We start from the raw sequence: 57,671 nt of genomic DNA, 5'->3' as shown, positions 1-57,671 counted from the left end.
GGTTGCCGCCGTTTTGATGCAGTGTGACCAGATAATCAACAAAAGAGGCACCCAGCTTTGGCGTGGAGAGGATTGTCGCGTCACAATTTTCAAAGCCCGGAATAATATTTTTTACCAGACCGTCTGGTGTTAACAGTGCGAAATTACCGTGTTTAACAATCGCACGGTTAGCCAGTAAATCTTCGCGGTAACCGGTGACGTTATTTAAATATCCCATTTATAACTCCTTATTTCTGCCAGGCAAGTTGATAAAGCATGAGTGCCAACGTTTTGACCCCTTCGGCAAGGTCGGTAATATTGGTGCGTTCCGCCGGGTTATGGCTGATCCCGTTGATGCTGGGAATGAAAATCATGCAGGTCGGCACGCGAGGCGCGAAAATTTGCGCGTCGTGCCCGGCACCACTGTGCATCACCCGGTAATTCAGTTTTTCGCTTTCACACAATTCTGTCAGGGTGGCGACCAACTCCTTATTCATCGGCACGGGTTCTTCGTCCATCCATAAATCGATATCAATACCAATATCCATTTCATCGCAAATCGCCCGCATGTCGTTTTCTAACTGTTGGGTGAAATCGCGCAGCACGGTAGCGTCGGTATGACGACAATCAATGGTGAACGTGGTTTTACCCGGCACTACATTCACCGTATTCGGGCGCGGCTCTACTTTGCCAAAGGTCAGAACCAGCGGGTCGCCCATCTTTTTCGCTTTTTCGACAGACTGATGGCAAATGCGACTGAAAGCGTAAACCGTATCACGACGATAACCCATCGGCGTGGTGCCTGCATGGTTTGATTCGCCATTCAGCGTCACCGTATAACGACGCTGCCCGACAATTGCATTCACCACGCCAATTGATTGCCCATTACTTTCCAGCACACAGCCCTGTTCGATATGCAGTTCGACAAAGGCTTTAATATCCTGACGCGGAGTTAGTGGGGCGTTCGGCAGAGTAAATCCGCAAGCCTTCATCGCATCGACAAAACTATTTCCTTTGGCATCACAGATATTCCGCACGTCGTCAGGATTCGCCAGCCCAAAGATATTTTTACTGCCCCAGAAGACATACGGGAAGCGGCTGCCTTCTTCTTCTGCCATCGCCACCACTTCGACCGTACGTAACGGCGCGCCGTATTGCGTTTTCAGCCAGTCAATTGCCAGCCACGCCGCCAGCGCACCGAATTGCCCGTCGAGGTTACCGCCGTTAACCACGGTATCGATATGCGAACCGCTCAGAACCACTTCCTGTGGATATTCGGTGCCACTCAGGCGACCGTATAAATTCCCCACTTCATCGAAACGTGTTTCCAGCCCGCTTGCTGCCATTCTTTTTTTAAACTGCTGCTGGGTTTCCAGCCATTCCGGCGAATAAAGTAAACGGGTCATCCCACCCGCTGGGTCAGCGCCAAAAGAGGAAAGCCAGGGCAGCGTTTCTTCTATAGCTTGACGGAAATGTGTAATCATAAGAAAGTCCTGTCTCAATAATTATTGCGCAAAGGGATTTTTCGTTTCGTATGACGTGTTATAAAGCGCGTCGGAAATTAAATACTGGTAAATATCATCAACAATTTCGATGCCTTCGACGGCGGCTTTGCGTTGTTTAATATCCTGATCCTGTCCGGGATAATAAACCTGATTAAAACCGGGCGCGGGGGTAATGGTATTTAATTCGCGCATGGTCTGGCTAAGATGTTGACGGAATAATTCGCTGGAGGAGAAAAAGTTCGGGTTAATAACTATATGTAATTGCCCCAAATTACGCCCGGCGTGTAAATCGTCATACATCGAACTAACCTGTCGCCCGAACGGTAAGCCGAGTAAGACGCCTGAGAGGACGTCAATCATCATCATCAGGCCATACCCTTTCGGCCCAGCGGCGGGGAGCAGAGCATGTACCGCGAACGGATCGGTTGTTGGTGCACCGTTTTTATCGACTGCCCAGGTATCCGGGATAGACATATTGCGCGAGCGGGCGTCGAGCACTTTTCCCCATGCCTGTACGGTAGTCGCCATATCAAAGGTAAGGATCTCGTCGCCTTCTCCCGGCGCGGCAAAGGCCAGTGGGTTAGTGCCGTAGTAAATTTCCGCGCCGCCAAACGGCACCACCATTGGATCGGACTGGCACAGCGAAATGCCAATTAATCCGGCGCGGGCTGCCTGCTGCACAAAATAAGAGATTGCGCCGCTGTGACCCATCCGGCTGATACCGACCACCGCAACGCCTTTTTGCTGGGCGGTTTTGATGGCATGTTCCATACCCATTTTCGCTGCGACCTGTCCGGCGGCATTGTCGGCATGTAAAATTGCCGAGCACGGTCCGGTTTCCTCAAGACGAAACTCCGGTTCGCGGTTGGTGCCGCCTTTTGAAATGCGTTCGGCGTAGTATTCAACGCGCACCGCGCCATGAGAGTGGATCCCTCTGGCATCGGCGTAAACCAATACTTCAGCCACGGTTGCAGCGTGCTCACGTTTTAACCCAGCCTGGCAGAGTTTATTCTCGATTAGCTGGTGGAGTGTTTCCCGACTGATTTTCATCTGTCTTCCTTTTTAACGACGATGTGAAGCATGACTGCAATTAACATACAGGGAAAATATCTGGATTATGTGATCCAGACAGGCAAAAAAATATAGTTAGAATTTATTTGATAATCCGCTCGCTTTTAACCTGGTTTTTAAAACAACCACGCTTATTAAAAAATAACGCGTAATAGCCCGGCGGTTATTTGAATTCTTTTGTTAATAATCCCTGTGTGATATTCATCACCTTATTTACTCGTTGTCATCGATACCGTAATCGCCACATTAACACTGCTCGTGCAATTGCCATGGGTGCAATTTTTAAGGAGTTGTTATGATCCACGCCTTTATTAAAAAAGGGTGTTTTCAGGATTCGGTCAGTTTAATGATTATTTCACGAAAACTCAGCGAATCAGAAAATGTTGATGATGTTTCCGTAATGATGGGTACGCCCGCCAATAAAGCGTTATTAGATACTACAGGTTTCTGGCATGACGATTTTAATAACGCCACGCCGAACGATATTTGCGTGGCAATTCGTAGCGAAGCGGCGGATGCGGGGATCGCGCAGGCGGTTATGCAGCAGCTTGAAGAGGCGCTAAAACAACTGGCGCAGGGTTCAGGCAGCAGCCAGGCGTTGACGCAGGTGCGTCGCTGGGACAGTGCCTGTCAGAAATTACCCGATGCCAATCTGGCGCTGATTTCAGTGGCTGGTGAGTATGCGGCGGAGCTGGCGAACCAGGCGCTGGATCGCAACCTCAACGTGATGATGTTTTCCGATAACGTCACGCTGGAAGATGAAATCCAACTTAAAACCCGCGCGCGGGAAAAAGGCTTGCTGGTGATGGGGCCAGACTGCGGTACGTCGATGATTGCCGCCACGCCGCTGGCTTTTGCTAACGTGATGCCGGAAGGCAACATTGGCGTCATAGGCGCTTCCGGTACCGGGATTCAGGAGCTGTGCTCACAGATTGCGCTGGCAGGGGAGGGAATTACTCACGCGATTGGTCTTGGCGGGCGCGATCTCAGCCGTGAAGTGGGCGGCATCAGTGCGCTAACGGCGCTGGAAATGCTCAGTGCAGACGAGAAAAGCGAAGTGCTGGCATTTGTTTCAAAACCACCTGCCGAAACTGTGCGTCTGAAAATTGTTAATGCCATGAAAGCAACTGGCAAACCGACGGTGGCGCTGTTTTTAGGTTATACCCCGGCGGTGGCCCGCGACGAGAATGTCTGGTTTGCCTCCTCGCTGGATGAGGCCGCTCGTCTGGCTTGTCTGCTTTCACGCGTCACTGCGCGACGTAACGCGATAGCGCCTGTCAGCAGCGGATTTATTTGCGGTTTGTATACCGGCGGTACGCTGGCTGCTGAAGCGGCGGGATTACTTGCCGGACACCTTGGCGTGGAAGCCGACGATACCCATCAACATGGCATGATGCTGGACGCCGACGGACATCAGATCCTCGACCTGGGCGATGATTTTTACACCGTCGGGCGTCCCCATCCGATGATCGACCCGACCTTACGCAACCTGTTAATTGCCGATCTCGGCGCTAAACCGCAAGTGCGCGTGTTGCTGCTTGATGTCGTGATTGGCTTCGGTGCGACCGCCGATCCTGCCGCCTCGCTGGTGAGCGCCTGGCAAAAAGCCTGTGCCGCGCGTTCAGACAATCAACCACTGTATGCCATTGCCACGGTGACAGGCACTGAACGTGACCCGCAATGCCGCTCGCAGCAAATCGCCACGCTGGAAGATGCGGGGATCGCGGTAGTGAGTTCGCTACCGGAAGCCACCTTGCTGGCTGCGGCGTTAATTCATCCGCTCTCGCCTGCCACACAGCAACACACACCGTCATTACTGGAAAACGTCGCCGTGATTAACATCGGATTACGCAGCTTTGCGCTGGAGCTACAAAGCGCCAGCAAACCGGTTGTGCATTACCAATGGTCGCCAGTCGCCGGCGGCAATAAAAAACTGGCTCGTTTATTAGAACGTTTGCAATAAGGGGTTCCCATGTTTACATCAGTGGCGCAAGCCAATGCTGCGGTTATCGAACAAATTCGTCGCGCTCGTTCACACTGGCTGGATGTGCAACCGGCTTCTTCACTTATCAGCGAACTAAACAAGGGCAAAACACTGCTTCACGCCGGGCCGCCAATGCGCTGGCAGGAGATGACCGGACCCATGAAAGGGGCGTGCGTGGGCGCATGTCTGTTCGAAGGCTGGGCGAAAGATGAAGCGCAGGCGCTGGCAATACTGGAGCAGGGGGAAGTGAACTTCATTCCTTGTCACCATGTGAATGCCGTCGGGCCAATGGGTGGCATTACTTCTGCCAGTATGCCGATGCTGGTGGTCGAGAACGTGACCGACGGCAACCGGGCGTACTGCAACCTCAACGAAGGTATCGGCAAAGTGATGCGTTTTGGCGCTTACGGCGAAGATGTCCTGACTCGCCATCGCTGGATGCGCGATGTGTTAATGCCAGTATTAAGCGCGGCGCTGGGGCGCATGGAGCGCGGTATCGATCTCACGGCAATGATGGCGCAGGGCATTACCATGGGCGATGAGTTTCATCAACGCAATATTGCTTCCTCTGCACTGTTAATGCGTGCGCTGGCCCCACAAATTGCTCGCCTCGATCATGATAAACAGCACATCGCCGAAGTGATGGATTTCCTCAGCGTGACCGATCAGTTCTTCCTCAATCTCGCGATGGCCTACTGCAAGGCGGCGATGGATGCAGGCGCGATGATCCGCGCAGGCAGCATCGTTACGGCTATGACCCGCAACGGCAATATGTTCGGGATTCGGGTCAGCGGGCTGGGTGAACGCTGGTTTACGGCGCCTGTAAACACTCCCCAAGGTCTGTTTTTCACCGGCTTCTCGCAGGATCAGGCGAACCCGGATATGGGCGACAGCGCGATTACCGAAACCTTTGGTATTGGCGGAGCGGCAATGATCGCAGCGCCTGGCGTAACGCGCTTTGTCGGTGCGGGTGGCATGGAAGCGGCCAGAGCGGTATCTGAAGAGATGGCGGAAATTTACCTTGAACGCAATATGCAATTGCAGATCCCCGGCTGGGATTTCCAGGGGGCGTGCCTGGGGCTGGACATTCGTCGCGTGGTAGAAACCGGCATTACGCCACTCATCAATACCGGTATCGCCCATAAAGAGGCGGGGATCGGGCAGATTGGCGCAGGCACCGTGCGGGCACCGCTGGCGTGCTTTGAACAGGCGCTGGAAGCACTGGCTGAAAGCATGGGGATTGGTTGAGGAACGCACAATGACGATCATCCATCCTCTACTTGCCAGCCGTAGCGCACCGAATTATCGCCAGTCCTGGCGGTTAGCGGGAGTGTGGCGGCGGGCGATTAACCTGATGACGGAAAGCGGCGAACTGTTAACGCTGCATCGTCAGGGGAGTGGTTTCGGCCCCGGCGGATGGGTGCTTCGCCGCGCGCAATTCGATGCGTTATGCGGTGGATTATGCGGCAATGAACGACCACAGGTTGTGGCACAAGGGATTCGCCTCGGGCGTTTCACGGTTAAACAGCCACAGCGTTATTGTTTGCTACGTATTACGCCGCCTGCGCATCCTCAAGCGCTTGCCGTTGCATGGATGCAACGCGCGGAGGAAACCGGGCTTTTCGGGCCACTGGCATTGGCGGCAAGCGATCCGCTGCCTGCTGAATTACGCCAGTTTCGTCACTGTTTTCAGGCCGCGCTCAATGGCGTTAAGACCGACTGGCGGCACTGGCTGGGTAAAGGCCCCGGATTAACGCCAAGTCATGATGACACGCTGAGCGGAATGCTGCTGGCGGCCTGGTATTATGGGGCTTTAGATGCGCGCTCCGGTCGCCCGTTTTTTGCCTGTTCCGACAATCTTCAACTCGTTACCACTGCGGTGAGCGTCAGTTATTTACGTTATGCCGCGCAAGGATATTTCGCCTCGCCACTCCTGCACTTTGTTCATGCTCTGAGTTGCCCGAAACGTACCGCAGCGGCGATCGATTCGCTGCTGGCGCTGGGGCATACGTCAGGGGCCGATACGCTGCTGGGGTTCTGGCTTGGCCAACAATTATTACAAGGAAAACCATGAAAACACTGGTTGTGGCTCTTGGGGGCAACGCCTTACTCCAGCGCGGTGAGGCGCTGACGGCAAAAAATCAATATCGCAATATTGCCAGTGCTGTACCCGCGCTGGCGCGCCTGGCCCGTTCTTATCGGCTGGCGATTGTTCACGGCAACGGACCGCAGGTGGGGCTGCTGGCGTTACAGAATCTGGCGTGGAAAGAGGTAGAACCGTATCCGCTGGATGTACTGGTGGCGGAAAGCCAGGGGATGATTGGCTATATGCTGGCGCAGAGCTTGAGCGCACAGCCGCAGATGCCGCCTGTCACGACGGTGCTGACGCGCATTGAGGTTTCGCCTGATGATCCGGCGTTTTTGCAGCCAGAGAAATTTATTGGTCCGGTTTATCAGCCAGAAGAACAAGAGGCACTGGAAGCGGCTTACGGCTGGCAGATGAAACGTGATGGTAAATATTTACGCCGGGTGGTGGCGTCTCCGCAACCGTGTAAAATTCTCGACAGCAAAGCCATCGAGTTGTTGCTCAAAGAGGGGCATGTGGTGATTTGCAGTGGCGGCGGCGGTGTGCCTGTGACGGAAGACGGGGCAGGGAGTGAAGCGGTGATTGATAAAGATCTCGCCGCTGCGTTGCTCGCCGAGCAGATTAATGCCGATGGACTGGTGATCCTCACCGATGCTGATGCGGTATATGAAAACTGGGGAACGCCGCAGCAACGTGCCATTCGCCATGCCACACCGGATGAGTTAGCGCCATTTGCCAAAGCCGATGGTTCGATGGGGCCGAAGGTAACGGCGGTGAGTGGCTATGTCAGAAGCCGTGGTAAACCCGCGTGGATTGGGGCGTTATCGCGGATTGAAGAGACGCTGGCGGGCGAAGCGGGGACTTGTATTTCGCTGTAGTGATGGGCACCAGGCAATTGGCACATCTAGCCTGATGCGATGCTGGCGCGTCTTATCAGGCCTACAGTCGGTGTTGGAGCGGTGGGCCGGATAAGGCGTTTACGCCGCGTCCGGCAATCGGCACACCATGCCTGATGCGATGCTGGCGCGTCTTATCAGGTCTACAGGCGGTGTCGGAACGGTAGGCCGGATAAGGCGTTCACGCCGCATCCGGCAATCGGCACACCATGCCTGATGCGATGCTGGCGCATCTTATCAGGCCTACAGTCGGTGTTGGAGCGGTGGGCCGGATAAGGCGTTTACGCCGCATCCGGCAATCGGCACACCATGCCTGATGCGATGTTGGCGCGTCTTATCAGGTCTACAGGCGGTGTCGGAACGGTAGGCCGGATAAGGCGTTCACGCCGCATCCGGCAATCGGCACACCATGCCTGATGCGATGCTGGCGCATCTTATCAGGCCTACAGGCGGTGTCGGAACGGTAGGCCGGATAAGGCGTTTACGCCGCATCCGGCAAGAAAATGAGCATCAATTAACTGAACTTGCTCTGCGCCCACATCACGCCGCTGGCATACTCCGGCGGCAGCAGTGGGATTAAGGCTTCCAGCGTCGCGGTCAGACGCGATGTGTCGCTGTCGGTCAAATTCAAATGCCCCACTTTACGGCCCGGACGGACTTCTTTGTCGTACCAGTGCAGATGCACAAGCGGCAGTTTCAGCCAGTCATAATTCAGATCGCTACCAATCAGATTGATCATCACCGACGGATTATTCACTACTGGTTGCGGTAACGGCAGATCGGTAATCGCCCGCAGATGTAGCTCAAACTGGCTGATGCTGGCACCGTTTTGCGTCCAGTGACCGCTGTTATGCACACGCGGAGCCAGTTCGTTGATCAGCAGACCTTGTGGGGTGACAAAACACTCCATTGCCATCACGCCTACATAGCTCAGCTCCTGCATAATCGCCGACAACATCTCTTCAGCTTGCGCCTGCAGCTGTGCGTTGGCCTGCGGGAAAGCGACGCTGGTGCGCAAAATGCCGTCCTGATGCAGGTTATGCGTCAGCGGATAAAACACGGTGCTGCCATCAAAACCGCGCGCGCCAACCAGCGACACTTCACCAGAGAAGTTTATGCCCTGCTCGACAATACATTCGCCGTAGCATTCAGCAGGTAACTGTTCGGTTTCATCGGCGCGTAAACGCCATTGACCGCGTCCGTCATAGCCACCAGTGCGGCGCTTAACAATCGCCAGCTCACCTAAACGATCAAACACCGCAGGCCACTCGCTGCGTTCGGAAAGTAACTGCCACGGTGCGGTCGGCAGGTGGAGCTTATCGAAAAGCTGCTTCTGAGTCAGACGGTCAGCAATAATCGGGAACACATCGCGGTTCACAAAGGCCGGATGGCGCGCCAGCTCGCGGGTTAATGCGGTTTCCGGCCAGCGTTCGATCTCAGCGGTAATCACGCTTTGTTGAAAAGGCACCGCCGCCGGTTCAGCGTCCAGCCCGACCGGCCAGACAGCAATGCCTAACGGTTCGCCTGCCTGGCGCAGCATACGGCCTAACTGCCCGTTACCGAGGACGCAAACCTGTCTCATGCCGCACCTCGCGGGTCCGGGTTTTCCAGCACTTCGTCAGTCTGGGCTTTGCGCCAGTCATTCAGACGCTGGTGCAGTTCTTTATCATGAGTCGCAAGAATTTGTGCTGCCAGTAACGCCGCGTTTGCCGCGCCAGCTTTACCAATCGCCAGCGTACCCACCGGAATGCCGCGCGGCATTTGTACGATGGAGTAGAGGCTATCGACACCGCTCAGTGCGGCGCTCTGTACTGGCACGCCCAGCACCGGCACCAGCGTTTTGGCGGCAATCATGCCAGGCAGGTGCGCTGCGCCGCCTGCGCCCGCAATAATCACCTGATAACCGTTCTCTTCGGCGCTTTCGGCGAAGCTGAACAGTTTATCGGGGGTGCGGTGAGCAGAAACCACTTCAACGTGGTGCGGGACATTCAGGATTTCGAAGATTTCGGCGGCGAACTGCATGGTAGCCCAGTCGCTTTTGGACCCCATCACGATGGCGACACGCGCCGGATTATTGCGGGAAGACATGCGTCTTAAAACTCCTGTGGTGCACAACTCTCGGCTTTAGAGGGCACAGAGAATAGCACGGAAAGAGTGCAAGGAAAACGGTTGCGTAGGCGGAATTAACCGTCAGTTGTTGAGTTTTTAATTTGTTCTGCGTGTTGATTATGCGCTCTGGCTGAACTGGCAAAGAATGCCCATATCAACACAATGCTCCATGGAAAAAAGCAAATACCGACAATCAATATAAATCTTTCTACAAAACGTTGGTTATGGGGGCGGGTGAGTACTAAATAAATGAGCCAGAAATAGACTATCCAGGAAATGACCGCCGCAGCTACCAGTGACAATGCGCCAAAATAGAAGCCGACAAGACCGAACCAGCTAATACACAGTGGCGCTCCTGCCGTAAGGGCGATGCCAGAAATCAAAAATCCGTTGCAGCGTTGCATAATAATATTCCCTGTTGTTATTTCACTCAGAGATTATTACCTTGCTGATTTTAAAAAAGATATACAGGTTGCGGTAGTTCGGTGCTTTTTTCAGAATCTGTCCATTCGTGGTCAGAAAGGAAAATGGATTAGCTCAACGTCATCCGCCGTGACTTTCACCATCGAACCTTCTGTATGCCAGGCACCCAGTACCACGCGAAAAGCCGTTTGCTGATTGGCGATAAGTTCATGCACCGCCGGGCGATGGGTATGCCCGTGGATCAGCCATTGCACTTGATGTTTTTCCATCGCACTGACCACCGCGTTTTGGTTAACGTCCATGATCGCCAGCGATTTACTGCTGTTGGCTTCTTTACTGTTCGCGCGCATTCGCGCGGCAATGCGTTTGCGCACAAACAACGGCAGGGCGAGGAATAGCGTTTGCAGCCAGGGTTTGTGGACTTTGGCACGAAAAGCCTGATAACCCGCGTCATCGGTGCACAGCGTGTCGCCATGCATAATCAACACCCGACGACCATAAAGTTCGAGCACCTTTTCTTCCGGCAATAACGTCATGCCGCTTTCACGGGCAAAGCGTTTGCCGAGCAGAAAATCACGGTTGCCATGAATGAAATAACAGGGAACGCCGGAATCGGATACCGCTTTGATCGCTGCGGCCATCTGGTGATGAAGTGGGTTGGGATCGTCGTCGCCGATCCAGGCTTCAAACAGATCGCCAAGAATATACAGCGCATCGGCCTTGCGGGCCTCCCCCGCTAAAAAACGCAGAAAACCGGCGGTGATCGCCGGTTCTTCCACGCAGAGATGAAGATCTGCAATAAAGAGTGTCGCCACGATTACTCGCTAACGGTCACGCTTTCAATGATAACGTCTTCTTTTGGCACGTCCTGGTGCATACCGCTACGACCGGTTGCCACACCTTTGATTTTGTCTACCACGTCCATGCCTTCAACCACTTCAGCAAATACGCAGTAGCCCCAACCTTGCAGGCTTTCGCCAGAGAAATTCAGGAAGTCGTTATCAACCACGTTGATGAAGAACTGGGCAGTTGCAGAGTGCGGTGCCTGAGTACGGGCCATTGCCAGCGTACCACGGGTATTTTTCAGACCGTTGTTCGCTTCGTTTTTGATCGGGTCTTTGGTGGTTTTTTGCTTCATGCCCGGTTCAAAACCGCCGCCCTGAATCATAAAGCCGTTGATAACACGGTGGAAAATGGTGTTGTTGTAAAAACCTTCGCGGCAGTAGTCCAGGAAGTTTTTAACTGTTTCAGGTGCTTTATCGTCAAAAGTTTTGATGACAATATCGCCGTGATTGGTGTGGAAAGTAACCATTTTTGCATCCTGTTCCGTTTGATTGGTGCTTCAACCCGGTTCGGGTCATATATAGGGTGGTGTTATAGCATAACCGCACGATCGGATCATCACGCAATGTATGCTGATTCGCGCGGGAAATATGGGTATTATACGCAACTCAATTACCCACACATGTCTAAACGGAATCTTCGATGCTAAAAATCTTCAATACTCTGACACGCCAAAAAGAGGAATTTAAGCCTATTCACGCCGGGGAAGTCGGCATGTACGTGTGTGGAATCACCGTTTACGATCTCTGTCATATCGGTCACGGGCGTACCTTTGTTGCCTTTGACGTGGTTGCGCGCTATCTGCGTTTCCTCGGCTATAAGCTGAAGTATGTGCGCAACATTACTGATATCGACGACAAAATCATCAAACGCGCCAATGAAAATGGCGAAAGCTTTGTGGCGCTGGTGGATCGCATGATCGCCGAAATGCACAAAGATTTTGATGCTTTGAACATTCTGCGCCCGGATATGGAGCCGCGCGCGACGCACCATATCGCCGAAATTATTGAACTCACTGAACAACTGATCGCCAAAGGTCACGCTTATGTGGCGGACAACGGCGACGTGATGTTCGACGTCCCGACCGATCCGACATATGGCGTGCTGTCGCGTCAGGATCTCGATCAGCTGCAGGCAGGCGCGCGCGTTGACGTGGTCGACGACAAACGCAACCCGATGGACTTCGTTCTGTGGAAGATGTCGAAAGAGGGCGAACCGAGCTGGCCGTCTCCGTGGGGCGCGGGCCGTCCTGGCTGGCACATTGAGTGTTCGGCAATGAACTGCAAACAGTTGGGTAACCACTTTGATATCCACGGCGGCGGTTCTGACCTGATGTTCCCGCACCACGAGAACGAAATTGCCCAGTCCACCTGTGCGCACGATGGCCAGTATGTGAATTACTGGATGCACTCCGGTATGGTGATGGTTGACCGCGAGAAGATGTCTAAATCGCTGGGTAACTTCTTCACCGTGCGTGATGTGCTGAAATACTACGATGCGGAAACTGTGCGTTACTTCCTGATGTCGGGTCACTATCGCAGTCAGTTGAACTACAGCGAAGAGAACCTGAAGCAGGCGCGTGCGGCGCTGGAACGTCTCTATACTGCCTTGCGCGGCACAGACAAAACCGTTGCTCCTGCCGGTGGCGAAGCGTTTGAAGCGCGCTTTATTGAGGCGATGAACGACGATTTCAACACCCCGGAAGCCTATTCCGTACTGTTTGATATGGCGCGTGAAGTGAACCGTCTGAAAGCAGAAGATATGGCAGCGGCGAATGCAATGGCGTCTCACCTGCGTAAACTTTCCGCTGTATTGGGCCTGCTGGAGCAAGAACCGGAAGCGTTCCTGCAAAGCGGCGCGCAGGCAGACGACAGTGAAGTGGCTGAGATTGAAGCGTTAATTCAACAGCGTCTGGATGCCCGTAAAGCGAAAGACTGGGCGGCGGCAGATGCGGCGCGTGACCGTCTTAACGAGATGGGGATCGTGCTGGAAGATGGCCCGCAAGGGACCACCTGGCGTCGTAAGTAATTGCGCTATTGCCGGATGCGAGTTTTCGCATCCGGTTATCGTCTGCGCCACCACAACATTCCCATCAGTAGCATCCCCGGCAACCACACCCACATCAATTCAGAAATAATCACCTTATGCCCGTACGGCGTGGTGTAACGAGACAATGCAAACGGCGCGACTTTAATCACCTGCCAGGGAGCGAAAAAGCGTTCATCTGACCACGGCCACAGCCAGCCAACCCCTTTACCGCCAGTGGTTACCGAATCCAGCAAGCTGTGCGATAGCAACGAGACGGTTAAAAACAGCCAGCAGCGAATCAGCCCAGCCCTGAACCATCGACGCCCAATCAGCACACATAACAGCGGGACAACAAACGCAAACACCAGCGAATGGGTAAATCCGCGATGACCAAAAACGTTGCCGTAAGCAACGCCAAATTTAAACGATAATACGTCGGCATCAGGCAACATCGCCAGGACGATTCCGGCAAATAACAGACGCGGTGGGATGGCTTTCGAACCCAACCCTAAACCAATGCATAGGGGAACGGCGGCGTGCGTAATAACGGTTGGCATGATGGTCGCTTCGGCAAAATGTCGATGCTATCAGCATGGATGAACGGGGCGTAGAGGGCAAAAGTCTGAAAAGAGAACCGGCCTGTTGATACAGGCCGGGAAAGGGATCAGGCAACAACCTGTACGCTGTGACCTGCAAAACTCACTGTCTGACCGGCGACAATTTTGCAGCGTTTGCGCGTTTCAACCGCACCGTCGACTTTCACCTGGCCTTCGGCAATCGCGATTTTCGCCTGCGCGCCGCTTTCGCTCCAGCCTTCCAGTTTCAGCAAGTCGCACAGCTCAACGTGCGGATATTTACCTAAAGAAAATGTCGCCATGTTACTCACCCTGTGGATCATGATATTCAACGCACGCCTGTAGCGTGTTTTCAATCAGCGTGGCAACCGTCATCGGGCCAACGCCGCCCGGAACAGGCGTAATGTATGAGGCGCGTTTAGCCGCGTCTTCAAACACGACGTCGCCCACAACTTTGCCATTTTCCAGACGGTTGATGCCGACATCAATCACAATTGCGCCTTCTTTGATCCAGTCACCAGGAATAAAGCCCGGCTTGCCGACGGCAACGATCAGTAGATCGGCATTTTCTACGTGGTGACGCAGATTTTTAGTGAAACGGTGGGTCACGGTAGTGGTGCAACCTGCCAGCAGCAGTTCCATGCTCATTGGGCGACCGACGATATTCGATGCGCCAATCACCACGGCGTTAAGGCCGAAGGTATCAATGTTGTAACGCTCAAGCAGCGTGACGATACCGCGCGGGGTACAGGGACGCAGACGTGGCGCGCGCTGGCACAGACGACCGACGTTGTAAGGATGGAAACCGTCCACGTCTTTGTCCGGATGAATACGTTCCAGCACTTTGACGTTATCAATACCCGCCGGTAACGGCAGTTGAACCAGAATGCCATCAATGGTGTTGTCGGCATTCAGCGCATCGATAAGTTCCAGCAGCTCCGCTTCGCTGGTGGTTTCCGGGAGGTCATAAGAGCGGGAGACGAACCCGACTTCTTCACAAGCCTTGCGTTTGCTTGCGACATAAATTTGCGATGCAGGGTTGCTACCCACCAGCACAACGGCCAGTCCTGGCGCCCGCAGTCCGGCTGCAATACGCGCCTGAACTTTTTGAGCAACTTCAGAGCGCACCTGCTGCGCAATCGTTTTACCGTCAATAATCTTTGCTGCCATCAGAGAGAGGATTCCATCTGTTACGTAGGTCGAAGGGGATGTGTCTATTTTGTCAGAAGCGTGGCGCGCTGTCAGTTTTCGTTTTCTGAAAAGTAAAACCTTCTGTACCTGGCTGATTCACACCTATCATGATAACCGTCGTTGGTTTGCCGCCATAGTGAGCTACATCAGATGCGGTCGTACACTTGTTCAGCAACTGGTTCAAAAGCCATTGACTCAGCAAGGGTTGACCGTATAATTCACGCGATTACAGCACACCGTGGTATCAATGCGCCCTTAGCTCAGTTGGATAGAGCAACGACCTTCTAAGTCGTGGGCCGCAGGTTCGAATCCTGCAGGGCGCGCCATTAAAATTCAATCAGTTACGCCTTCTTTATTTCTTCTATAATTCCAGAGTGGGACATTATCACCAAAAATGTCGTCTATTTTCCTCGCGTGCTCAGTCAAATGATTAGGCGCAAGGTGAGCATATCTACGAACCATTTCTCTGGACTCCCATCCGCCCATTTCCTGAAGCACTGATAATGGGACGCCTGACTGAATCAGCCAGCTTGCCCAGGTGTGTCTGAGGTCATGGAAACGGAAATCTTCAATTCCTGCACGACGACAAGCTGATAGCCATGCTGTCTTGCTGTCGATGCGCATCTTCCTGACCGCAGGCGTTGATGTTCCATCTGCTCGCTTAGCCGCCTTGGTATGTACAAACACCCATTTGTGATGCTTGCCTATTTGATCACGCAACACTTTACAGGCGGTATCGTTCAGCGCCACACCAATGGCGCGGTTTGATTTGCTATCTTCTGGATTCACCCTGGCAACTTGTCGCTGCATGTCAATCTGTTGCCACTCCAGATTTATGATGTTCGACTTTCTCAGAACAGTTACCAGCGCAAACTTGACGACAGATTTCAGTGGCTCGGGGCTCTCATCAATCAGGCGTTTTTCCTGATTCTTTTGTAAGTCTCTTGTGCCATTCCACCTCATACAGGTTTGCCTGCAAACAGTACTGATATTGCCCAGATATTCCGGCTGGCTTCGTGGTTGTTTTCAACAGTGATGAGGCATCGTGGCATCTCGTTGAAGACCATCGGGGTAAAACGGTTTATGACGTGGCATCAGGGGACGCGTTATTTATTTCTGAGCTCGGTCCGTTACCGGAAAATGTTACCTGGTTATCCCCGGCAGGGGAGTTTCAGAAGTAGAACGGCACATCATGGATAAAGGATACGGAGGAAGAAACCTCGTTGCTGGAAGCCTGTAAGATGTATCGGGTGTTGCTGAACCGAGTTGATACATCAACTGCCCCTGATATTGAGTGGCCTGTGAACCCTGTCAGAGAGTAATCATTGGGATTATGCCGCAGCACGTCGTGCGCAAGAACGTGCTGCGGCTGGATGCTATTTTTTCCCTGAAGCGGAAAACATTACTACAGTACCTTTAACCTTGGTTTTAACATTCTCGAAATGCTCTGAGAGTATATGTGTTAAGCCTTCTTCGGAATCTTTTGTGTTTGAAAAGATGCCTTTCTGATTGTAAATGCGCATCAGTTTTTGACCGAAGCTATTGTGCACAACGCCGTCACCAAGAATTGTGGCTCCGTATAGAGTTCCATCGTCAGTTAAGGCCTGCGCCGCATTGCGTATTACACAGCTTTTTGTAGATATATTTCCAGGCAGGCAGTGAAGAAGGTAAAACATGGAAATGGAATCAAATTGACCATGTAACGCCGCGGGATAAGGATCAAAAACATCATGGCTAATTTTATGTTTAATTTTTGATTCCCCAGCCCTTGTCGATGCCGCGTTCAGGCTAGCTTCGTTCAAATCCATTAAAGATATCAGACTACTCTCAGGTACGTGAGTAAGGTAAAACCCAGTTCCAACGCCAATATCCAGATGGTTGTTACCTAAATGTTCCAGAAAGTGTGGAAGAAGGTGTTCCTTTGTAGGACATCCCCATGCAAGCCGATTTGATACACCCAAAACCCACCAGTCATAAAGCTTTAGGGTAAGTGGTGTGTAAATTTTAGCCCCATCATCTGTGTTTTTTTTCATTAGTTTCACCATGTTATAGTTTTATTTGTGAATTAAATCAATTATAGCGATGAATTACAAGGGGTTAAATGATGCCACGGCATAACGAATTTGAATATATTGAGTCTTGTGTTGCGGTAAGAGGTTACACGCCAGGACGCAGGTTAAATGCTTACAAGATTAGGGGATATTGTTTGCTTTTAACGGTAAACAAATTCCCCGGGGCTATACAATACCACCGGGGAGAAAATCTATTTAACGTTGTTAAAAGGTGTACTTAAGACCAGCAGTAGTGATGAAGTTATAGTTTTCTATGCCTGCACCATTTTTGCTGTAGTCAGAAGTGTTATCATTGTGATCATAAAGTGAAGTATTACCTTTTTTATTCGTAACCCGATTCCATGCGCCTTCAACATAAACTTTTGCGTTAGGTGTTACGTAATAACCTGCATTGACTGCAACAGAATAGTAATTTTGGTCTTTGACTTTACTGCGATAAGTGATTCTTTTTCCTGGGTCATAATGTTCATCGTTATCAGATGCTTCCACCCAGCCGCTGTATTTAAATGTGCCACCTAGCTCAAAATCTTCATAACGATAACTTCCAGTCAAGCCAATGTAGGGCATTTTAAAACGTTGTTTGTAGCCGATTGCTCTTTCTCCATTCGGGAAGGAGCCGATATCATCTCTGAATCCCTCCTCAGAACTGTAGATATAGGAACCACCTCTGGCTGTAAAGCTATAACGGCTTTCCTGATATCCGGCCATGAGTCCCAGGCGGTAATTGGGTTCGTTGAGGAGCCAGCCTTTGATATTCAGATCAAATTCGTTGGCATAATTGAGTTGTGTATCAGGGTGTCTACTTTCATCCGTCCAGGTTCCGGGGTTACTGGAATCCATCCAGTCCTGATCGACCATATTGCCACCTCGGCTGCCGAGTGTTGTCCAGCCAGCAGCCCCGATAGATATCTGGGGCATCAAATCCCAATTAATTGCACCTTTAATAATTGCAGCGTTATTGAATTTCCAGTCAAGTTGACTGACTTTTCGGCCTCCTTCTTCGGCTAGATAAACACGCTCTTTTGTTTTTCCGCTCAGAGTTCCAAGACTAATGTCCGCATTTATGTTGTCAGGAGTAAACGATAAAGTCTCGGTAGAAGCAAAAGAGCTGATCGCAATAGGGGTTGTCAGGACTATTCCCAGAAGTTTCGCCCGCATAAAAGGTCTCCATTCAATCGTTTTAATGATTGAGTATGTATTTTTTATATCTAACTTAATGAGTCAATTGTATATTGCCCCACTGTTTATATTTTGTTTAACATTGGATTTTTGTCACAATGCGCTGTCAGTTTTTTAGTTTAATTGTCTGTTTGTGTTTTGTATTGTGGTTTTATGGGCTAATTATTTTTTTCTTTGTGGAGTTTTTATCTATTCAAGTGCCATGCCTTTAGATGCATATTAGCGATAATAGCATGAGGTTTATCCTCAATTGCTGTGTTTTTTAGTATAAAAAAGAGGAACAAAACTGAGACACATAAGGCCTCGCAATGGCTTGCAAGGTTTTACATATTTTGAGGTAGTGGGACGTGTGAACGCAGAGATGGCGCGGTAATTTGTTGACTTAAAATGTCGTTCCTGGAGTTTCTAAGCCGTGGGCTACAGGTTCGAATCCTGCAGGGCGAGCCATTTATTTGTTCCCTTTTACAAATTACACCATCACTTTGTTGTCGCGGTTTTGCTAAATAATTGGAACGCGTCAGACGAATAAAATGAAAACAGAATTTCTGCTAAACAATTCATCTTGCCAGGATTTTGATTAGGAAAGTGAAAAGGAAAGGAGCAAACTAAGTTGCTCCCTTTAATCATTAATACTCAAGGATACTCTGCGCGACGGGCAAATAGCGCAGAGAGAAATAGAGCGTGTCTTTACCGCAAGAGGAACGTTTCGCTAACAGCGAGGCAATTTCTGCGTTCGGTTTCGGTTTCGCTGTAAACGTTTTACCTTTACCAGCGACAAACAGTTCATAAACAATGCCGCTTGCTGGGGCGGAACTTTGGCAATCGGCGCTGGCCTGTAGATAACGTTCACGCTGTTCAGCGGTCAGTTTATCCACGCCGCTGCCATCCTGTACCCAGACATTAACACCGGTTGCTTTAACTTGTTCCAGCAGTTGGCGATAGCCATCTGGCGACATGTTTCCGGCGAAAAAACTACTGATATAAACCGGTTTTGCTGAAACATCGCTAATCAACCGCTGCGCGTTGTTTAACCATGTTAGCAAAGGCTGACGGGCGGCTTCGCTGCGCCAGTTCAGGTCGTCAATTTCCGCGCTGATGTACCAGCCATCCGGCGTTACGCCAGGCACGGCGCTCCATAATCTGGCTTGCTGGAGATCGGCAGCCAGCAGGCGATTAAGATAGCTTTCCAGCGCTGCGGACGACTGTTTCTGGTGCATAAAAAATTCCGGATCGGCGTTCAGCCCGACAATCAGCTTCAGGCCAGCCTGTTGCGCAGCAGCGGCACGCTTAAACAATAACGCGCGCTGTTCTGGCTGGGTGAATGCATCGCCGTAACGGGTCCATTGCAAAACCAGGGTATCGAAGCCTTGCAAACGTAACTGACTCATCAGCCCCTGCCACTGGGTATCGGTAACCTGACTATCACGGTTTTGTGGTTGCCAGATAATACCTTTCATCGCAAAGGAAAAAGGGCTGACCAAAAGCAGTGTCAACAATACGAAAATGAACTTACGCATTTACCAGTGCACTCCAATGGTGAGAAACGCGTTGTTGCGCTCTCCGTTACGTTGATTAATCGCCTTAAAGGTATGTTGATACTCGACGCCGAGACTGACTTTGTGCGGCCAGGCGTCGTAGTGCGTCTCGCCGGTCCAGATATTCCAGCGGACCCCGACACCGCCAAGCTGCGCGCCCTGAGTGCCTTTATCACGATAGCCGTTGTCCTGAAGGTGAGCATAAGGCTCAATAGTCTGCCCGTTTGCCACCTTCTGATGCCAGCTGACGCGATAATCTGCCGTCCACGCCTGAATATCCTGGCGGATATATTGCGCCGCATCGAGGTACAGGTTTTGGGCAAACCAGCCTGAACCGTTCGGGTGCCATTCGTCGCTGTATTTGCCGCCATTAAAGAATGAGGCGCTGGCGCGCAGCATGGTATCGGATGCGCCATTTTGTCCGTTCAGCGGCAACTGCTGTTCGACGGCGAGGAAAAAGATCTGATCGCGCAGCGGCTTCCAGCGCAGACCGGTGCCGGACATCGGATTTTTCACCGGCATCATCACCCCGTTTTCTCCGGTATCGGCAAAGACGCGGCTATAAACTGAGAGCAGGTCGCCTTCCAGCAGCATATTGCGTCCGATGCGGTACTCGGCTTCCAGTTGTCCGTAGCTACGATAGCTTTTCCCTGGCGCTGCACCGCCGACATTATTGTTAGCGGTACTCATTGCGCCGGAACGCAAGCCGATAGAAGAATCGAAACTGAACGTCCAGCGGCGACCGACCTCCTCATGCAGACGGCGGAAATTGAAGCGTTGCTGATTTTGCTCTGGGGTCAGTGGGGTTATCAGCGCCTGATTATCAATGTCATCAATCACCAGCCGGGCGTAGTGCTGCGTCGCAGGCATGTCATCCAGACGCTGGTTCACGTAGGCCAGTTGTCGGATAAGTGCCGGATCGTCCGGTAGCCCTTTATGCGCCTGTTCGAGCATTTCCCGCGACTGTGCGATATCACCGCTATCCCACAAGGCGTAACCAAGCGCTGCCTGGGTGTTGCTATTATTCGGTTCCAGTTCCAGCGCGGCGCGCAAATCACTCACCGCCGCCGGGACATTATGACGTTGGCGATAAATTGTTGCCCGCGCAACGTAAGCGTTGGCAGAAGGCGCAATATTGATTGAGCGCGTGAGATCGTTCAGTGCGAGTTCCGGCTGACCAGGAATGTAACGTTGCGCATGCAGCCACCAGTAGAGGGCATTGTTTCCCAGCCCACGTTGTTCAGCCTGTTGTAACCAGCGATCGCGAGCCGCGCCATTTCCTGCCGCCTGGGCGGTATTGGCAGCAGCAAGCAGATCCTCATTGCTCATGTCGTGAAGACTGATTTTCTGCCAGGCCGCCAGTGCGGTGGTGTAATCCTCAACCTGATACGCCTGATAGGCTACCGCACGATGTTGCCAGGCGTTCGGTTGTCGTTGTTCGGCCTGAAGCCATGCATACAACGCCACACCGGGTAGCGTGTCCCGATAACACTTTGCCAGACGGTTCCAGGCGGCAGCATCGTAAGAAGGCGACATATCGCCCAGCAAGCGAACTATTGCCGGGCAATTATCAGCAATACCCGGCAACTGACTTTGCCACTGACGTTGCTCCGCCAGCGGTAAAGGTTTCGATAAAATTGCCACCTTCGCCGGCGTTGCCAGGTAAGGATGACTTTCCAGCAGAGACGCCAGTCGCGCCATTAACGTCTGGCTGACACGCGCATCGCCCTGGAAAGGATAGCGTTGCAGCAATAAATCGGCAGCTTCGCGTGACTGCCCGTTCTGCATCAGTTGCCAGGTCAGTTGATCCAGGCGGGTAAGATTTGCCGGTTCTTGCTGATACAGCAATCGTGCCAGACGCAGAGCTTCAGCCTTGTTACGGGTCGCTACGCTAACGGCATAACGCTCCTCAAGCATTTCATTGGCGGGGAGGGTGGCGAGTAGTTTTTGCGCTGCGCCGTACTGACCTTCTTTTAACAGCACCGGTAGCGTCGCGCCAACAACATACTGGCGGTTGTCGGCAAACTGTACCGTATAATTCGCCAACGCCTGAACGGGGTTGCCGCTGTATTTAGATAACAGATAGAGCCAACTTTTCTCTTGTGCGTCCGTGGTAAATAGCGGCGTATTTTCAATGAGATAATGCTGGAGGCGTGCTTTTTCGCCACGATAAGCCAGCGCGGTCGCGTAAGTAATATATGACTGAGGATCGGTGAAGATCTCCTGTGATTGCAGCGCCAGGATCCGATCGTCCAGCTGCCCGGCAAGAAGCACGTCAAACCACTGACGGCGTTCTGCCGCGCTTAATGTGTTCTGCTGGCGTGCTTCATTGTATAGCGTATCTGCCTGGGACCATTGTTTCAGGTAGATTGCGCGTTGCAGCAGATCGGTTCGCAGCGTTTTTCCTTCCGGCGATGCAGCAAACGTCGCATCGTTCAGTTGCGCTCTGGCGACAGGTAATTGTGCCAGCCGCAGGGCATTCTGCCCGACTTCACTGCGACAACGCAGGGTCGGCGCAGCATCGCACGCTTTTTGCTGGGCAAGCAGTTCTTCAACAGTCGTAACGCTTTTCACTTCAACAGGAATAGCCGCCAGACTGCGCTCAAGCCGATCATCTCCTGGGTGACGTTTCAGTTGATCCTCAAGCAACAGCCGCGCCCGGTCATCATGACCAAAATGGCGATAGGCTTCCGCAAGGTATAAAGTCAGCGGAATATTATCCGGCACCTGCTGGTGTATATATTCAAATTCGCGGATGGCGGTTGCTTCGTCGTTATTTTTCTGTGCCTTCAGCGCCTTATCGAGACGGGGATAAATAACAAAATGGCGATAATCGCTCAGCCCCAGCTCTTCTGCGCTGGTGCCGATATTGTCTGCGAGTGCGCTGGTACTCAATAAAGACGTCAGCAGTAAACCAGACCATCCGATGACGCGATTAAGGTTATTCTCCTTCATTTTCGGACTCCAGTTGTGCAACCTGTTCAGTGTTTAAACCTGCTTTGAGTAATAGTGATTGCATCGAAACTTGTAATTCGCGTTGAATTGTCAGGACGCGATCCAACGTTTCCTGGCTGATAACGCCTTCGGTGACCAAAAACTTGCCGAGCGGCAGAGAACTGCGTTCATGGCGCAATAACAACACGTTAATTGCTGAACGATTAATATGACCGAGCGTGGTCAGTATTTCTGCGAACAGGAACTGATGCGGCACATATTGCCGCCAGATTTCACCGGCCTGCTGTTCCGTGAGCCACTGATGCTGAACTGCATTGTACAACATTGCCCGCGGATCGTGACCGCGTCGGCGTGCATACCAGTGGCGTAATCCGGTGACAATTTGTCCCCGCAGAACAATGACGTAACGCACTTTGCGTCCGACTTTACGCGTCAGGGCCGCCAGCGAAACCGGGTCAATACCATCTTCACTGCCGACAATTAACTCATCATTGTCCAGACGCAGCGGCAGTACCGCATAATGCAACGCCACGGAGGCCGGCATTTCGGCAATCAGCGAGGAAGGGATCTGCCAGGCATCGATGGATTCCCACGCCACGCCGTTTTGCTCTGCCAGCGCCTGTGCCAGTTGCTCGGCGCTAATCAGCCCCTGCATCAGCATTGAACCGCCCAGGCGTAGACCTTCGACGCGATTACGCAGTGCTGTATCGAGTTGTTCTTCAGTGATGACCTGATTTTCCAGCAGGATTTGACCTAACGGACGCAACGAGCGGGTATCGCCAGTCACGCTGGGGAAGTCATGCGTTGTTTTATCCCACGCGACGCGACGTGGATCGCCGTGTTGAAGTACCTGTTTTAACGCGCGCCAGTTGGCCATGAAGTTAATCAGGTTGCCCCAGAAAAGACGCAGGACAGATAGCAGCCCCTGCGTCAGGCCGTAGTAGCCAGTAACGAAAATCACCCGCTGCACGATGCGGTTAATCATCAAGCCAAAGTTTAGCCACAGCAGAGTCATTAACCATGCGCTGCCGCTGAAAATAGAAAGGAAATGCCAGGCATCGGGCCACAAACTTTCATACGCCAGCAACAGCAAAAGCTGTATCATCACCAGCATCGCGAGGAAGCTGACAAAGTTACTGATTGCCCCTTTGCGGTCGCGCCAGAGAAAGTAGTTCAGCGTCAGGCTGGAGGTCCATTTGTGGGTTTTAAAGCCCTGGAAAACAATGCCGATGATCCAGCGAGATTTTTGCCGAACCGCAGTCGAAAAGGTATCGGGGAAATATTCGCGCACGCAGATCATGTTTGACGTCCGTGCATGCTGTAAAAATTTACGCTGCTCGCGTTCTTTGGCTTCGTCCACCACCGGAAAACGGACAAAAATTTCCGTCATACCTTTCTCTTTCAGGCGGAAGCCAATGTCGTAATCTTCAGTCAGACTCTGCACGTCGAAAGCAATACCGTCACCGTCAGCTAACAGTGCGGTCACGGCGCGGCGGCTGAAACAGGTGCCGACGCCTGCGCTGGGCACCTGTCCGGCGAGGGCTTCACGCACCGGAACATCTTTGCCATGCAGTTCTGAAAACTCATCAATGTAGGTCATGCTGGTGAAGTGCGTCCATTCGCGTTCGAACGGATACACTGGGATCTGAATCAGATCTTTACGCTCGACCAGATAGTTGAACAGACGCAATTCCATCGGTGAAATCACATCTTCGGCGTCATGCAGAATAAAACCAGCAAAAGCGAAATTGGCGCTACGTTCAAATTGGGTGATGGCGTCCAGCACGTTGTTCAGACAGTCGGCTTTGCTGGTGGGGCCAGGACGCGCGCAGACTACCTTATGCACGTTCGGGAAGCGAGCGCACACTTCGTCAACATCACGCTGAGTATCGGGGTCGTTGGGGTAGGTGCCAACAAAGATATGATAGTTTTCGTAGTCGAGCGTGGTCGCCGCCAGCTCGGCCATATTGCCGATGACGCCCGTTTCATTCCACGCCGGAACCATAATCGCTAACGGTTTTTCATCTGGTTTATACAGTTCGCGGTAACTCATTCGCGGGTAGCGGCGATAAACACTCAACTTGCGTTTAATGCGGCGTACCCAGTAGACGACATCAATAAAAAAATCGTCCAGCCCGCTGATGAACATAATGACCGCTAACGTTATCGCGATTACTTTTAAGCCGTAGAGCCAGGTAGCAAAAACATCAAGAAGCCAGTCCACACAAAAACCTTACATTAACGCTGGTTATGTTTAGGGTGGCGTATATTAAGGTTTTTTATGAATTGTGACAGCTTTTTATCATTAATAGGTATTACTATTGCGGCATGTTATTTTTACACTGGTTATAAAAGTTGCCGTTTGCTGAAGGATTAAGCGGGTAATATGATAACAAACCTTGTCCCCCGTGCATCTGACGTTACTGCAACAGTGCCTTTATGCGCGACAACAATCGATTTCACTATCGCCAGACCAATGCCGCTACCTTCGCCTTTTCGCTGGCGGGAAGGATCAACGCGGTAGAAACGGTCAAACAATCGCGGTAAGTGTTCGGGCGCAATGGGCGTACCGGGGTTTTCGACGGTAACTTGCACCAGGTGATCGACCGTCTGGCAGCGCACAACAATTGTCTCTCCGGTTGGCGTATAACGCAGGGCATTAGAAAGCAGGTTACTTAACGCCCGACGCAGCATCAGCGGATCGCCCGCAACCTGACACTCGTCGCCAACAAACCGCAGCTCCACGCCGCGATCTTCTGCTAACGCCTCGAAAAAATCGAACACTTTGCCGACTTCATCCGCCAGGTTGAGCATTTTCTTTTCGGGGATTAGCTGGTTGTTATCGGCCTGAGCGAGAAACAGCATATCGCTGACCATTTTCGCCATTCGCGTCAGCTCTTCGAGATTAGAGTAGAGCACATCTTCCAGCTCCTTCTGGCTGCGCGACTGGCTGAGGGCGATTTCCGTTTGCGTAATGAGATTAGTAATAGGTGTGCGAATTTCGTGGGCGATATCCGCTGAGAAATTGGACTGGCGGGTAAAGACATCCTCAATACGCTCGATCATATGGTTGAACGACAGTACCAGCTGTTCCAGCTCAATGGGCACGGTCTGCGGGTCAAGGCGAACGTCGAGATCTTTCGAGGTGATATTCTGGATTTGACGGCTGACGCTGCGGATCGGCGCGTGACCTTTATGTACCGCCAACAGCACGATAAAGACGATCAGGATGCTGATTACCGATGCGGTCATAATAAGTTTATTCATCAAATCATTGATGTAATGAAGATGAAAATCGATCGAAAGCGCGATGTAGAGCGTATAAATCGGTTTGCCGTCAACCAGCGGGCCAACCGGCAAGTTAATCATCCGCCAGTTGCTGTGTTCCATATGCCCGTGACCGTGCCCTGGCATCATCATCGTCGGGCCGGAAAGGAGATACACCTCGCCAGCCTGCGCGTCTTTATCGGGTATGGCGTCACGCGTAAACTCGCGGATATCCGGCGCACCGGGGGAGTGATACACCGTTTTACCGTGGCTATTTGCCAGGGAGATCAACACATTGGAATAACCACTGACGATATCTTCCAGCGTCATTAAGCGTCGGGCTTGCGTTTCGTCAGGGTGATTAAGTACCCGTTCAAGGGTGGCGCTAATCTCCTTTAAATCATTAATATCCTGCTCGGCAAAATGCACTTTTACCGAGTGGATCATGATCCATGCAAAGGCGAAAAACGCCGCGATGGTGGCGAGGCTGATAAAAAAGGTCAGGCGGGTTGCCAGCGAAAACGGGCGCTGAAATGGCTTACTGACCATCCGGCACCTCTAGCATGTAACCCACGCCGCGCACGGTCTGAATCAACTTTGGCTCAAAGTCGTTGTCGATTTTGCCGCGCAGCCGCTTCACCGCCACATCAATGGCGTTGGTATCGCTGTCAAAATTCATGTCCCATACCTGCGAGGCGATAAGCGAGCGGGGCAGCACTTCGCCCTGATGGCGGAGGAAAAACTCCAGCAGAGTAAATTCTTTACTGGTCAGAGTGATGCGCGTGCCGCTGCGGGTGACTTTGCGGCTGACGAGATCGACCATCAGATCGGCAACCTGAAACTGACTTTCGATAATCACCGCCGCCCCGCGCCGCAGTAGAGTGCGCACCCGCGCCAGCAGTTCAGCAAAAGCGAACGGCTTCACCAGATAGTCATCCGCCCCCAACTCCAGCCCCTTGACGCGATGTTCAATGGTGCCAAGCGCGGTAAGCAACAGAATCGGCATCCCCTTATTGGCGGAACGCAACATGCGCACGATATCCCAGCCGTTCACGTCCGGCAGCATAATATCGAGGATTATCAGATCATAATCACCGGTCATCGCCAGATGGTAGCCATTCAGCCCGTTGTCGGCCAAATCGACCACAAAACCGGCTTCGGTTAACCCTTTGGTCAAGTATTCTCCGGTTTTCTTTTCATCTTCGACAATCAACAGTTTCATATTTCCTCCGCATGTTGCCCGGGCAATTCTAGAGTAGCGGGATCAGATGGCAATCGCTTATTGGCAAAATGACAATTTTGTCATTTTCCTGTCACCGGAAAATCAGAGCCTGGCGAGTAAAGTTGGCAGCATAAAATCACCAGAAATTATGAGCCTATGTCTCCTTGTAAACTTCTGCCATTTTGTGTGGCCCTTGCGCTAACCGGTTGTTCACTGGCACCGGATTATCAGCGTCCGGCAATGCCCGTGCCGCAGCAGTTCTCACTCAGCCAGAACGGCCTGGTTAACGCAGCAGATAACTACCAGAACGCGGGCTGGCGCACCTTTTTTGTTGATAATCAGGTGAAGACGCTGATTAGCGAGGCGTTGGTGAATAACCGGGATTTGCGCATGGCGGCGCTGAAAGTGCAGGAAGCGCGGGCGCAATATCGTCTGACCGATGCCGACCGCTACCCACAGCTCAATGGCGAGGGCAGCGGCAGCTGGAGCGGCAATCTTAAAGGCGATTCAGCCACGACGCGGGAGTTCTCTACTGGCCTTAACGCCAGCTTTGATCTCGATTTTTTCGGGCGCTTAAAGAACATGAGCGAAGCCGAGCGCCAAAATTATTTAGCCACTGAGGAAGCTCAGCGCGCGGTGCATATTCTGCTGGTTTCTAATGTCGCGCAAAGCTATTTCAATCAGCAACTGGCGTATGCGCAATTGCAAATAGCCGAAGAAACGCTGCGTAATTATCAGCAGTCATATGCGTTTGTCGAAAAACAACTGTTGACCGGTAGCAGCAATGTTCTGGCGCTGGAACAGGCTCGCGGGGTGATAGAAAGTACCCGCAGCGACATCGCTAAACGTCAGGGGGAACTGGCGCAAGCGAATAATGCATTGCAACTGTTATTGGGAAGCTACGGCAAGCTGCCGCAAGCGCAGACAGTAAACAGCGACAGCCTGCAAAGCGTTAAATTACCGGCGGGCTTGTCGTCGCAAATCTTATTGCAGCGCCCGGATATTATGGAAGCTGAACACGCGTTAATGGCGGCTAATGCCAATATTGGGGCCGCACGCGCGGCATTTTTCCCGTCTATCAGCCTGACCAGCGGAATATCAACCGCCAGCAGCGATCTGTCGTCATTATTTAACGCCAGCAGCGGGATGTGGAATTTTATACCCAAAATTGAGATCCCCATTTTTAATGCCGGACGTAACCAGGCCAATCTGGATATCGCCGAAATTCGCCAGCAGCAGTCGGTGGTGAATTATGAACAGAAAATCCAGAACGCCTTTAAAGAAGTGGCAGATGCGCTGGCATTACGTCAAAGCCTGAACGATCAAATTAGCGCCCAGCAGCGTTATCTGGCGTCGCTGCAAATTACTTTGCAACGGGCGCGGGCATTATATCAGCACGGCGCAGTAAGCTATCTGGAAGTGCTGGATGCTGAGCGTTCTTTATTTGCAACCCGACAAACTTTACTTGACCTGAATTATGCCCGTCAGGTTAACGAAATTTCTTTATATGCCGCCTTAGGCGGCGGTTGGCAGCAATAATTTTTAACTCCAGGAGAGAATAAATGAAAAAAGCACTGCAAGTCGCAATGTTCAGTCTGTTTACCGTTATTGGCTTTAATGCCCAGGCTAACGAACATCATCATGAAACCATGAGCGAAGCAAAACCACAGGTTATTAGCGCCACTGGGGTGGTAAAAGGTGTTGATCTGGAAAGCAAAAAAATCACCATCCATCACGATCCGATTGCTGCCGTGAACTGGCCGGAGATGACCATGCGCTTTACCATCACCCCGCAGACGAAAATGAGCGAAATTAAAACCGGCGACAAAGTAGCGTTTAATTTTGTCCAACAGGGCAACCTTTCTTTATTACAGGATATTAAAGTCAGCCAGTAATCCAGGTTTAATGAGATGAAAAAAATCGCGCTTATTATCGGCAGCATGATCGCGGGCGGTATTATTTCTGCGGCAGGTTTTACCTGGTTTGCAAAGGAGGAACCGCCCGCAGAAAAAACGTCGACCGCAGAACGTAAAGTCTTATTCTGGTACGACCCGATGTATCCCAATACGCGGTTCGATAAACCAGGGAAATCGCCGTTTATGGATATGGATCTGGTGCCGAAATATGCCGATGAAGAGAGTTCTGCGTCTGGTGTGCGCATTGACCCGACTCAGACGCAGAATCTGGGGGTGAAAACGGCGACCGTCACGCGCGGGCCGCTGACTTTTTCCCAGAGTTTCCCGGCGAATGTCAGTTACAACGAGTATCAGTATGCCATTGTGCAGGCCCGCGCCGCCGGGTTTATCGACAAGGTGTATCCGCTTACCGTGGGCGATAAAGTGCAAAAGGGCGCGCCGCTTCTCGACCTGACCATTCCCGACTGGGTGGAAGCGCAGAGTGAGTATTTACTGCTGCGCGAAACCGGCGGTACGGCGACCCAGACTGAAGGCATTCTTGAGCGACTGCGACTGGCGGGAATGCCGGAGGCTGATATTCGCCGTCTGATCGCCACGCAAAAAATCCAGACTCGCTTTACGCTCAAAGCGCCCATTGATGGCGTGATCACCGCGTTTGATCTGCGCGCGGGAATGAATATCGCCAAAGATAACGTGGTCGCGAAAATTCAGGGTATGGACCCGGTGTGGGTCACTGCTGCGATCCCGGAGTCCATCGCCTGGCTGGTGAAAGATGCCTCGCAGTTTACGCTCACCGTTCCGGCGCGACCTGATAAAACACTCACCATCCGCAAATGGACGCTGCTACCTGGCGTGGATGCTGCGACCCGCACGCTGCAACTGCGTCTGGAAGTCGACAACGCCGACGAGGCGCTAAAACCGGGCATGAACGCCTGGTTGCAACTCAATACCGCCAGCGAACCGATGCTGCTCATTCCGTCACAGGCGCTGATTGATACCGGCAACGAACAGCGGGTGATTACCGTTGATGCTGACGGGCGCTTTGTACCGAAACGCGTTGCCGTTTTCCAGGCATCGCAAGGCGTCACCGCGTTACGCTCTGGTCTGGCGGAAGGTGAAAAGGTGGTTTCCAGCGGCCTGTTCCTGATTGATTCTGAAGCCAATATTTCTGGCGCACTGGAGCGGATGCGCTCTGAAAGTGCTACCCATGCGCATTGAGGGAATAGCCAATGATTGAATGGATTATTCGTCGCTCGGTGGCGAACCGTTTTCTGGTGCTGATGGGCGCGTTGTTTCTGAGTATCTGGGGCACCTGGACTATCATTAACACGCCAGTGGATGCACTGCCGGATCTCTCTGATGTACAGGTGATTATTAAAACCAGCTATCCCGGTCAGGCACCGCAAATCGTTGAAAATCAGGTGACTTATCCGCTAACCACCACCATGTTGTCGGTGCCTGGCGCGAAGACTGTGCGCGGTTTCTCGCAGTTTGGCGACTCTTATGTGTATGTCATTTTCGAAGATGGCACCGATCCGTACTGGGCGCGCTCGCGGGTGCTGGAGTACCTCAACCAGGTACAGGGTAAGCTGCCTGCGGGAGTCAGCGCCGAGCTGGGGCCAGATGCCACGGGTGTTGGCTGGATCTATGAATATGCACTGGTGGATCGCAGCGGTAAGCACGATCTGGCCGATTTACGCTCATTGCAGGACTGGTTTCTCAAATATGAGCTAAAAACCATCCCTGACGTTGCGGAAGTGGCGTCGGTGGGCGGTGTGGTGAAAGAGTATCAGGTGGTTATCGATCCTCAGCGCCTGGCGCAGTATGGCATCAGTCTCGCCGAAGTAAAAAGCGCGCTGGATGCTTCAAACCAGGAAGCGGGCGGTTCGTCGATCGAACTGGCGGAAGCGGAATATATGGTGCGCGCCAGCGGCTATCTGCAAACGCTCGACGACTTTAATCACATCGTTTTAAAAGCCAGTGAAAATGGCGTGCCCGTTTATCTGCGTGATGTTGCGAAGGTCCAGGTTGGCCCGGAGATGCGCCGGGGCATTGCCGAACTGAACGGCGAAGGCGAAGTGGCGGGCGGGGTGGTGATCCTGCGTTCCGGCAAAAACGCCCGTGAAGTGATCGCCGCCGTGAAGGACAAACTGGAAACGCTGAAAAGCAGTCTGCCGGAAGGCGTGGAGATAGTTACAACATACGATCGCAGTCAGCTCATTGACCGCGCCATTGACAACCTCAGCGGCAAGTTGCTGGAAGAGTTTATTGTGGTGGCGGTAGTCTGTGCGCTGTTTCTCTGGCATGTGCGCTCGGCGCTGGTGGCGATTATTTCGTTGCCGCTGGGGTTGTGTATTGCTTTTATTGTCATGCACTTTCAGGGACTGAACGCCAATATTATGTCGTTGGGTGGCATTGCGATTGCCGTCGGGGCGATGGTCGATGCCGCTATCGTCATGATCGAGAATGCGCATAAACGGCTGGAAGAGTGGCAGCACCAGCATCCTGACGCCACGCTGGATAATAAAACGCGCTGGCAGGTGATCACCGATGCATCTGTTGAAGTGGGGCCGGCGCTGTTTATCAGTCTGCTGATTATCACGCTGTCGTTTATCCCGATTTTCACCCTGGAAGGGCAGGAGGGGCGTCTGTTTGGCCCGCTGGCGTTCACCAAAACCTATGCGATGGCGGGCGCGGCGCTGCTGGCGATCGTAGTGATCCCGATCCTGATGGGCTACTGGATCCGTGGCAAAATTCCGCCAGAAAGCAGTAACCCGCTCAATCGCTTTTTGATTCGTGTTTATCATCCGCTGTTGCTGAAAGTACTGCACTGGCCGAAAACCACGCTGTTGGTGGCAGCGCTTTCGGTGCTGACGGTTCTCTGGCCGCTCAATAAAGTTGGCGGGGAATTTTTACCGCAGATCAATGAAGGCGACTTGTTGTATATGCCATCGACGCTGCCGGGGATTTCCGCAGCGGAGGCGGCGAGTATGCTGCAAAAAACCGACAAGCTGATTATGAGCGTACCTGAAGTGGCGCGGGTATTTGGCAAAACCGGGAAAGCGGAAACCGCCACCGATTCTGCTCCGCTGGAAATGGTAGAAACGACCATTCAGCTTAAGCCGCAGGATCAGTGGCGGCCTGGCATGACGATGGACAAAATCATTGAGGAACTGGATAACACCGTGCGTCTGCCGGGGCTGGCGAATCTGTGGGTGCCGCCAATTCGTAACCGTATCGATATGCTCTCGACTGGCATTAAAAGCCCTATCGGCATTAAAGTTTCCGGCACTGTGCTGGCGGATATCGACACGATGGCGGAGCAAATTGAAGAAGTGGCGCGAACGGTGCCAGGCGTGGCTTCTGCGCTTGCTGAGCGTCTGGAAGGTGGGCGCTATATCAACGTTGAGATTAACCGTGAAAAAGCCGCGCGTTACGGTATGACGGTGGCGGATGTGCAGTTGTTTGTGACTTCTGCGGTGGGCGGGGCGATGGTTGGCGAAACGGTGGAAGGGATTGCTCGTTATCCAATTAATCTGCGTTATCCGCAAAGCTGGCGCGATAGCCCGCAGGCACTGCGCCAGTTGCCGATCCTCACGCCGATGAAGCAGCAAATCACTCTGGCGGACGTGGCCGACGTTAAAGTCTCTACCGGACCGTCGATGCTGAAAACCGAGAATGCGCGCCCGACGAGCTGGATTTATATCGATGCCCGCGATCGTGACATGGTGTCGGTGGTTCACGATCTGCAAAAAGCGATAGCTGAAAAAGTGCAGTTAAAACCGGGCACCAGCGTGGCATTCTCCGGGCAGTTCGAGCTACTGGAGCGCGCCAACCATAAGCTGAAACTGATGGTGCCGATGACGCTGATGATCATCTTCGTGCTGTTGTATCTGGCGTTCCGTCGGGTGGGCGAAGCGTTGCTGATTATCAGCAGCGTACCGTTTGCGCTGGTGGGCGGCATCTGGTTGCTGTGGTGGATGGGCTTTCATCTTTCCGTGGCGACGGGCACCGGTTTTATTGCCCTTGCCGGGGTCGCCGCCGAATTTGGCGTGGTGATGCTGATGTATTTACGTCACGCCATAGAGGCCGAGCCGTCGTTGAATAATCCGCAAACATTCAGCGAGCAGAAGCTGGATGAGGCGTTATATCACGGCGCGGTACTGCGCGTGCGCCCGAAAGCGATGACGGTGGCGGTGATTATCGCTGGTCTGCTGCCGATTCTGTGGGGAACAGGAGCAGGGTCAGAGGTGATGAGCCGGATTGCCGCGCCGATGATTGGCGGCATGATCACCGCGCCTTTGCTGTCGCTGTTTATTATCCCGGCGGCGTATAAGCTGATGTGGCTGCACCGACATCGGGTACGGAAATAAAAGCAGGATACCCCGTTTAACCGTGTGGATTGTGTCTTGCGACGATGGGCACTAAATGTTAAAAGGTGCCCCTCAACAAAAAAGACACACAGGGGAAAGGCGTGAAAAACGCGTCAACCGTATCGGAAGATACTGCGTCGAATCAAGAGCCGACGCTTCATCGCGGATTACATAACCGTCATATTCAACTGATTGCGCTGGGTGGCGCAATTGGTACTGGTCTGTTTCTTGGCATTGGCCCGGCGATTCAGATGGCGGGTCCGGCTGTATTGCTGGGCTACGGCGTCGCCGGGATCATCGCTTTCCTGATTATGCGCCAGCTCGGCGAGATGGTGGTCGAAGAGCCGGTATCCGGTTCATTTGCCCACTTTGCCTATAAATACTGGGGACCGTTTGCGGGCTTCCTCTCTGGCTGGAACTACTGGGTAATGTTCGTGCTGGTGGGAATGGCAGAGCTGACCGCTGCGGGCATCTATATGCAGTACTGGTTCCCGGATGTTCCAACGTGGATTTGGGCTGCCGCCTTCTTTATTATCATCAACGCCGTTAACCTGGTGAACGTGCGCTTATATGGCGAAACCGAGTTCTGGTTTGCGCTGATTAAAGTGCTGGCGATCATCGGTATGATCGGCTTTGGCCTGTGGCTGCTGTTTTCTGGGCACGGCGGTGAGAAAGCCAGTATCGATAACCTCTGGCGCTACGGCGGTTTCTTTGCCACCGGCTGGAATGGATTGATTTTGTCGCTGGCGGTAATTATGTTCTCCTTCGGCGGTCTGGAGCTGATTGGGATTACTGCGGCTGAAGCGCGCGATCCGGAAAAAAGCATCCCTAAAGCAGTGAATCAGGTGGTGTATCGCATCCTGCTGTTTTATATCGGTTCACTGGTGGTTTTACTGGCGCTCTACCCGTGGGTGGAAGTGAAATCCAACAGTAGCCCGTTTGTGATGATTTTCCATAATCTCGACAGCAACGTGGTAGCTTCTGCGCTGAACTTCGTCATTCTGGTGGCATCGCTGTCGGTGTATAACAGCGGGGTTTACTCTAACAGCCGCATGCTGTTTGGCCTTTCTGTGCAGGGTAATGCGCCAAAGTTTTTGACTCGCGTCAGCCGTCGCGGCGTGCCGATTAACTCGCTGATGCTTTCCGGAGCGATCACTTCGCTGGTGGTGTTAATCAACTATCTGCTGCCGCAAAAAGCGTTTGGTCTGCTGATGGCGCTGGTGGTAGCAACGCTGCTGTTGAACTGGATTATGATCTGCCTGGCGCATCTGCGTTTTCGTGCAGCGATGCGTCGTCAGGGGCGTGAAACACAGTTTAAGGCGCTGCTCTATCCGTTCGGCAACTATCTTTGCATCGCCTTCCTCGGCATGATTTTGCTGCTGATGTGCACGATGGATGATATGCGCTTGTCAGCGATTCTGCTGCCGGTGTGGATTGTGTTCCTGTTTGTGGCGTTTAAAACATTGCGTAGGAAAGTGAATTAAGCTGATGTGAGGCTGATTTGCCCGATGCGCAAGCTTATCGGGCCTACAATTTGTAACGATTCTGTAGGTCGGATAAGGCGTTCACGCCGCATCCGACAAAATGATGTCAACCATCCGAAACCGCTCTCATCCATTCGATGAGAGCGGTTTTTTTAATTACTGCTTAAATGCACCCGCCAGAGAGCGAATATCATTGCCGGTTGGCGACTGATGAAGTCGCAGACCAAACTCTTCGACAATCGCAAATATGTGATCGAATATATCAGCCTGAATGCTTTCATATTCCAGCCACACCACGGTGTTGGTAAACGCATAGATCTCAAGCGGTAAACCGTTATCACCAGGAGCCAGTTGGCGTACCATTAAGGTCATATCTTTGCGAATCCGCGGATGATTCCGCAGATATTCGTTCAGATAGGCACGAAAGGTTCCAATATTGGTCATTCGGCGCAGGTTTAATACCGACTCCGTAGAACCTTGCTGGCGATTCCACTCATTAATTTCCTGATGGCGGCTGGTTAAATAAGGCTTTAACAAATGCGCTTTATTCAGACGTTGCATTTCGTCTTCATCAAGAAAACGAATACTGGTGACATCAATACTGATACTGCGCTTAATACGTCGCCCGCCAGATGCTGACATCCCGCTCCAGTTTTTAAAGGAGTCAGAAACCAGAGACCAGGTGGGAATAGTGGTAATGGTATTGTCCCAGTTACGTACTTTGACGGTGGTTAACCCAATATCGATCACCGCGCCATCCGCGCCGTATTTCGGCATCTCCAGCCAGTCGCCCAGTTTCAGCATATCGTTCGCGGAAAGCTGAATACCTGCCACCAGACCAAGAATCGGATCTTTAAATACCAACATCAGCACGGCAGCCATTGCACCAAGACCGCTGATCAGAATCGCTGGCGACTGACCAATCAGCAGCGAGATCATCAAAATGCCGACCAGAATCGCGCCGATCAGTTTAATCCCCTGAAAAATCCCTTTCAGCGGTAACTGAGATGCCGCCGGGAATTTCTGCGCCAGATTCAAAATCACATCCAGCAACGAGAAGACTGAAAGCAGCGCATACATCATGATCCACAACTGCGCGCAGGTAGTCAGAATATCTGCCGCTTCGGTGCCTTTTTGTAGCCAGAATACCGCCTGAATATTGACGATAATCCCCTGCAAGGTAAAAGCTAAACGGTGGAAGAGTTTATTCTGGGTAATGATTTGCAACCAAAGCCGTGAACTGGCGATGGCGCGTTTTTCGAAGGTCCGCAGTACCACCCAGTGCAAAAAAATATGCACCACGACGGCGGTCAGAAAAATAATACCGAAAATCATCACCATCGAGGTGGTGTGATCAATCTCAATACCCGCTAAATCTTCAACCTGGGATATTAAATCCTGCATAACGTCTCCTTTATACAACAGCAGCCTATGATGACGGCTGAAACAGGGTTATGCAAATCAGGAGAATCTGAGGGGAAATAGCCGGGCAGATGCCCGGCAAGGGAGAATTACACTTCGGTTAAGGTAATGTTCTGCGGCAGACGAGATTTCGGCAGCGTAGCGTTAAAATCTTCAACGCTGTGATGACCCACCGGAACAACCACCAGACTGGTGTAGCCTTTCTCTTTCAGACCAAATTCTTCATCGAGGATGGCGGCGTCAAAACCTTCGATGGGCACCGCGTCCAGACCCAGCGCCGCCACGCCCAGCAGGAAGTTACCGACGTTGAGATAAACCTGTTTTGCCATCCACTCTGCATCATCATGCAGATCTTTACGGTGCATATCGGCGAAGAACTTGCGACCTTTATCGTTCGCGGCTTTCGCTTCCGGCGTGGCAAAGCGGCCATCGGCATCTTCCTGGTCAACAACCAGCTTCAGCCAGGCATCGTCCATCGCGGTTTTTGCACAGAACACCACGACGTGCGAGGCATCAAGCATTTTACGCTCGTTGAACACGTAATTATCGGCAGCGGATTTGGCAACACGCGCTTTACCTTCTTCCGTGCTGGCAACAATAAAATGCCACGGCTGGGAGTTGGTGCTGGATGGGCTGTATTGCAGTAGAGTTTTGATCTGCTCGGCCTGTTCCGGGGTAAGTTTTTTGCTGGCATCAAATGCCTTAGTGGAATGACGCTTTAAGGCGACAGAAATGATATCCATAAAGACTCCATGTGAAAGTAATTTTGCGTGCCAGCAGATTACAAGGATCGAGATGAAATGGTAAGCGAGAAAAATGCGCTATTGATTTACGGTTGAGTCAGGACGCAGTCGTTTTTGATCGCGTTTAGCCAGACCATCAACCACCAGATTCCACGAATCGTTGATCAGATCGCGAAGTAACGCTTCGGAGATTTCCTCGCCGGGATACACTGAAATCCAGTGCTTTTTATTCATGTGATACCCAGGCTTGATGCTTGGGTATATTTGCTGATTTAGCAGGGATTTTTGTGGATCGGACTTCAGATTGATAAAGGGGACGCCGCGCAGCTCCGACGACAGCATAAAAATCTTGCCGCCAATTTTAAAAACATCGAACTCCGGGCCAAAAGGCCAGCAAAGCTCGACAAAGGGTAACTCAAGAGCCAGGCGTTTCGCCGTTTCGTGCAGTGATTGCTTATCCATAAATGTTCCTTTAGGCGAAGGAGAATAAGCAAAGTATGCCGCGAAGTTCGGCGATAATCGACGTTTAATCCGCCAGCGAGAACCAGCGTCGCCAGATAAAGCGTAGAACAAAATACTCAATAGCGCCCAGCACTAAAAACCACAGACAAAACAATAAAGTGTAAAGCTGGCTAAGATCCATCAGATGGAACGTGGTCACCAGTTTTTGTGCCAGCGTTAGCCCCAGTGCGGGGGCGGGCAGCAGCAGGCAAGAGAGGAAAGCCATCAGCAAAATGCCTGCTGCGGTGGTCAAGGTTTCTAAAGGGTGTTTCATAACATTGTTAAATGTAAGTTAAAACACCATTGTCAGGGATATTCTTCTGTAAGGCAATTCCCGACTTATTCTCCGGCCCAGATCTCACAATGCTTTTTCACCAGCCCAATTAGCGAGCCACCATCGGCGACGAAATCACGCATTAGCTGCGCTTCATTCAGACCACTGACGACCTGACGGTGCAGTGCTTCAATTGCGCTCGATGCGCCAATTTTATGTGCAGAAGGGGTGATTTTTTCCAGTAAACGCAAGGTGGCTTCCGTTAGTGACCGACGATCGCCAGTATGCGGATCGGTAATGACGCCTTCCAGCCCATAGCGACAGGCCTGGAAACGGTTGAATTTATACAGCAGGTAATCTTTCTCCTGATGTTTAAACGGGCGTTCCGTCAGTAACCAGTGGGCGGTGGCCTGAATTAATCCCGCCATATTTACCGCGTGGCTAAGGGTTAACGGGGTATCCATCACCCGAACTTCCACCGTACCAAAATGGGGGCTGGGGCGAATATCCCAGTGCAGATCTTTAATGCTGTCGATCATCGTGGTGTAACTCAGGCAGCGAAACAGGGCTTCAAATTGTTGCCAGTTACTGACCCACGGCATCGGGCCATTATCAGGAAAGGCGGAAAAAATATTCGGTCGTGAGGAGGCAAAACGCGTATCCGTTCCTTGCATATATGGCGACGCGGCGGAAAGGGCGATAAAGTGCGGCACAAACCGTGACAAGCCGTGCAGCAAATAAATGGCGTCATCGCCACTGGCGCAGCCAACATGGACATGCTGACCAAAAACGGTCGCCTGCTGGATGAGATAGCCAAAGTTTTGCAGCGTTCGTTGATAGCGTTCGTTATCGCACACCTCCTGACGCTGCCATTTCTGAAACGGATGCGTGCCACCGCCGCAAATTTCCAGATGATGATCTGCGGCTGCCTGCAATACGACTTTCTGCATCGCTGAAAATTGCCCGGCAGCCTGGTTGATATCACGGCAAACATCCGTCGCCAGCTCCAGCATACTTTCGGTGATATCGTGCTTTACCTCTCCGGCCGTGATCTTATTTTTAACCGCGTCAATCAGCATTGAAGAGTCCTGGCTTAAGTCATAGCCCGGCGGATTAACCACCTGCATTTCCAGTTCAATACCGAGGGTAAAAGGTTCAGAAACATGAAAATCGGGTAATGGCATAGGTTTCTCTTATGTTGGCGTTTTCTATTCAGTATAGAAGTCGGAGCGGCTGGGCGAGATGCGGAAGTTCTGGAATGTTTCTTTTTTGGGTATGGTGAACTGATTGCTACTGAAGCAATTTGGCTACTTTTGCAATGTGCCAAGTTATGGCAGAGCTGGCTGGCTGCGAAGAATTTTGACGATTGCGGCATGCAGAAAAATACGGGTTCAGCTTCAGTTGATCAAATGAGGAGAGAGAAGTCCGAAACAGGACTTACTGTATAAATAAACAGCTATTTTGCTGAAGAAGGGTAAGATAACGGCGGGTGCCTGAAGCTTTCCGGTTTCAGGTTTACTCTGAGGTCTGGAAAGATGAAGCCCCAGGACGATATTTCTATCAACCCTGGGGCTACCTACCCAAACCTGAACAATTTGGATGGTAGTCCCTTCTTCGCATGGAGGCAATATAAACATGCTGACGAAATATGCCCTTGTGGCAGTCATAGTGCTGTGTTTAACGGTGCTGGGATTTACGCTTCTGGTCGGAGACTCGCTGTGTGAGTTTACCGTAAAGGAACGTAATATTGAGTTTAAGGCTGTTCTCGCTTACGAACCGAAGAAGTAGCCGTTGTGCGGGGAGCAATCCCCGCATATCCGGTTGTCAGGTCAGGGTGGTAAGGCACCTGCTTTACACTTTCGCCCGCGGTCAGTGATGGCTGCGGGCGAATCGTACCAGATGTTGTCAATTAATCGTGTTGGCACAGCGTTATGACTATTTTTTCTTTTATCTGCCAGTGCACAGCAAACTGCTCATCCTCTAGTCGAATGATGATCTGCTGTTTATTCCAGCTAATTATCTGATAATCCAGAAAACCTTGAGCGGCCTGTATCTCACTTGCCTTAAATGCGCTCTCTTTGGCGGAAAATGCCAGTGTCAGCGCCAGAGGAAAGGCTAAACCGCAGTCTGCAAGTCGCTTGTGTTCCGCTGGTGTAATAATGTTGTCTGTCAATTCTCTTGCGGTTTGTGCAGAGAAAATCTCTTCAATATCAATGCCAATTGGTTGACGGGAAACCACGGCTAATGCCGTAGTCCCACAGTGACTAATGCTGCCGTATACCCCCGCAGGCCACACAGGTTGGCGTAGCTCGCCGATTGCAGGCACACATTTATAGCCATATTCCCGCAGCGCATAAATTGCAGCGATCCGCCCGGCTAAATGCTCTGTTTTACGTTTACGTCCAGCGTGTTGAAGTTGTGCGTAGTGCGGCAGCCAGAGTAAATCCTGCTCGCGAAAACTCGCCGGATCAAACTCAACAAAATGCAGCGTATGTCCGGCAAAGGGGAGGGAGGTATGCGTAGTTTTCATGTCAACCATATTAGAGAATGATGACAAACGCAAAACTGCCTGATGCGCTACGCTTATCAGGCCTACGTGGTCCTGCAATATATTGAATTGGCAAGATTTTTGTAGGCCGGATAAGGCGTTCACGCCGCATCCGGCATGAACTACGCGCACTTTGTCAACAATCTGACGTTAGCTTCAGAAGTGAGTATTAATGCTCATATACCACGTACGTCCCGGCTCGTTATAGGTATACGCCCCGGCACCTGCGATATAGTTGGCTCCTGCCAGATCGCCCGTGGTCTGGGCATTACCCGCACGCCACAAACGTTTGTCGAACAGGTTGTCCACGCCGCCGGTCAGACTGACATTCTTGGTCACATCCCAGGTCGCGCTCAGGCCAACAATGCTGTACGGACTGATTTCTTTGGTTTCCGGTCCAACCGCTGGCTGACCTTTATAGTTGTACTTCTTCGGCTGCTGTTTGCCGTACCAGGTGAAGGTCGTTTGCATCGACAAATCTTCCCGTGCCTGCCAGCTCAGCGTTGAGTTCAACGTATATTCCGGGATGATCGACAAACGGTCGCCCGTGGTTTTGTTTTCACTCTTCAGCATATAAGTGATGTTATTGGTCCACATCACCGTTTCGCTAACCGGTACGTTTAACGATCCTTCCAGACCTTCAACCACCGCTTTCGGTACGTTATCCCACTGATAGAGATCGGTGCCGACTGCGTTTTGCCCTACAGCCACATAGCCCGCTTCAATCTTATTGCGATAATCGTTACGGAACCAGGTCACGCCCGCCAGCCAGCCGTCGCGTTTGAACTCCAGACCAATCTCCTTGTTGATGCTGGTTTCTGCTTTCAGGTCATCATTACCTTGCAGATAGCAGCCGCCCGCGCTGGCATAGCAGCCCTGACCTTTACTGTAGAGAATGTAGTTTGGGTTAGTCTGGTACAGACTCGGCGCTTTATAGGCGCGGGCGATGCCCATTTTCAGCGTGAAGTCATCGCCTAAACCTTGCGATATGTTCAGCGCCGGGCTCCAGTTATTGCCGACAATACTGTGATGATCGAAACGCAGCCCCGGCGTTACGATGGTGCTGTCAGTCAGCTCCATATTGTTTTCGGCAAACAGCGAGAAAATTTCTGCTTTTGAATACGGGCTACGGTCGGTGGCACTCACACCATCAATAGCACCGCCGGTATTCGTTCCGGTCAGCGCCTGGGTGTTGGAACTTAAGTCCTTCATCCGTTGCTGATTCCACTCTGTACCCAGCGTCAGCGTTTGGTTTACGAGGAAATCAATCGGCAGGTTAACTTCGCTGTGCAGCATCACGTCATCAAGATCGATATCTACAAAATCCTGTGCCGCTTTTTCGTTAAATTTCCCTTCGGTACCGCCCGCCAGACCTTCCGGAATACGCGAGTTACGGGTGTGTTCGTACTGCACCCAGTTGCTGGTGGTCACGCCGTTATCCCAGCCACCGTTCCAGGTCAGCGAGTAGTTCTGGCGATACAGGCGGTTGGTTTCATCGCCATATTTCGATCGAGTGTAAGCGTCAGAGTTGGTGTTCTGCGTATCACCCGCATACAGGTTACCCTGGCGGCTGTAGCCCGCTTCCAGTTCGAGTGACTGCAGAGGCGCGAAGTCCCAGCGCACCACGCCATTAATATCTTTGTTGATCACCCCTTCGCGCCCGGCTGGTAACGTCGTGGCATACGTTCCGGCACGCGCGGACTGATGGCCCTGGTTGATATCCCACGCGTCAGCCTGGGTTTTGTCGAGGTTGCCATACAAGCGGAAGCTGAATTCGTCGCCCAGCGGACCGGTCAGGCTGAAGTTGGTGCGTTTGGTGGCACCTTCCTCTTTATGTTCTGGCGCATTGAAATAAGCATCCCAGGAGCCGTGCCACTCACCGCTGCCTTTTTTGGTAATGATGTTAACCACGCCGCCCGCCGCGCCGTTGCCATAACGCGCAGCTGCCGGACCACGCAGAACTTCAATACGTTCAATCATTTCAGGCGGCACCCAGGAGGTATCACCACGGGTATCGCGCTCGCCACGCCAGCCCTGACGCACTGAGTTACGGCTGCTTACTGGCTTGCCGTCAATCAAAATCAGCGTGTTTTCCGGACCCATGCCGCGAATATCAATCTGGCGGTTATTACCACGCTGACCACTGGTGGAATTACCGGTCAGGTTAACGCCAGGCATGGTACGGATAATCTCCGATACATCGCGGGCAACCGGGTTTTTGCGGATTTCATCTGCGGTGATGGTCGAAACGCCGGGCGCCTGCAAGTTCTGCTCGGCGGCGGTAACAACAATAGTATCGTCATGTGAAACAGGAGTATCGGTCGGCTCTTGTGCCTGTGCTACCCCATAAATCCCCAGATTGACCAACAAGGCCAGGGAATGAATCTTCTTGTTCATTGTTTTATTCCTGCATTTTTGCCACGAATTGCAACTGTCGGGCATGGTCGTCATCAACACGACGCATCCCGCTACCGCGAAAACCTTTGATCCTGAAAGACACGCAGTGCAGCTGATTAATTAATGTCCGCGCTTCCCACGGCGCGCCATTACGCTATTGCAAATGCAAATAGTTATCAATAATATTATCAATATATTTCTGCAATCAATAAAAAATTGCACAGTAAACATGGGGTTATGGTGTGACGGCGTTAAAAGTAGGAAGTGAGAGCTGGTGGCAGTCGAAACATGGCCCGGAATGGCAACGTCTGAATGACGAAATGTTTGAGGTCACTTTCTGGTGGCGTGATCCACAAGGTTCTGAAGGCCACTCGACGATAAAGCGCGTATGGGTCTATATCACTGGCATGACCGATCACCATCAGAACAGCCAGCCCCGGTCGATGCAGCGAATTGCAGGAACCGATGTTTGGCAGTGGACGACACAACTCAATGCCAACTGGCGCGGCAGCTACTGCTTTATTCCTACCGAACGCGATGACATTTTTTCTGCACCATCCCCCGATCGCCTCGAATTACGCGAAGGCTGGCGAAAACTATTACCCCAGGCGATAGCCGATCCGCTGAATCCACAAAGCTGGAAAGGCGGGCGAGGGCACGCTGTTTCTGCACTCGAAATGCCGCAAGCGCCTCTGCAACCGGGATGGGATTGTCCGCAAGCGCCAGAAACGCCTGCCAAAGAAATTATCTGGAAAAGTGAACGGTTGAAAAATTCACGCCGTGTATGGATTTTTACCACCGGCGATGCAACAGCAGAAGAACGCCCGCTGGCAGTTTTGCTTGATGGCGAATTTTGGGCGCAGAGTATGCCCGTCTGGCCTGCGCTGACTTCGCTGACCCATCGTCGGCAACTTCCGCCCGCCGTGTATGTGTTGATCGACGCTATCGACACCACGCACCGCGCCCACGAACTGCCGTGTAATGCGGATTTCTGGCTGGCAGTACAGCAAGAGTTATTACCCCAGGTGAAAGCTATTGCCCCTTTTAGCGATCGCGCCGATCGCACCGTGGTCGCCGGACAGAGTTTTGGTGGGCTTTCCGCGCTGTATGCCGGACTGCACTGGCCTGAACGCTTTGGCTGTGTATTAAGCCAGTCAGGTTCGTACTGGTGGCCGCATCGGGGCGGGCACCAAGAGGGCATGTTACTTGAACAGCTAAATACTGGTGAAGTTAGCGCCGAAGGTCTGCGCATTGTGCTGGAAGCGGGTGTTCGCGAGCCGATGATCATGCAGGCCAATCAGGCGCTGTATGCGCAATTACACCCCCTAAAAGAATCCATTTTCTGGCGTCAGGTTGACGGCGGACATGATGCGCTTTGTTGGCGCGGTGGCTTGATGCAGGGGCTAATCGACCTCTGGCAACCACTTTTCCATGACAGGAGTTGAATATGGCATTCAGTAATCCCTTCGATGATCCACAGGGAGCGTTTTACATTTTGCGCAATGCGCAGGGGCAATTCAGTCTGTGGCCGCAACAATGCGCCTTACCGGCAGGCTGGGACGTTGTGTGTCAGCCGCAGTCACAGGCGTCCTGCCAGCAGTGGCTGGAAGCCCACTGGCGTACTCTGACACCGGCGAATTTCACCCAGTTGCAGGAGGCACAATGAGCCAGCATTTACCTTTGGTCGCCGCACAGCCCGGCATCTGGATGGCAGAAAAACTGTCGGATTTACCCTCCGCCTGGAGCGTGGCGCATTACGTTGAGTTAATCGGAGAGGTTGATGCGCCACTACTGGCCCGCGCGGTGGTTGCCGGACTAGCGCAAGCAGATACGTTGCGGATGCGTTTTACGGAAGATAACGGCGAAGTCTGGCAGTGGGTCGATGATGCGCAGACGTTCGAACTGCCAGAAATTATCGACCTGCGAACCAACATTGATCCGCACGGTACTGCGCGGGCATTAATGCAGGCGGATTTGCAACAAGATCTGCGCGTCGATAGTGGTAAACCACTGGTCTTTCATCAGCTGATACAGGTGGCGGATAACCGCTGGTACTGGTATCAGCGTTATCACCATTTGCTGGTCGATGGCTTCAGTTTCCCGGCCATTACACGCCAGATCGCCAATATTTACTGCGCATGGCTGCGTGGCGAACCAACGCCTGCTTCGCCGTTTACGCCTTTCGCTGATGTAGTGGAAGAGTATCAGCAGTACCGCGAAAGTGAAGCCTGGCAGCGTGATGCGGCATTCTGGGCGGAACAGCGTCGTCAACTGCCACCGCCCGCGTCACTTTCTCCGGCACCTTTACCGGGGCGCAGCGCTTCGGCAGATATTTTGCGCCTGAAACTGGAATTTACCAACGGGGAATTCCGCCAGCTGGCTACGCAACTTTCAGGTGTGCAGCGTACCGATTTAGCACTTGCGTTGGCAGCCTTGTGGCTGGGGCGATTGTGCAATCGCATGGACTACGCTGCCGGATTTATCTTTATGCGTCGACTGGGCTCGGCGGCGCTGACGGCTACCGGACCCGTGCTCAACGTTTTACCGTTGGGTATTCACATTGCGGCGCAAGAAACGCTACCAGAACTGGCAACCCGACTGGCGGCTCAACTGAAAAAAATGCGTCGCCATCAACGTTACGATGCCGAACAAATTGTCCGTGACAGCGGGCGAGCGGCAGGAGAGGAACCGCTGTTCGGTCCGGTACTCAATATCAAGGTATTTGATTACCAACTGGATATTCCTGGTGTTCAGGCGCAAACCCATACCCTGGCAACCGGTCCGGTTAATGACCTTGAACTGGCCCTGTTCCCGGATGAACACGGTGATTTGAGTATTGAGATCCTCGCCAATAAACAGCGTTACGATGAGCCAACGTTAATTCAACACGCTGAACGCCTGAAAATGCTGATTGCGCAGTTCGCTGCGGATCCGTCGCTGTTGTGCGGCGATGTCGATATTATGCTGCCAGGTGAGTATGCGCAGCTGGCGCAGATCAACGCCACTCAGGTTGAGATTCCAGAAACCACGCTGAGCGCGCTGGTGGCAGAACAAGCGGCAAAAACACCGGATGCTCCGGCGCTGGCAGATGCGCGTTACCAGTTCAGCTATCGGGAAATGCGCGAGCAGGTGGTGGCGCTGGCGAATCTGCTGCGTGAGCGCGGCGTTAAACCGGGCGACAGCGTGGCGGTGGCTCTACCGCGCTCGGTCTTTTTGACCCTGGCGCTACATGCGATAGTTGAAGCTGGTGCGGCCTGGTTACCGTTGGATACCGGCTATCCGGACGATCGCCTGAAAATGATGCTGGAAGATGCGCGTCCGTCGCTGTTAATCACCACCGACGATCAACTGCCGCGCTTTAGCGATATCCCCAATTTAACCAGCCTTTGCTATAACGCCCCGCTTACACCGCAGGGCAGTGCGCCGCTGCAGCTTTCACAACCGCACCACACGGCTTATATCATCTTCACCTCAGGTTCCACCGGCAGACCAAAAGGGGTAATGGTCGGTCAGCAGGCTATCGTTAACCGCCTGCTATGGATGCAAAACCATTACCCGCTTACAGGCGAAGATGTTGTTGCCCAAAAAACGCCGTGCAGTTTTGATGTCTCGGTGTGGGAGTTTTTCTGGCCGTTTATTGCCGGGGCGAAACTGGTGATGGCTGAACCGGAAGCGCACCGCGACCCGCTCGCTATGCAGCATTTTTTTGCTGATTATGGCGTAACGACCACGCACTTTGTGCCGTCGATGCTGGCGGCATTTGTTGCATCGCTGACGCCGCAAACCGCTCGCCAGAGTTGCGCGACGTTGAAACAGGTTTTCTGTAGTGGTGAAGCCTTACCGGCTGATTTATGCCGCGAATGGCAACAGTTAACCGGCGCGCCGTTGCATAATCTATATGGCCCGACGGAAGCGGCGGTAGATGTCAGTTGGTATCCGGCTTTTGGCGAGGAACTGGCAGAGGTGCGCGGCAGCAGTGTGCCGATCGGTTATCCGGTGTGGAATACGGGCCTGCGCATTCTCGATGCGATGATGCATCCGGTGCCGCCGGGTGTGGCGGGAGATCTCTATCTCACCGGTATTCAACTGGCGCAGGGGTATCTTGGACGACCCGATCTGACCGCCAGCCGCTTTATTGCCGATCCTTTTGCCCCAGGTGAACGGATGTACCGTACCGGCGATGTGGCCCGCTGGCTGGATAACGGCGCGGTGGAGTACCTCGGGCGCAGTGACGATCAGCTAAAAATTCGCGGGCAGCGTATCGAACTGGGCGAAATTGATCGCGTGATGCAGGCGCTGCCGGATGTCGAACAAGCCGTTACCCACGCCTGTGTGATTAACCAGGCGGCAGCCACTGGTGGTGATGCGCGTCAGTTGGTGGGCTATCTGGTGTCGCAATCAGGTCTGCCGTTGGATACCAGCGCATTACAGGCGCAGCTTCGAGAAACATTGCCACCACATATGGTACCGGTGGTTCTGCTGCAACTTCCACAGTTACCACTTAGCGCCAACGGCAAGCTGGATCGCAAAGCCTTACCGTTGCCTGAACTGAAGGCACAAACGCCGGGGCGTGTGCCGAAAGCGGGCAGTGAAACGATTATCGCCGCGGCATTCTCGTCGTTGCTGGGTTGTGACGTGCAGGATGCCGATGCTGATTTCTTTGCGCTTGGCGGTCATTCGCTACTGGCAATGAAACTGGCAGCGCAGTTAAGTCGACAGTTTGCTCGTCAGGTGACGCCGGGGCAGGTGATGGTCGCGTCAACTGTCGCCAAACTGGCAACGATTATTGATGGTGAAGAAGACAGCACCCAGCGCATGGGATTCGAAACCATTCTGCCGTTGCGTGAAGGTAATGGCCCGACGCTGTTTTGTTTCCATCCGGCATCCGGTTTTGCCTGGCAGTTCAGCGTGCTCTCGCGTTATCTCGATCCACAATGGTCGATTATCGGCATTCAGTCGCCGCGCCCTCATGGCCCCATGCAGACGGCGGCAAACCTGGATGAAGTCTGCGAAGCGCATCTGGCAACCTTACTTGAACAACAACCGCACGGCCCATATTACCTGCTGGGTTATTCACTTGGCGGTACGCTGGCGCAGGGCATTGCGGCGCGACTGCGTGCCCGTGGCGAACAGGTGGCATTTCTTGGCTTGCTGGATACCTGGCCGCCAGAAACGCAAAACTGGCAGGAAAAAGAAGCCAATGGTCTGGATCCGGAAGTGCTGGCGGAGATTAACCGCGAGCGCGAAGCCTTCCTGGCGGCACAGCAGGGAAGTACCTCAACGGAGTTGTTTACCACCATTGAAGGCAACTACGCTGATGCTGTGCGCCTGCTGACGACAGCTCATAGCGTACCGTTTGATGGTAAAGCGACGCTATTTGTTGCCGAACGCACGCTTCAGGAAGGTATGACTCCTGAACAGGCCTGGGCACCGTGGATTGCTGAGCTGGATATCTATCGTCAGGATTGTGCGCATGTGGATATTATTTCCCCGGAGTATTTTAAAGAAATAGGACCACTAATAAATACACAAATTAATAACTAACCGTACGTTAGTAAAGAACTTGCCATAACCTCATGTAAAACCATAATCCGACTAAATGATTATGGTTTTTTTATTCTTAAAATTTATTTATTTTTCTGAGAGCAGCGTCATTGCTGGGGTTGCTAAGTTTGTTATTCATTTTGAGAATAATAATAGTGAAAGAGTGCTTTCGGATAAATCTCAGTTCCTGTTAGAATGCTATGTACATCGTTGTGCTTTACGGACTAAAACCTCAGGTTTCACTACATGTCATCACTGAATATTAAACAGGGAAGTGAAGCTCATTTTCCCGAGTATCCTCTGGCGTCGCCCAGTAATAATGAAATTGATTTACTTAATCTAATCGAGGTTTTATGGCGGGCAAAAAAAACGGTCATGGCGGTCGTTTTTGCGTTTGCCTGCGCAGGCTTGCTGATCTCTTTCATCCTGCCGCAAAAATGGACTAGCGCGGCGGTTGTCACGCCTCCAGAACCTGTTCAGTGGCAAGAGCTGGAGAAAACATTCACTAAGCTTCGTGTGCTGGATCTGGATATCAAAATTGATCGTACAGAAGCATTTAACCTGTTTATCAAGAAATTTCAGTCTGTTAGCTTGCTTGAGGAGTACCTGCGTTCATCACCTTATGTGATGGATCAATTAAAAGAAGCGAAAATCGACCCACTGGATCTGCATCGCGCCATTGTTGCATTGAGCGAAAAAATGAAAGCGGTTGATGACAATGCCAGTAAGAAAAAAGATGAGTCTGCATTGTATACTTCCTGGACGCTAAGTTTCACCGCACCCACCAGTGAAGAGGCACAGAAAGTGTTGGCCGGGTATATCGATTATATCTCTGCGTTGGTGGTGAAAGAGTCGATAGAAAACGTCCGTAATAAACTGGAGATCAAAACCCAGTTTGAAAAAGAAAAACTGGCTCAGGATCGCATTAAAACGAAAAATCAACTTGATGCAAACATTCAGCGCCTCAATTATTCACTTGACATTGCCAACGCGGCAGGAATTAAAAAGCCCGTATACAGTAATGGTCAGGCCGTTAAAGATGACCCCGATTTCTCTATTTCTCTCGGTGCAGACGGTATTGAACGCAAACTGGAAATTGAAAAAGCAGTCACTGACGTTGCGGAATTGAACGGTGAATTACGTAATCGTCAGTATCTAGTCGAGCAATTAACAAAAACAAATGTCAACGATGTGAATTTTACACCGTTTAAATATCAGTTGCGTCCGTCATTACCCGTAAAAAAAGACGGTCAGGGTAAGGCGATTATCGTGATCCTTTCTGCGTTGGTCGGCGGGATGGTGGCTTGTGGTGGTGTGCTGTTGCGTCATGCGATGGCATCCAGAAAACAGGATGCCATGATGGCAGACCACTTAGTTTAAATCTTTGCGGTTGAAGGTGCCGTTCGTCCGAGCGGCACCACGAGCGGCGTTCCGGCAACCGGATCGTCAATAATCATGCAGCGCAGACCATAAATGCGCTCGATCAGTTCAGCAGTGACAATATCCTTCGGCGCTCCCTGAGCAACAATTTTTCCTTCCCGCAATGCAATCAAATGGCTGGCGTAACGACAGGCCTGATTAAGATCGTGCAGCACCGCCGCCAGGGTATAGCCTTTCTCGCGGTTCAGTTCGCTTAACAGTTCCAGCAAATCAATCTGATGACTGATATCCAGCCAGGTCGTGGGTTCATCGAGCAGCATAATTGCCGTTTCCTGGGCCAGCACCATCGCGATCCACGCTCGCTGGCGTTGTCCGCCAGAAAGGGTGTCCACGCTTTGATCCGCCAGATGAGTTATTCCCGTGGCCTGCATCGCTTTTGTTACCGCGTCTTCATCTTCTTTGCGCCAGCGGGTAAACAGCGGTTGATGCGGGTAACGCCCACGCGCCACCAGCTCCTGCACGGTGATATCGCCCGGTGTGGTAGCGTTTTGCGCCAACAGACCAATCCGGCGTGCAACCTCTTTACTGGCGTAATGTTGAATGTGCTCGCCATCCAGCCAGACATGCCCGTGAGCAGGCGTCATCAGGCGGCTTAAGGTACGCAGTAACGTGGATTTACCGCAGCCATTTGGCCCGATAATTGCCGTGAAGTGACCATCAGGTATTTCTACAGTCAGATTTTCCGCAACGGTATATTTGCCATATCCGAGGGTTAACTGTTCGCCGCGCAAACGGGCTACTGATTCGGTCATTTTTTGCGAGACTCCTGAATTAACAAGACGATAAGGTAAATACCGCCGAGGCTGACGGTAACGACGCCAACCGGAAGTTGATACGGCATAAACAGTTGTTGGGCGCAGAGATCGGCCACCAGCAGTAACAACGCCCCGCACAGCGCCGCCTGGGTCAGCCCCCAGCGAGCGGTGCCACTGATGCGACGGGCAATGTGTGGCGCGACTAAAGCAATAAAGGAAATTGGCCCCGCCAGGGCAGTGGCAGCTGCGGTAAGCACTACGGCGACCAGCATCATTAACAGCCGCGAACGTTCGACGCTGACGCCCAGCGCACATGCGGTATCATCGCCCATTTCCAGCAAGCGCATTCGCCGCACCAGCAAGGCGGCGGCAATGAGCATCAATATAATGATTGGCGCGGAAGGTGAGGTTTTTGCCCACGTCAGGCCGTTGAGCGATCCGGCATTCCACAAACCCGCTGTTAGCGCCGTTTCTAAAGACGCTTTCAGCAACAGCCAGGTATTAAAGGCCACCAGCATGGCGCGAACACCGATACCGATAATAATCAACCGAAAGGTGTCGATACCGTTACGCCAGGCGAGCAGCCAGACCAGCAGCGAAGTGACAATGCCGCCCACCATTGCTGCCAGCGCGATAGCCGTCATGTCCTGACCAAACAGCACCATCGCCACCAGCACGCCGCTCCACGCCCCGGTGTTAAAGCCCATTACGTCAGGGCTGCCAAGCGGGTTACGCATCAGCGACTGAAAAATCGCGCCGCTGACGCCCAGCGCCGCGCCAATCAACAGCGCCATCAGCACGCGTGGTAAACGCCATTCGGTGACCACCATCGTCATACTGCGCGGCGTGTCGCCCATCAACGCGGCGAATACCTGCGAAGTTTCCAGCGTGACGGCACCGCTACGTAATCCCCACACGCCTGCCATCACACAAGCTATTAGCAACAGCAGACAGGTGATAATTAATCGGCGAGAGACGTAAATCATGCGCCACCTCGCGTTTTACGTCGTACGAGGAAGATCAGCACTGGTGCGCCAATAAAGGCACTGACTACAGAAACGCGCAGTTCGCCGGGAACAATCACCCGCCCAATGATATCGGCAAACAGCAGCAGGGCAGGGGTAGCGAGTAGCGTGACGGGCAGCGACCAGCGATGATCGGCACCTACCAGCCAGCGCGCCATGTGCGGCATCATCAGGCCAATAAAGGCAATCGGGCCAACTACCGCCGTCGCACTACCACAAAGCACGGTAATTGCCAGCAGACCAATCAACTGTGTGCGCGCTACGCGACTGCCCAGTGCCGTCGCGGTGTCACTGCCAAGGCTTAAACTGTTCAGCGCGCGGCTCAGTAATAGCGCAGTTGCTCCAGCGGTAAGCACCGGGATTAGCACCACTTTTAAGGTATGTAGATTGCGAATATCCAGCGAACCGGCTTGCCAGAAACGCAGTTGATCGTAGACGTCGGGATTAAGCAGGGCGATGCCGCTGGTCAGCCCTTCCAGCACCGCCGCCAGCGCCACGCCTGCCAGGGTTAAACGCACCGGACTTAACTGCCCGCCGCCCTGGCTGCCGGTAAAGGCAACAATCAACGAGGCCACCAGCGCCCCGGCGAAGGCCATCGCCAGTTGTTCCTGCGCGGAAGAGTAACCAAACAGCGCCGCGCCCAGCACAATGGCAAAACTGGCACCGGCGTTCACGCCAAGCAAACCAGGATCGGCAAGCGGGTTTCGGGTGAGGGTTTGCATTAACGCCCCGGCAAGGCCAAGCGCACCGCCTGCCAATAAACCGGCAAGGGTGCGCGGCAGACGGGCGTCGAGCACAATGGTGCAGTCGGCGCTCTGGCAGGTGCCGGAGAGCGCCTCCAGCACTACGGAAGCGGGGAGTGATTTTGCCCCAATGAGTAGGCTTAATGCCGTCGCGATAATCAGTAATAACAGCAATCCGGGCACGGCAATGGCGCGTGTCACGGCAACAGAACCAGACATACGAACTTCCATGATAATGAAATTAATTATCGTTATCGATCTTATTTGGATATGTTAGCATGTGCAGCCTAAGAATAGATATTTAAAATATTTGATGGCAAGGCATTGTAATGAATAAACAATCCTGGCTGCTTAACCTCAGCCTGTTGAAAACGCACCCGGCGTTTCGCGCAGTATTCCTCGCTCGTTTTATCTCAATTGTTTCTCTGGGTTTGCTCGGCGTCGCGGTGCCGGTGCAGATCCAGATGATGACGCATTCCACCTGGCAGGTGGGGCTTTCGGTGACGCTGACCGGCGGCGCGATGTTTGTTGGCCTGATGGTCGGCGGTGTGCTGGCGGATCGCTATGAGCGTAAAAAAGTGATTTTGCTGGCGCGCGGCACCTGTGGCATTGGCTTCATTGGACTGTGCCTGAATGCGCTGCTGCCGGAGCCGTCTTTGCTGGCAATCTATTTACTTGGTTTATGGGATGGTTTTTTCGCATCACTTGGCGTTACGGCGCTACTGGCGGCGACACCTGCACTGGTAGGGCGTGAAAACCTAATGCAGGCCGGGGCGATCACCATGTTGACTGTGCGTCTGGGATCGGTGATTTCGCCCATGATTGGCGGTTTACTGCTGGCGACCGGAGGCGTAGCCTGGAACTACGGGCTGGCGGCGGCGGGCACATTTATTACCTTGCTACCGTTGTTAAGCCTTCCGGCGTTGCCACCACCGCCGCAGCCGCGTGAGCATCCGTTGAAATCATTACTGGCAGGATTTCGTTTTCTACTCGCCAGCCCGCTGGTGGGAGGGATTGCGTTGCTGGGGGGTTTATTGACGATGGCGAGCGCGGTGCGGGTACTGTATCCGGCGCTGGCTGACAACTGGCAGATGTCGGCGGCGCAAATTGGCTTTCTCTATGCGGCAATCCCGCTCGGTGCGGCTATTGGCGCGTTAACCAGTGGAAAACTGGCGCATAGCGTACGGCCAGGTCTGTTGATGTTGCTCTCCACATTGGGGGCGTTCCTCGCCATTGGTCTGTTTGGCCTGATGCCGATGTGGATTTTAGGCGTGGTTTGTCTGGCGCTGTTCGGCTGGCTGAGCGCGGTTAGTTCGTTGCTGCAATATACAATGCTGCAAACGCAAACCCCGGAAGCGATGTTAGGGCGGATTAACGGTTTGTGGACGGCGCAAAACGTGACGGGCGATGCCATAGGCGCGGCGCTGCTGGGCGGTTTGGGAGCGATGATGACACCGGTTGCTTCCGCAAGCGCGAGCGGTTTTGGTTTGTTGATTATCGGCGTGTTGTTGCTGCTGGTGCTGGTGGAGTTGCGACGTTTTCGCCAGACGCCGCCGCAGGTGACAGCGTCCGACAGTTAATGCTTAAAACAGCGCCTTAAGTCTATCCAGCACTTGCATGGCGCTGTAGTAATCCAGGCGGAACGTCTCGGTTCCCAGCGCATAAACCTGCTTGTTTTGTACTGCAGGCAGGTGCGCGAGCAGCGGATTAGCATAAATAGCATCGGCGTCTTTCTGATCACCGGCGAACAGGAATAGTGACTCGCCATTTAACCCTGCAGCCAGATTTTCTCCACCAAGCTGAATGATGTCATGGCGTTTGCCCTGGCTTTGGCTGGCGTTTAAGCCTGCGGGCAACTTCGCCAGCGTAAAGCCGAGTTGTTCCAGCATCTGCCCTTGTGCTGATTCCGGCGTCCAGAGATTGGCACTGTGTGCAGCGGCGGTATAGACGATGGCAGTGACCGGCTGCGGCGGTAATTTGATTTGCTCTTTCGCCGCCGCCAGTTGCTTATCAAACTGTGCAATCCGCTCTGCCGCTTGTTTCTCATGCCCGGTAATTTCGCCAAGCTGCGTTAACAGCGACTGCCAGCTTTTGTCGTCGTAATTGATGATTAATGTTGGGGCGATGGTAGAAAGCTGATCGTACAGCGCCAGCGCCGAATCGCCGCCGGTTGCGCTAATTAAAATCAGATCCGGCATTTGCGCGGCAACGGCTTCTGCACTCGGTTCGCCGATATAGAGCCGTTGCAGTTTGCGTTCTTTCGCCACCTTGCTCCACTGGCGTAAAAAGCCCTGGTCATCCGCGACGCGGTTATTTGGCGTGGTCGCGCCGCTGGCGATCACCGGAGCATCAATCGCCAGCAGTGAGCCGGTCAGGGTGACGCTGGTGGAAACTATACGCTGCGGCTGGCTTTCCAGGGTATGAGTGCCACGGCTGTCAGTAATCTGACGCGGCCAGTCGGCGGCCTGAACTGCGGCTATTCCTGAAAGCAAAAGTCCTGTTAATAGAAGGGCGTTGCGGTAGAGCGGGGCGAGTCTCACAAGTCAGCTTCCTGTTATTAATGAAGTTAATGCTTCTCATTTTCATTGTAACCACAACCAGATGCAACCCCGAGTTGCAGATTGCGTTACCTCAAGAGTTGACATAGTGCGCGTTTGCTTTTAGGTTAGCGACCGAAAATATAAATGATAATCATTATTAAAGCCTTTATCATTTTGTGGAGGATGATATGGATACGTCACTGGCTGAGGAAGTACAGCAGACCATGGCAACACTTGCGCCCAATCGCTTTTTCTTTATGTCGCCGTACCGCAGTTTTACGACGTCAGGATGTTTCGCCCGCTTCGATGAACCGGCTGTGAACGGGGATTCGCCCGACAGTCCCTTCCAGCAAAAACTCGCCGCGTTGTTTGCCGATGCCAAAGCGCAGGGCATCAAAAATCCGGTGATGGTCGGGGCGATTCCCTTCGATCCACGTCAGCCTTCGTCGCTGTATATACCTGAATCCTGGCAGTCGTTCTCCCGTCAGGAAAAACAAGCTTCCGCACGCCGTTTCACCCGCAGCCAGTCGCTGAACGTGGTGGAACGTCAGGCCATTCCGGAACAAACCACGTTTGAACAGATGGTTGCCCGTGCTGCCGCACTTACCGCCACGCCGCAGGTCGACAAAGTGGTGTTGTCACGGTTGATTGATATCACTACTGACGCCGCCATTGATAGTGGCGTATTGCTGGAACGGTTGATTGCGCAAAACCCGGTTAGTTACAACTTCCATGTTCCGTTGGCTGATGGTGGCGTTCTGCTGGGGGCCAGCCCGGAACTGCTGCTACGTAAAGACGGCGAGCGTTTTAGCTCCATTCCGTTAGCCGGTTCCGCGCGTCGTCAGCCGGATGAAGTGCTCGATCGCGAAGCGGGTAATCGTCTGCTGGCGTCAGAAAAAGATCGCCATGAACATGAACTGGTGACTCAGGCGATGAAAGAGGTACTGCGCAAACGCAGTAGTGAGTTACACGTTCCCTCCTCTCCACAATTGATTACCACGCCGACGCTGTGGCATCTCGCAACTCCCTTTGAAGGTAAAGCGAATTCGCAAGAAAACGCACTGACTTTGGCTTGTCTGCTGCATCCGACCCCCGCGCTGAGCGGTTTCCCGCATCAGGCCGCGACTCAGGTTATTGCTGAACTGGAGCCGTTCGACCGCGAACTGTTTGGCGGCATTGTGGGTTGGTGTGACAGCGAAGGTAACGGTGAATGGGTGGTGACCATCCGCTGCGCGAAGCTGCGGGAAAATCAGGTGCGTCTGTTTGCCGGAGCGGGGATTGTGCCTGCGTCCTCCCCGTTGGGTGAGTGGCGCGAAACGGGCGTCAAACTTTCTACCATGTTGAACGTTTTTGGATTGCATTAAGGAGCGAGGATGAGCATTCCATTCACCCGCTGGCCGGAAGAGTTTGCCCGTCGCTATCGGGAAAAAGGCTACTGGCAGGATTTGCCACTGACCGACATTCTGACTCGCCACGCTGCGAGTGACAGCATCGCGGTTATCGACGGCGAGCGGCAGTTGAGTTATCGGGAGCTGAATCAGGCGGCGGATAACCTCGCCTGTAGTTTGCGCCGTCAGGGCATTAAACCTGGTGAAACCGCGCTGGTACAACTGGGTAACGTCGCTGAACTTTACATTACCTTTTTCGCGCTGCTGAAACTGGGCGTTGCGCCGGTGCTGGCGCTGTTCAGCCATCAGCGTAGTGAACTGAACGCCTATGCCAGCCAGATTGAACCGGCGTTACTGATTGCCGATCGCCAACATGCGCTATTTAGCGGGGATGATTTCCTCAACACATTTGTTGCAGAGCATTCTTCCATTCGCGTGGTGCAGCTGCTCAACGACAGCGGCGAGCATAACTTGCAGGATGCGATTAACCATCCGGCTGAGGATTTTACTGCCACGCCGTCACCTGCCGATGAAGTGGCCTATTTTCAGCTTTCCGGCGGCACCACCGGCACACCGAAACTGATCCCGCGCACTCATAACGACTACTACTACAGCGTGCGTCGTAGCGTCGAGATTTGTCAGTTCACACAACAGACGCGCTACCTGTGCGCGATCCCGGCGGCTCATAACTACGCCATGAGTTCACCGGGATCGTTGGGGGTATTTCTCGCTGGCGGCACTGTCGTTCTGGCTGCCGACCCCAGCGCCACGCTTTGCTTCCCATTGATTGAAAAACATCAGGTGAACGTCACCGCGCTGGTGCCGCCAGCAGTCAGCCTGTGGTTGCAGGCACTGGCTGAAGGCGAAAGCCGGGCGCAGCTTGCCTCGCTGAAACTGTTACAGGTCGGCGGCGCCCGTCTTTCTGCCACCCTTGCGGCGCGTATTCCCGCTGAGATTGGCTGTCAGTTGCAGCAGGTGTTTGGCATGGCGGAAGGGCTGGTGAACTACACCCGTCTTGATGATAGTGCGGAGAAAATTATCCATACCCAGGGTTACCCAATGTGCCCGGACGATGAAGTATGGGTTGCCGATGCCGAAGGAAATCCACTGCCGCAAGGGGAAGTTGGACGCCTGATGACGCGCGGGCCGTACACCTTCCGTGGCTATTACAAAAGCCCGCAGCACAATGCCAGCGCCTTTGATGCCAACGGTTTTTACTGTTCCGGCGATCTGATCTCTATTGATCCAGAGGGTTACATCACTGTGCAGGGGCGCGAGAAAGATCAGATCAACCGTGGCGGCGAGAAGATCGCTGCCGAAGAGATCGAAAACCTGCTGCTGCGCCATCCGGCGGTGATCTACGCCGCACTGGTGAGCATGGAAGATGAGCTGATGGGCGAAAAAAGCTGTGCTTATCTGGTGGTAAAAGAGCCGCTGCGCGCGGTGCAGGTGCGTCGTTTCCTGCGTGAACAGGGTATTGCCGAATTTAAATTACCGGATCGCGTGGAGTGTGTAGATTCACTTCCGCTGACGGCGGTCGGGAAAGTCGATAAAAAACAATTACGTCAGTGGCTGGCGTCACGCACATCAGCCTGAAGGAGAGAACACGATGGCTATTCCAAAATTACAGGCTTACGCACTGCCGGAGTCTCATGATA

Annotated in this window: 50 protein-coding genes, 1 tRNA gene and 2 pseudogenes (2 of these 53 only partly in view); 22 read left to right on the top strand and 31 right to left on the bottom strand. The window is 52.7% G+C overall.

Annotated features, from left to right (window positions below; translation table 11 throughout):
* The 3 genes in view from allE to allD are tightly spaced (at most 21 nt apart) and all read right to left on the bottom strand, a layout consistent with a single transcriptional unit that may run on beyond the window.
* Positions 1-217, bottom strand: partial view of a (S)-ureidoglycine aminohydrolase gene (allE, locus tag ACJHYO_RS06645; protein ID WP_000540999.1) — the start only. Its footprint begins 569 nt before the window's first position; the window shows 217 of its 786 coding nt (coding positions 1-217); the start codon lies at positions 215-217; its stop codon lies off the left edge, out of view.
* A 10-nt stretch (positions 218-227) separates the two neighbouring features.
* Entirely contained in the window at positions 228-1,463 is a 1,236-nt protein-coding gene (allC, locus tag ACJHYO_RS06640) for an allantoate deiminase (RefSeq protein ID WP_001313636.1), read from the bottom strand.
* Between the two features lie 21 nt (positions 1,464-1,484).
* On the bottom strand, positions 1,485-2,534 hold the full coding sequence (allD, locus tag ACJHYO_RS06635; RefSeq protein WP_000703882.1) for an ureidoglycolate dehydrogenase: 1,050 nt from the start codon (positions 2,532-2,534) through the stop codon (positions 1,485-1,487).
* A gap of 316 nt (positions 2,535-2,850) precedes the next feature.
* On the opposite strand from allD, the gene ACJHYO_RS06630 reads away from it, so the two are divergent.
* From ACJHYO_RS06630 to ACJHYO_RS06615, 4 genes are read left to right on the top strand one after another with little or no spacing between them, the layout of a single operon-like run.
* Positions 2,851-4,518, top strand: a complete 1,668-nt coding sequence (locus ACJHYO_RS06630; protein WP_000580879.1) for an acyl-CoA synthetase FdrA — start codon at positions 2,851-2,853, stop codon at positions 4,516-4,518.
* Positions 4,519-4,527: 9 nt separating this feature from the next.
* Positions 4,528-5,787, top strand: coding sequence for a DUF1116 domain-containing protein (locus tag ACJHYO_RS06625; RefSeq protein WP_085455221.1), 1,260 nt, complete (start codon positions 4,528-4,530; stop codon positions 5,785-5,787).
* Between the two features lie 10 nt (positions 5,788-5,797).
* Entirely contained in the window at positions 5,798-6,613 is an 816-nt protein-coding gene (locus tag ACJHYO_RS06620; RefSeq protein ID WP_001333961.1) for a DUF2877 domain-containing protein, read from the top strand.
* Positions 6,610-7,503, top strand: coding sequence for a carbamate kinase (locus ACJHYO_RS06615; RefSeq protein WP_340531299.1), 894 nt, complete (start codon positions 6,610-6,612; stop codon positions 7,501-7,503). Before ACJHYO_RS06620 ends, ACJHYO_RS06615 begins: the two co-directional genes overlap by 4 nt.
* A gap of 532 nt (positions 7,504-8,035) precedes the next feature.
* Here the strand turns inward: ACJHYO_RS06615 and purK are convergent.
* From purK to ppiB, 5 genes are all read right to left on the bottom strand, one after another.
* Positions 8,036-9,103, bottom strand: coding sequence for a 5-(carboxyamino)imidazole ribonucleotide synthase (purK, locus tag ACJHYO_RS06610; protein ID WP_021513541.1), 1,068 nt, complete (start codon positions 9,101-9,103; stop codon positions 8,036-8,038).
* A complete protein-coding gene (gene purE, locus ACJHYO_RS06605) occupies positions 9,100-9,609 on the bottom strand; it encodes a 5-(carboxyamino)imidazole ribonucleotide mutase (RefSeq protein ID WP_001295318.1) in 510 nt (169 codons plus the stop codon). Before purE ends, purK begins: the two co-directional genes overlap by 4 nt.
* Positions 9,610-9,704: 95 nt before the next feature.
* Positions 9,705-10,034, bottom strand: coding sequence for a hypothetical protein (locus ACJHYO_RS06600; protein WP_001188438.1), 330 nt, complete (start codon positions 10,032-10,034; stop codon positions 9,705-9,707).
* Positions 10,035-10,145: 111 nt separating this feature from the next.
* Positions 10,146-10,868, bottom strand: coding sequence for a UDP-2,3-diacylglucosamine diphosphatase (lpxH, locus tag ACJHYO_RS06595; RefSeq protein ID WP_000212245.1), 723 nt, complete (start codon positions 10,866-10,868; stop codon positions 10,146-10,148).
* A 2-nt stretch (positions 10,869-10,870) separates the two neighbouring features.
* Positions 10,871-11,365 carry a peptidylprolyl isomerase B gene (gene ppiB / locus ACJHYO_RS06590; protein WP_000256006.1) on the bottom strand — a complete coding sequence of 165 codons (495 nt, stop codon included), beginning with the start codon at positions 11,363-11,365 and terminating at the stop codon, positions 10,871-10,873.
* Positions 11,366-11,538: 173 nt separating this feature from the next.
* Between ppiB and cysS the strand changes: the two genes are divergently transcribed.
* Complete coding sequence (cysS, locus tag ACJHYO_RS06585; RefSeq protein WP_000912352.1) at positions 11,539-12,924, top strand: cysteine--tRNA ligase; 1,386 nt, start codon at positions 11,539-11,541, stop codon at positions 12,922-12,924.
* A 35-nt stretch (positions 12,925-12,959) separates the two neighbouring features.
* Here the strand turns inward: cysS and ACJHYO_RS06580 are convergent, their stop codons facing one another.
* From ACJHYO_RS06580 to folD, 3 genes are all read right to left on the bottom strand, one after another.
* Positions 12,960-13,481: a metal-dependent hydrolase gene (locus ACJHYO_RS06580; protein WP_001143519.1), complete on the bottom strand. Its 522-nt coding sequence runs from the start codon at positions 13,479-13,481 to the stop codon at positions 12,960-12,962.
* Positions 13,482-13,588: 107 nt separating this feature from the next.
* The gene (gene ybcJ, locus ACJHYO_RS06575; protein WP_000190298.1) at positions 13,589-13,801 is read right to left on the bottom strand and encodes a ribosome-associated protein YbcJ; all 213 of its coding nucleotides are present in this window, start codon (positions 13,799-13,801) and stop codon (positions 13,589-13,591) included.
* Between the two features lies 1 nt (position 13,802).
* Entirely contained in the window at positions 13,803-14,669 is an 867-nt protein-coding gene (gene folD, locus ACJHYO_RS06570) for a bifunctional methylenetetrahydrofolate dehydrogenase/methenyltetrahydrofolate cyclohydrolase FolD (protein WP_000729155.1), read from the bottom strand.
* A 40-nt stretch (positions 14,670-14,709) separates the two neighbouring features.
* On the opposite strand from folD, the gene ACJHYO_RS06565 reads away from it, so the two are divergent.
* Positions 14,710-14,907, top strand: a complete 198-nt coding sequence (locus ACJHYO_RS06565; RefSeq protein WP_000025786.1) for a hypothetical protein — start codon at positions 14,710-14,712, stop codon at positions 14,905-14,907.
* 32 nt (positions 14,908-14,939) lie between these two features.
* A tRNA-Arg gene (locus ACJHYO_RS06560) sits at positions 14,940-15,016 on the top strand.
* Positions 15,017-15,031: 15 nt separating this feature from the next.
* Here ACJHYO_RS06560 and ACJHYO_RS06555 read toward each other — a convergent pair.
* A pseudogene (locus ACJHYO_RS06555) lies at positions 15,032-15,623 on the bottom strand (site-specific integrase); the annotation flags it as partial.
* 18 nt (positions 15,624-15,641) lie between these two features.
* Here ACJHYO_RS06555 and ACJHYO_RS06550 point away from each other — a divergent pair.
* A pseudogene (locus tag ACJHYO_RS06550) lies at positions 15,642-16,012 on the top strand (tail fiber assembly protein); the annotation flags it as partial.
* A gap of 54 nt (positions 16,013-16,066) precedes the next feature.
* On the opposite strand, the gene ACJHYO_RS06545 reads toward ACJHYO_RS06550, so the two are convergent.
* The 7 genes from ACJHYO_RS06545 to cusR form a co-directional block, all read right to left on the bottom strand.
* On the bottom strand, positions 16,067-16,735 hold the full coding sequence (locus ACJHYO_RS06545; protein WP_000239877.1) for a class I SAM-dependent methyltransferase: 669 nt from the start codon (positions 16,733-16,735) through the stop codon (positions 16,067-16,069).
* A gap of 231 nt (positions 16,736-16,966) precedes the next feature.
* A complete protein-coding gene (ompT, locus tag ACJHYO_RS06540; protein ID WP_001201842.1) occupies positions 16,967-17,920 on the bottom strand; it encodes an omptin family outer membrane protease OmpT in 954 nt (317 codons plus the stop codon).
* Positions 17,921-18,567: 647 nt separating this feature from the next.
* Positions 18,568-19,458: a DUF4434 family protein gene (locus ACJHYO_RS06535; protein WP_042018789.1), complete on the bottom strand. Its 891-nt coding sequence runs from the start codon at positions 19,456-19,458 to the stop codon at positions 18,568-18,570.
* Complete coding sequence (gene nfrA, locus ACJHYO_RS06530; RefSeq protein ID WP_085455222.1) at positions 19,459-22,431, bottom strand: bacteriophage adsorption protein NfrA; 2,973 nt, start codon at positions 22,429-22,431, stop codon at positions 19,459-19,461. It lies immediately after the preceding gene.
* Complete coding sequence (nrfB, locus tag ACJHYO_RS06525; RefSeq protein WP_000383919.1) at positions 22,418-24,655, bottom strand: cyclic di-3',5'-guanylate-activated glycosyltransferase NrfB; 2,238 nt, start codon at positions 24,653-24,655, stop codon at positions 22,418-22,420. Before nrfB ends, nfrA begins: the two co-directional genes overlap by 14 nt.
* Before the next feature lie 149 nt (positions 24,656-24,804).
* Positions 24,805-26,247, bottom strand: a complete 1,443-nt coding sequence (cusS, locus tag ACJHYO_RS06520) for a Cu(+)/Ag(+) sensor histidine kinase CusS (protein ID WP_000253846.1) — start codon at positions 26,245-26,247, stop codon at positions 24,805-24,807.
* On the bottom strand, positions 26,237-26,920 hold the full coding sequence (gene cusR, locus ACJHYO_RS06515; RefSeq protein ID WP_000770953.1) for a copper response regulator transcription factor CusR: 684 nt from the start codon (positions 26,918-26,920) through the stop codon (positions 26,237-26,239). Before cusR ends, cusS begins: the two co-directional genes overlap by 11 nt.
* Before the next feature lie 156 nt (positions 26,921-27,076).
* Between cusR and cusC the strand changes: the two genes are divergently transcribed.
* The 5 genes from cusC (at position 27,077) to pheP (ending at position 34,693) form a co-directional block, all read left to right on the top strand.
* Complete coding sequence (gene cusC, locus ACJHYO_RS06510) at positions 27,077-28,459, top strand: Cu(+)/Ag(+) efflux RND transporter outer membrane channel CusC (protein WP_085455223.1); 1,383 nt, start codon at positions 27,077-27,079, stop codon at positions 28,457-28,459.
* 23 nt (positions 28,460-28,482) lie between these two features.
* The gene (cusF, locus tag ACJHYO_RS06505) at positions 28,483-28,815 is read left to right on the top strand and encodes a Cu(+)/Ag(+) efflux RND transporter periplasmic metallochaperone CusF (protein ID WP_053291110.1); all 333 of its coding nucleotides are present in this window, start codon (positions 28,483-28,485) and stop codon (positions 28,813-28,815) included.
* Positions 28,816-28,830: 15 nt separating this feature from the next.
* Positions 28,831-30,054: a Cu(+)/Ag(+) efflux RND transporter periplasmic adaptor subunit CusB gene (cusB, locus tag ACJHYO_RS06500; RefSeq protein ID WP_000717136.1), complete on the top strand. Its 1,224-nt coding sequence runs from the start codon at positions 28,831-28,833 to the stop codon at positions 30,052-30,054.
* 11 nt (positions 30,055-30,065) lie between these two features.
* Positions 30,066-33,209: a Cu(+)/Ag(+) efflux RND transporter permease subunit CusA gene (gene cusA, locus ACJHYO_RS06495; RefSeq protein WP_000573983.1), complete on the top strand. Its 3,144-nt coding sequence runs from the start codon at positions 30,066-30,068 to the stop codon at positions 33,207-33,209.
* A gap of 101 nt (positions 33,210-33,310) precedes the next feature.
* Entirely contained in the window at positions 33,311-34,693 is a 1,383-nt protein-coding gene (gene pheP, locus ACJHYO_RS06490) for a phenylalanine transporter (RefSeq protein WP_001295847.1), read from the top strand.
* A 156-nt stretch (positions 34,694-34,849) separates the two neighbouring features.
* On the opposite strand, the gene ybdG is transcribed toward pheP, so the two are convergent.
* From ybdG to ACJHYO_RS06460, 6 genes are all read right to left on the bottom strand, one after another.
* Positions 34,850-36,097, bottom strand: a complete 1,248-nt coding sequence (gene ybdG / locus ACJHYO_RS06485; RefSeq protein ID WP_001153132.1) for a mechanosensitive ion channel YbdG — start codon at positions 36,095-36,097, stop codon at positions 34,850-34,852.
* Positions 36,098-36,204: 107 nt separating this feature from the next.
* A complete protein-coding gene (gene nfsB, locus ACJHYO_RS06480; protein WP_000351450.1) occupies positions 36,205-36,858 on the bottom strand; it encodes an oxygen-insensitive NAD(P)H nitroreductase in 654 nt (217 codons plus the stop codon).
* Between the two features lie 78 nt (positions 36,859-36,936).
* A complete protein-coding gene (locus ACJHYO_RS06475) occupies positions 36,937-37,320 on the bottom strand; it encodes an MmcQ/YjbR family DNA-binding protein (protein ID WP_000360948.1) in 384 nt (127 codons plus the stop codon).
* 64 nt (positions 37,321-37,384) lie between these two features.
* Positions 37,385-37,633, bottom strand: coding sequence for a DUF1158 domain-containing protein (locus tag ACJHYO_RS06470; RefSeq protein ID WP_000682524.1), 249 nt, complete (start codon positions 37,631-37,633; stop codon positions 37,385-37,387).
* A 65-nt stretch (positions 37,634-37,698) separates the two neighbouring features.
* Entirely contained in the window at positions 37,699-38,817 is a 1,119-nt protein-coding gene (locus ACJHYO_RS06465; RefSeq protein ID WP_001130647.1) for a YbdK family carboxylate-amine ligase, read from the bottom strand.
* A gap of 213 nt (positions 38,818-39,030) precedes the next feature.
* Positions 39,031-39,300, bottom strand: a complete 270-nt coding sequence (locus tag ACJHYO_RS06460) for a hypothetical protein (RefSeq protein ID WP_308065098.1) — start codon at positions 39,298-39,300, stop codon at positions 39,031-39,033.
* Between ACJHYO_RS06460 and hokE the strand changes: the two genes are divergently transcribed.
* Entirely contained in the window at positions 39,269-39,421 is a 153-nt protein-coding gene (gene hokE / locus ACJHYO_RS06455) for a type I toxin-antitoxin system toxin HokE (RefSeq protein WP_000956465.1), read from the top strand. The two genes, ACJHYO_RS06460 and hokE, sit on opposite strands and share 32 nt — an antisense overlap.
* Before the next feature lie 121 nt (positions 39,422-39,542).
* Here the strand turns inward: hokE and entD are convergent, their stop codons facing one another.
* A complete protein-coding gene (gene entD, locus ACJHYO_RS06450) occupies positions 39,543-40,163 on the bottom strand; it encodes an enterobactin synthase subunit EntD (RefSeq protein WP_001298346.1) in 621 nt (206 codons plus the stop codon).
* Between the two features lie 174 nt (positions 40,164-40,337).
* Positions 40,338-42,578, bottom strand: coding sequence for a siderophore enterobactin receptor FepA (fepA, locus tag ACJHYO_RS06445; RefSeq protein ID WP_001034892.1), 2,241 nt, complete (start codon positions 42,576-42,578; stop codon positions 40,338-40,340).
* Positions 42,579-42,820: 242 nt separating this feature from the next.
* On the opposite strand from fepA, the gene fes reads away from it, so the two are divergent.
* The 4 genes from fes to wzz(fepE) all read left to right on the top strand — a co-directional run bounded on the left by fes (position 42,821) and on the right by wzz(fepE) (position 49,502).
* Positions 42,821-44,023 carry an enterochelin esterase gene (gene fes, locus ACJHYO_RS06440; RefSeq protein ID WP_000125861.1) on the top strand — a complete coding sequence of 401 codons (1,203 nt, stop codon included), beginning with the start codon at positions 42,821-42,823 and terminating at the stop codon, positions 44,021-44,023.
* Between the two features lie 2 nt (positions 44,024-44,025).
* Entirely contained in the window at positions 44,026-44,244 is a 219-nt protein-coding gene (gene ybdZ / locus ACJHYO_RS06435) for an enterobactin biosynthesis protein YbdZ (RefSeq protein WP_000885787.1), read from the top strand.
* The gene (gene entF / locus ACJHYO_RS06430) at positions 44,241-48,122 is read left to right on the top strand and encodes an enterobactin non-ribosomal peptide synthetase EntF (protein WP_085455225.1); all 3,882 of its coding nucleotides are present in this window, start codon (positions 44,241-44,243) and stop codon (positions 48,120-48,122) included. Before ybdZ ends, entF begins: the two co-directional genes overlap by 4 nt.
* Positions 48,123-48,368: 246 nt before the next feature.
* Positions 48,369-49,502: an LPS O-antigen length regulator Wzz(fepE) gene (gene wzz(fepE) / locus ACJHYO_RS06425; RefSeq protein ID WP_000096765.1), complete on the top strand. Its 1,134-nt coding sequence runs from the start codon at positions 48,369-48,371 to the stop codon at positions 49,500-49,502.
* On the opposite strand, the gene fepC is transcribed toward wzz(fepE), so the two are convergent.
* Genes fepC through fepD form a run of 3 tightly spaced genes read right to left on the bottom strand, consistent with a single transcriptional unit; the run spans position 49,499 to position 52,304 of the window.
* Positions 49,499-50,314, bottom strand: coding sequence for an iron-enterobactin ABC transporter ATP-binding protein (gene fepC / locus ACJHYO_RS06420; protein WP_021520576.1), 816 nt, complete (start codon positions 50,312-50,314; stop codon positions 49,499-49,501). The genes wzz(fepE) and fepC overlap by 4 nt on opposite strands.
* Complete coding sequence (gene fepG / locus ACJHYO_RS06415) at positions 50,311-51,303, bottom strand: iron-enterobactin ABC transporter permease (protein ID WP_085455227.1); 993 nt, start codon at positions 51,301-51,303, stop codon at positions 50,311-50,313. The genes fepC and fepG overlap by 4 nt, the downstream gene beginning before the upstream one ends.
* Positions 51,300-52,304, bottom strand: a complete 1,005-nt coding sequence (gene fepD / locus ACJHYO_RS06410) for a Fe(3+)-siderophore ABC transporter permease (RefSeq protein ID WP_001346359.1) — start codon at positions 52,302-52,304, stop codon at positions 51,300-51,302. The genes fepG and fepD overlap by 4 nt, the downstream gene beginning before the upstream one ends.
* Before the next feature lie 110 nt (positions 52,305-52,414).
* Here fepD and entS point away from each other — a divergent pair, with 110 nt between their 5' ends.
* Complete coding sequence (gene entS / locus ACJHYO_RS06405) at positions 52,415-53,665, top strand: enterobactin transporter EntS (protein ID WP_001041793.1); 1,251 nt, start codon at positions 52,415-52,417, stop codon at positions 53,663-53,665.
* 3 nt (positions 53,666-53,668) lie between these two features.
* Here entS and fepB read toward each other — a convergent pair whose 3' ends face one another.
* Positions 53,669-54,625 carry a Fe2+-enterobactin ABC transporter substrate-binding protein gene (fepB, locus tag ACJHYO_RS06400; RefSeq protein ID WP_001234311.1) on the bottom strand — a complete coding sequence of 319 codons (957 nt, stop codon included), beginning with the start codon at positions 54,623-54,625 and terminating at the stop codon, positions 53,669-53,671.
* A 188-nt stretch (positions 54,626-54,813) separates the two neighbouring features.
* Here fepB and entC point away from each other — a divergent pair, with 188 nt between their 5' ends.
* The 3 genes in view from entC to entB are tightly spaced (at most 13 nt apart) and all read left to right on the top strand, a layout consistent with a single transcriptional unit that may run on beyond the window.
* Positions 54,814-55,989, top strand: coding sequence for an isochorismate synthase EntC (entC, locus tag ACJHYO_RS06395; RefSeq protein ID WP_001298341.1), 1,176 nt, complete (start codon positions 54,814-54,816; stop codon positions 55,987-55,989).
* Positions 55,990-55,998: 9 nt separating this feature from the next.
* Positions 55,999-57,609, top strand: a complete 1,611-nt coding sequence (gene entE / locus ACJHYO_RS06390; RefSeq protein WP_000026787.1) for a (2,3-dihydroxybenzoyl)adenylate synthase EntE — start codon at positions 55,999-56,001, stop codon at positions 57,607-57,609.
* Positions 57,610-57,622: 13 nt separating this feature from the next.
* On the top strand, positions 57,623-57,671 hold the beginning of the coding sequence (gene entB / locus ACJHYO_RS06385; protein ID WP_001007138.1) for an enterobactin biosynthesis bifunctional isochorismatase/aryl carrier protein EntB. 809 nt of this gene lie beyond the right edge of the window; only the first 49 of its 858 coding nucleotides appear in the window; the start codon lies at positions 57,623-57,625; its stop codon lies beyond the right edge, outside the window.

This window comes from Escherichia sp. WS1118 (assembly GCF_046487695.1).
GTDB classification, from domain to species: Bacteria; Pseudomonadota; Gammaproteobacteria; order Enterobacterales; family Enterobacteriaceae; genus Escherichia; species Escherichia coli.
Note: the sequence above shows the minus strand (reverse complement) of the source record. Positions and strands in the feature narration are given on the sequence as shown.

What these genes read in the sequence shown, in the direction of transcription:
- ybdG (WP_001153132.1), bottom strand. Translation starts at nt 36,097, where the DNA reads ATGCAGGATTTAATATCCCAGGTTGAAGATTTAGCGGGTATTGAGATT.
- entF (WP_085455225.1), top strand. Translation starts at nt 44,241, where the DNA reads ATGAGCCAGCATTTACCTTTGGTCGCCGCACAGCCCGGCATCTGGATG.
- cusF (WP_053291110.1), top strand. Translation starts at nt 28,483, where the DNA reads ATGAAAAAAGCACTGCAAGTCGCAATGTTCAGTCTGTTTACCGTTATT.
- purE (WP_001295318.1), bottom strand. Translation starts at nt 9,609, where the DNA reads ATGTCTTCCCGCAATAATCCGGCGCGTGTCGCCATCGTGATGGGGTCC.
- ybdZ (WP_000885787.1), top strand. Translation starts at nt 44,026, where the DNA reads ATGGCATTCAGTAATCCCTTCGATGATCCACAGGGAGCGTTTTACATT.
- nfsB (WP_000351450.1), bottom strand. Translation starts at nt 36,858, where the DNA reads ATGGATATCATTTCTGTCGCCTTAAAGCGTCATTCCACTAAGGCATTT.
- cusC (WP_085455223.1), top strand. Translation starts at nt 27,077, where the DNA reads ATGTCTCCTTGTAAACTTCTGCCATTTTGTGTGGCCCTTGCGCTAACC.
- nfrA (WP_085455222.1), bottom strand. Translation starts at nt 22,431, where the DNA reads ATGAAGGAGAATAACCTTAATCGCGTCATCGGATGGTCTGGTTTACTG.
- ACJHYO_RS06625 (WP_085455221.1), top strand. Translation starts at nt 4,528, where the DNA reads ATGTTTACATCAGTGGCGCAAGCCAATGCTGCGGTTATCGAACAAATT.
- entD (WP_001298346.1), bottom strand. Translation starts at nt 40,163, where the DNA reads ATGAAAACTACGCATACCTCCCTCCCCTTTGCCGGACATACGCTGCAT.
- ACJHYO_RS06545 (WP_000239877.1), bottom strand. Translation starts at nt 16,735, where the DNA reads ATGGTGAAACTAATGAAAAAAAACACAGATGATGGGGCTAAAATTTAC.
- cusS (WP_000253846.1), bottom strand. Translation starts at nt 26,247, where the DNA reads ATGGTCAGTAAGCCATTTCAGCGCCCGTTTTCGCTGGCAACCCGCCTG.
- ACJHYO_RS06580 (WP_001143519.1), bottom strand. Translation starts at nt 13,481, where the DNA reads ATGCCAACCGTTATTACGCACGCCGCCGTTCCCCTATGCATTGGTTTA.
- ACJHYO_RS06630 (WP_000580879.1), top strand. Translation starts at nt 2,851, where the DNA reads ATGATCCACGCCTTTATTAAAAAAGGGTGTTTTCAGGATTCGGTCAGT.
- cusR (WP_000770953.1), bottom strand. Translation starts at nt 26,920, where the DNA reads ATGAAACTGTTGATTGTCGAAGATGAAAAGAAAACCGGAGAATACTTG.
- ybcJ (WP_000190298.1), bottom strand. Translation starts at nt 13,801, where the DNA reads ATGGCGACATTTTCTTTAGGTAAATATCCGCACGTTGAGCTGTGCGAC.
- entE (WP_000026787.1), top strand. Translation starts at nt 55,999, where the DNA reads ATGAGCATTCCATTCACCCGCTGGCCGGAAGAGTTTGCCCGTCGCTAT.
- entC (WP_001298341.1), top strand. Translation starts at nt 54,814, where the DNA reads ATGGATACGTCACTGGCTGAGGAAGTACAGCAGACCATGGCAACACTT.
- ACJHYO_RS06465 (WP_001130647.1), bottom strand. Translation starts at nt 38,817, where the DNA reads ATGCCATTACCCGATTTTCATGTTTCTGAACCTTTTACCCTCGGTATT.
- ACJHYO_RS06470 (WP_000682524.1), bottom strand. Translation starts at nt 37,633, where the DNA reads ATGAAACACCCTTTAGAAACCTTGACCACCGCAGCAGGCATTTTGCTG.
- ACJHYO_RS06615 (WP_340531299.1), top strand. Translation starts at nt 6,610, where the DNA reads ATGAAAACACTGGTTGTGGCTCTTGGGGGCAACGCCTTACTCCAGCGC.
- ppiB (WP_000256006.1), bottom strand. Translation starts at nt 11,365, where the DNA reads ATGGTTACTTTCCACACCAATCACGGCGATATTGTCATCAAAACTTTT.
- cusA (WP_000573983.1), top strand. Translation starts at nt 30,066, where the DNA reads ATGATTGAATGGATTATTCGTCGCTCGGTGGCGAACCGTTTTCTGGTG.
- ACJHYO_RS06475 (WP_000360948.1), bottom strand. Translation starts at nt 37,320, where the DNA reads ATGGATAAGCAATCACTGCACGAAACGGCGAAACGCCTGGCTCTTGAG.
- folD (WP_000729155.1), bottom strand. Translation starts at nt 14,669, where the DNA reads ATGGCAGCAAAGATTATTGACGGTAAAACGATTGCGCAGCAGGTGCGC.
- allC (WP_001313636.1), bottom strand. Translation starts at nt 1,463, where the DNA reads ATGATTACACATTTCCGTCAAGCTATAGAAGAAACGCTGCCCTGGCTT.
- fepA (WP_001034892.1), bottom strand. Translation starts at nt 42,578, where the DNA reads ATGAACAAGAAGATTCATTCCCTGGCCTTGTTGGTCAATCTGGGGATT.
- ompT (WP_001201842.1), bottom strand. Translation starts at nt 17,920, where the DNA reads ATGCGGGCGAAACTTCTGGGAATAGTCCTGACAACCCCTATTGCGATC.
- cusB (WP_000717136.1), top strand. Translation starts at nt 28,831, where the DNA reads ATGAAAAAAATCGCGCTTATTATCGGCAGCATGATCGCGGGCGGTATT.
- purK (WP_021513541.1), bottom strand. Translation starts at nt 9,103, where the DNA reads ATGAGACAGGTTTGCGTCCTCGGTAACGGGCAGTTAGGCCGTATGCTG.
- ACJHYO_RS06535 (WP_042018789.1), bottom strand. Translation starts at nt 19,458, where the DNA reads ATGCGTAAGTTCATTTTCGTATTGTTGACACTGCTTTTGGTCAGCCCT.
- hokE (WP_000956465.1), top strand. Translation starts at nt 39,269, where the DNA reads ATGCTGACGAAATATGCCCTTGTGGCAGTCATAGTGCTGTGTTTAACG.
- fepG (WP_085455227.1), bottom strand. Translation starts at nt 51,303, where the DNA reads ATGATTTACGTCTCTCGCCGATTAATTATCACCTGTCTGCTGTTGCTA.
- entS (WP_001041793.1), top strand. Translation starts at nt 52,415, where the DNA reads ATGAATAAACAATCCTGGCTGCTTAACCTCAGCCTGTTGAAAACGCAC.
- cysS (WP_000912352.1), top strand. Translation starts at nt 11,539, where the DNA reads ATGCTAAAAATCTTCAATACTCTGACACGCCAAAAAGAGGAATTTAAG.
- ACJHYO_RS06460 (WP_308065098.1), bottom strand. Translation starts at nt 39,300, where the DNA reads ATGACTGCCACAAGGGCATATTTCGTCAGCATGTTTATATTGCCTCCA.
- ACJHYO_RS06600 (WP_001188438.1), bottom strand. Translation starts at nt 10,034, where the DNA reads ATGCAACGCTGCAACGGATTTTTGATTTCTGGCATCGCCCTTACGGCA.
- allD (WP_000703882.1), bottom strand. Translation starts at nt 2,534, where the DNA reads ATGAAAATCAGTCGGGAAACACTCCACCAGCTAATCGAGAATAAACTC.
- fepC (WP_021520576.1), bottom strand. Translation starts at nt 50,314, where the DNA reads ATGACCGAATCAGTAGCCCGTTTGCGCGGCGAACAGTTAACCCTCGGA.
- ACJHYO_RS06620 (WP_001333961.1), top strand. Translation starts at nt 5,798, where the DNA reads ATGACGATCATCCATCCTCTACTTGCCAGCCGTAGCGCACCGAATTAT.
- fepD (WP_001346359.1), bottom strand. Translation starts at nt 52,304, where the DNA reads ATGTCTGGTTCTGTTGCCGTGACACGCGCCATTGCCGTGCCCGGATTG.